This is a genomic window from Paenibacillus lutrae, from assembly GCF_009757775.1.
In the GTDB taxonomy this organism is placed as follows: domain Bacteria; phylum Bacillota; class Bacilli; order Paenibacillales; family NBRC-103111; genus Paenibacillus_F; species Paenibacillus_F lutrae.
Map to the genome: position 1 here is coordinate 115343 of NZ_RHLK01000012.1, position 40643 is coordinate 155985.

Genomic DNA, 40643 nt, shown 5'->3' on the forward strand with positions numbered 1-40643 from the left:
TAATTATCCATATATCGACATATTGAAACATTTAGCCTGTAAAATAATCCTTTTTATCAAAATAAAGACCTCATCCATGAAAAGGATAAGGTCTCTTGGTAGTTGTTTTTTAATTTAATCCTGTATTATTTTAGAGGGGGCGAGCTGGCAATGATCTGATCCACTTCTTGCTGCACAGTTGGAGATTGCCCTTTTGCTTTATCCAATGCGGTCTGATCGGTTTTATTCTGCAGTTTAAGTGCAGCCAAATAGTAACGAATTCCGGTTTGCTCGCTGCTATCTTTTAATTCGGACGATACAACAGGCTTTAACTCTGCTTCTGTCTCAGCATATTTGCCCTGTGCAAAAAGCATTTGACCTATGCTTAATCTCATGGCAGCCGTAACGTCAAAATCACGCCCTTGCAGCTGTCCTTCGGGAAGTTTAGACAGGTGTACTTTTCTATCCAGCACTTCCTGATATACCTTGGCCGCTTCATTCCAGGATTTTTCCGCTTTGGCTTTATCCTTGGCCTGGTATCCCTGGAAGCCTGTTGAGACCTCGTATTGGATCATTCTTTCATAGAAAGATATATCCCAAGGATATTTCTGTAGTGCTGTGCCAATCAGTTCAGCAGCCTCATCCCGCTGTCCTTTGGCTTGAAGAAGACGAATCTGACGATCCAGGAGAAATTTGTTATTAGGTTCTTTTTTGCGTGCTTGTTCAATTAGAGCTTTTTGTTCGGTGTAAAAATCTTCATTCTTATCTTGTTCATATAGCTGTGCCAGCATATCCGTTTTGACTAAGATGTATTCGGGATGGTTGGGCCTTAATTCAAGTGCATTGTTTAAAGGGGTCACAATATCCGTATAGTTTTGGGATGTTTTAGCTACCTCTAATGCTTTGGCGTACGAGCTGTTGGCTGTTAAATAACGTACGGATACAAAGAGGACTACAATGGAAAGTATAATCATCGCAGCAGGGAAAGCATACCGCACAGCACTGACCTGTTTAGAGAACTCTTTCGTTTTCACTTTGGAGAGCATGCCGCCCAGACAGATGAATAAGAGAGCCCCCATGTAAACATAACTGATATCAAAGTCAATCATACTGTGCGCCAGAATAGCCGATGCAAAAATAAAGTACAGGAAGTGACTATCCCGCTCATTCTCGGAACTACGGAAATACGTGCGAATATAGAAAGTGAAAATAGCAATCAACAAGCCGGCCAGAACGATAAATCCAACCGCGCCTACTTCAACTAAGTACTGTAAAAAGAAGTTGTGGGCTTGGCGGCTTGTGTAAGGGTTGTTCTGATACTGTTCATATAACGCTGACCATGCTCCGCCTCCGGCACCGAACAGCGGATAATCTGCAAACAGCTTCATAGCATCTTTGTAAAAAGTGAACCGTTCCAAAACGCTGTGTTGGGAGAAATTAATCGTTTCGATTCGGATGCGTACATTGTCAGGCAAAATGTTTTTAAGTGGTGTGGCCATTAAGATAATGAACCCCAGAATTCCGAGCAGTATCGAACCGCCTGGAATAGTCATTCTGGCCCATTTGCGTGCAGAGAATGTCTCTAGTTTGCTTTCCAGCGCAGGAGCAGCAAAGCGTTGTACCAGAAGCGCCAGAATGGCATAGACAAGTCCTGCACCCAGCAGCAGCAGCCATCCCTGTGCGGACAAAGAAGCCGAGAATTGTTTGTTTACATCAATTCCGATTGTAGTCACTTTGTTTAGCACGGCAAAAGACGCAAGAGTCGACAAAATCAGATGAATCAATAACAATATTTGCCTAGACGGCTTTTGAAAGATTAGAATAAGAAAGAAAACAGCCGGAAGGAAAATTAGTGCGCCGCGTGACAAAGTTAACATAAAGGATACAAGTACCGGCACCAGCATCCAGCTGTGGATCAGAACCTGCGGCCATTTGCGGTTTTTCGACACCAGGAACAGCCCGCAGCCCCATAGGGCGATCAAGAAGCCAGCGTAGGTGTTTGCATACTGAAAGACGGAGGCTAAACGGAGTCCATTGGAGTCTGTCATTACAGCATCCTGATAGATCCCCCTGGCAGCATCGACAGGTGCGAACCAGCTGACAAGCGTGCCTGCAAGCTGCCCGTTGCCAAGCCAGTTCAGCAGTCCAAACAGCACGATTACATATCCGCTTGTCAGCAGGACAGTCTGAATGATCCGGTTGCCGATCACAGAAGTGGTCAGATAGGCCCCGATCAAGAAAAGAGTAACTTGCACGATCTGTATCAGTAGCAGGTTTTGGCCTGTATAGGCCGATGCAGCCGGAACTAAGGATATCAAATAGCAGAGCGGCAATAGGAAAATAAGAATACTTAGTAAATCCTTGCGGTCTCTAAGCTTCCAGAAGTAAAAGAAATACACAGCGATCATCAGCAAGAATATGGAGGCCCAGACGACGGCTGAATAAATCGGTCTCTCGAAGTCTAGCGAATTGCCGTTAAATAAGGCCTTTTGGAACGGGGCCCAAAACAAAAACAGGCTAGCAAACCCGATTAGCAGCCAGAAAATAATCGAGCTTCTTTCGGCCTGTTCTCTTTCGTCTAACTTTGGTTTTTTATACGCGTACATGCATAGTCTCCCTCTCTTAAATCTCGACAATATTTTATCATAGTGGAGAAAATATTCCAATTTGAGTTTGGATCAGAGGCATGTACTTGTGCTTTATATGCTATTATGTTTAAGGTTGAATATCTTATTGCTTAAACTATTATATGTGTGGAGGGGCAGGAATGAACGTTCTTGTAACCGGCGGAGCTGGATTTATTGGATCAAGTATTGTTGAACTGTTAATAGAGAATGGACATAATGTATCCATCATAGATAATTTGTCTACCGGTAAAATGGAATTCGTAAATAAAAGGGCGAATTTTTATTGTGCAGATATAAATGATGATTTAAGTGAATTGTTCGAAGAAATTGAACCGGAAGTTGTCATACATCATGCTGCACAAATTAGTGTGCAGACGTCAATTTTAGAGCCGGTGAAAGATGCAAACATAAATATAACAGGGACTGTAAATTTATTGGAAAACTGCATTAAGTATAAAGTGAGGAAAATTATTTATGCTTCATCCGCAGCGGTTTATGGTAAACCTGCTTATTTGAGTATCGACGAAGAGCATCCTACTGTCCCTATTTCATTCTATGGGATCTCAAAATATACCCCGGAAAATTATATTAAACTATTCGCAGATCTATACGGGATAAAATATACAATATTACGTTATTCGAATGTTTACGGTCCAAGACAGGATTCTAAGGGGGAGGGAGGGGTTGTATCCATATTTTTTGACAAGCTATGTAATGATGAAATTCCCGTTATCTATGGATCTGGTAGTCAGACCAGAGATTTTATATATGTAAAAGATGTCGCCTTTGCAAATTTAATGGCTTTAAATAACGGTGACAATTCAGTAGCTAACATATCGTCCAATAAACAAACTAGTGTCAATGAGTTGTTTGAAGTCATTAACAGAGCGCTGGATATTACGAAAGTTGCTCGATATGGTAAAGCTAGATTAGGAGACATATCGGATAGCTGTTTGAATAATCGATATGCAAAGGCAATTTTAAACGGGTGGGCACCAAAATATTCACTTCAGTCGGGACTTGCTGAAATGATAGAATCAAATCGAACTTTGAAAAATTGCAACCATATATAAACCTAAGGAGTTACATTGTGCAAAATTTACTTAAATTAATGTTTAATCTTTCTGTTAATGATTTTAAAGCTAGATATACGGGATCATTTCTAGGAATCGTATGGGGAATTGCTAATCCTCTTATTACTATTTTAGTATATTGGTTTGTATTTGAGGTGGGTTTTCGCTCAGGCGTCCGTCCCGACGGTACTCCATTTATCGTTTGGCTTGCTTGTGGAATGATTATCTGGTTCTTTTTTGCAGAGTCTCTCTCAAGTTCAACTCACAGTTTCATTGAGTATAGCTACTTGGTAAAAAAGGTTGCATTTAGAATAGGGATTCTACCAATAGTGAAAATTATATCTTCATTTTATAATCATTTATTCTTCTTGTTGATTTTTAACATAATTTTAATTGTGTACGGTTATTTCCCGAATGTTACTTACATACAATCATTTTATTATTTGATTTGTGCTTCATATCTCTTATTGGGAATCAGTCTTATTACTTCGTCTTTAATTGTTTTTGTTAAAGATATTGGACAAGTAGTTGGTATTATCATTCAAATCGGATTCTGGTTAATTCCAATTGTCTGGTCAACCGAGATATTATCTGATAAATACACAAAAATTTTTAAATTAAATCCAGTTTATTATATTGTAGAAGGTTACCGAGATACATTTATAAATCACGTATGGTTCTGGCACCGTTACAATCAGACCGCATACTTTTGGTTAATCTCATCGGTCATATTAGTGTTGGGTATCTATTTGTTTAAAAAGCTAAAGCCACAATTTGCAGACGTATTATAAAAACCATATTAAGGCGGTAATTATGGACGAGTACTCAATTAGATTAAAGGGAATTAGCAAGAAATACAAACTCTATAATAAGCCAGTTGATAGGATTAAAGAAATAATGCCATTTCATTCAAAAAAACTGCATAAAGAATTTTATGCAGTTAATAATATATCTTTAGATGTTAAGAAAGGTGAAACACTCGGAATCATTGGGAAAAATGGCTCCGGCAAATCAACATTACTAAAAATCATATCAGGGGTCTTAACAGAAACAGCCGGGACTAAGGAAATAAACGGGGAAATATCCGCATTATTAGAACTTGGAACAGGCTTTAATCCTGAATATTCAGGCATAGAGAATATATATTTGAACGGTTTAATGCGAGGATATACTCGGAACGAAATGGATGGGAAGTTACAACAGATCGTGGACTTTGCCGATATCGGATCATTTATAGATCAACCCATAAAAACATACTCTAGTGGCATGTTCGCTCGGCTGGCTTTCTCCGTTATGATTAGTTTTAAGCCAGAGATATTAATTGTTGATGAAGCTCTTTCCGTGGGGGATGTTTTTTTTCAACAGAAATGTAATAGATTCATGAAAGAAGAAATGCAAGGAGTAACTAAACTTTTGGTTACGCATGATCTAAGCTCCATAGCAAACATGGCAAATCGTGTTGTTGTGATTAAAAACGGAGCAGTTGTTTATGAGGGAGATCCTCTAAAGGGAATTGAATTTTATACTAAAAGTATCCATACGGAATCTTTTAGAGCCAATAATTCAATAGCTTTGAATGAACATATAAAAATTAGTGATTCCTTATTGTTGAATAATTTTGAAAAAGTGAGCCCGGACTCTTTAGGCGGTGCCCAGGAGCTAGTTATTACGGGAGTAAGTTTTACAGTAGATGACTCGGACTATAAAGGGTTTATATCAAAGGGTTCTAAACTTGAAATTAGCATGATGATAGAAAGTAAGAAAGCAACTGAGGAACTGATAATCGGATATTTGGTTAATGATAAATATGGGAATGCAGTATTTGGTGAGAATACTCACAGTTCTCAAATTATCACTCGTGCAACGGAGCCGGGAAAAGGCTACCTAGTAAAGTTAACTATTGTTTGGCCAGAAATCCAAGAAAATGATTATTTCATTACTCTAGGGCTGGGTGAAGGGTATCATGAAATGAACCATATCATACAATGTTGGGCCCACAATATCATACAACTAAAGAATATTACTTTCAATTCGGTGCATGGACTTTTTAATAATAAAATAGAAAGCATAACACTGGAGGAAATTAAATGAGTAAATGGAAGATAAGCGAGCCGGTGTTTGAAGCTGATTACAAAAATGAAAAATTGAGAATAGCTCCGTGGGAAGGGCATAGAATATTTGCGTATGACTTTCTGCAGTTTTTCAGACCTAATAAAATTCTAGAACTTGGTACCCACTATGGATGCTCTTTTTTTGCATTCTGCCAATCGGTAAAAGATTTTAAATTAGATACGGAACTCTATGCCATTGATACATGGAGAGGTGACGAACAAGCTGGCTTATATGGAGAAGAAGTTTTTAATACGGTTAAAGATACTGTAAATGACTCTTTCTCAGATATCCGTGTAAACCTTATAAGAAGAACATTCGACGAGGCACTGGATCTTTTCGAAGATAATTCAATTGACATGATTCATATAGATGGTCTTCATACTTATGAAGCTGTATCGCATGATTTTTTGACTTGGCTGCCTAAATTAAAAGAAAATGGAGTTATTTTGTTTCATGATGTGTTTAGTCCGGCTGGATATGGTTCAAATCGCTATTGGAAAGAGTTAAAAGAGCAGTTTTCTTATCTCGAATTCAGACATAGCTGGGGACTAGGTTTGCTATTTCCTAAAGGAGATCATCTTCTCAAGAAGATGATGGAGATAAATATTGAAGATAAGATATCTTTATATCAATATAAGGCATTATATGAGTTTGAACAAATTAAAACAAAAGACCTGTCAAATATGGTTTTACAACGGGATATAGCCATTAAGAGCAATGAAGAAATGATCATTGAGCGCGATCAGAGTTTAAAAGATGCCCGTAATCTAATAAAGAGTAAAACGGATGCGTTTGAAGCAGCAGAAATAATGATAAAAGAACGTGACATGGCTCTGGTTAACTCCGAATATATGATAAAAGAACGTGATGAAGCTTTATCTAAAGCAGAAAACATGATAAAAGATCGTGACGAAGCTTTAGCGAGTGCAGAGAGCATGATTATAGAACGTGATGAGCTTATAAAAAACATGGAGAATATGATTGGAATTAAAGATAATGAGTTGAGGAATATCCAAGAAGAGGTAAAGGATCTAAAAGAACAATTTAACGAATTAACTTTAAAGTGTGAAGAAAATGAAAGGATCATAGAATCTTATAAGTCTAAAAAAATTATAGTAAATTTAAAAAGACCGTATAAATAAGGAGATTACGATGGACCAGTTAGTAGAATTTATTGATAAGCAAACAGATGTAGCCTATGTTTTTTTCGATGTGTTTGATACGATTCTATTAAGAGAGGTTGATCCGGAATATACCAAGAAGATATGGTCTAAAAGAATGGCAATTCAACTGGGTGACGTAATAAGTTATGAAGAACTTTATCGCATTCGATTTGAAATGGAGTCCTCTTTATGTAAACAAAATGAGGCAGACGGATTTGATCTTGAGTTTAATTACAGCAAATTTATTCATACTCTTTATAAGTATTTAATGGATATAAAAATTATTGATGCTCATTATTCATATGAGAATTTTTTTGAAGAGTGTAAGCAAATAGAGTTGGAAGTTGAAAAGGCCGTACAATACGTTGATCCAAAATGGATTGAGGTTGCTGATCATATTAAAAATAAGTTAAATGTGAGAATGGTATGTGTTTCTGACTTTTATTTAACACAGGATATGATGAAAGATTTATTTAATTACCACAAAATACTAGATTATTTTGACTTAATATACGTATCTTCAGAATATTTAATAACTAAAAGAAGTGGTCGTCTCTTTGATAAAATTTTAGAAGAACAATCTATAAATCCTAAAACTGTTGTGATGGTCGGAGATAATGAGATTTCGGATTTCGAAATGGCTAAGAAGAAGGAGATAAATGCTTACCTTTTGGATCGTAATACTCAGCGGGATTTCTATACTTCGTTCTCTAAAAAAAATTCAATACAGAAAATAAGAGAGGAGTTAAATAAGTTAGCCAAAAACACCTCTAAGCTATATCCTTTTGAAGAGATTATATTTTCATTGTTTCTGTATGTCGCCCTATTACACAGACATCTAATTAAAAATAGAGTGAGGAACGTATTTTTTCTTTCTCGTGAAGGCGAATATTTACTAAATCTATTTAATATTTATCAAGATATGGAAGGCTATAAGGGGATTCAGTACATTACACCTCATTATCTGAAGGTTTCAAGAAGAGCTACTTTCTTACCGTCTTTGAAATCTTTAGCGGAAGAAGACTTTGAAATATTGTTTAGACAATATAGGAATATAAGTTTATACGATTTTCTTTCCAGTTTGGGATTTGAAGACTCCATTGTTACTGAGGTCAGCAATAGAATTAGAGTCGCTCCCCGTAATAAAGAACCAGATTTTCCTACGAGCGATACTTATTATAAATTAAAAGAAGATGAATTTTTTAAAGAGATATACGAAAAAAGCAGGCAAGAGCAGAAAGCAAATTTCTTGTTATATATGAAGGCATTTAAAGTGGACATTTTTAAAGAAGGTATGTACTTAGTTGATGTCGGGTGGAAAGGAACCATACAAGATAATATATATCGTATATTTGAATCTCAAGTTAATATAAATGGAGCTTACTTGGGATTGGTCGCATCTGGTAATAGCGATGAACACAATATTAAAGAGGGGTTACTTTTCAGCGCTATTCCGATCAGAACTCCATATTTTGATGTATTTAATGAGAACCGGGCTCTATATGAAATTATACTTGGGGCTTCGCATGGAAGTGCTAATCGGTATATTTTGAGTGACGGAGAAATTGCTGTCGAAACGAAACAGGATATAAAAGAAAAAGAAATTTTCACAAAAATTGTTTCTCCCATGCAAATAAACATGCAACAAACGTTTAAACAGATTTGTAATTTACTTTGCAAGAAGAATATAAATATAGATGAACTTAGAATTGAATTTGCAAAAATTCATTCTCGATTAGTTTATTTTCCAACTCGGAAAGAGATTAGTTTTTTTAATGGTTTATATCATTTTGAAAATTTCGGAGTCATAGAATATACGGAGTTTACTCGCCCTTCTAAAAAGGGAATTGTGCATACTATGAAGAATACCGTCAAAATGCTAACTAAGCCCAGAAGTCTGTTTACCAATAGTTTTTGGGGACCAATAACTTTAGAGAATGCGGGTTTGCATTATTTAATTAAATTATATGGACACTATAAATACCGAAAGAGTTTTAATATTGATAGTGATAAGCCTGATGCCGATTATCATAAAGTAAGTACATCGAAAGAGGTTCTGCTGCTTCAAAATAAATTAAACGAACAAGATGAAGCTATAAAAAAAATGACTTTAATGATTGATGATCGTGACGACGCAATTAAAAGCATGACGATTATGATTGACGAACGAGACAAGCTTATTAAGGAGTTAAATGAGATTATAAACGAACACAAAACTACAGATTCCGAGGTTCTGAAATGATGAAGTGGGCAATGCTATTAGGTTCACCTGATATAAGTGGGGGCACTTATGTTATTTTTGAACATGCTATTAGAATTAGTAAAAGTGGCGTAGAAGTAACGATAATAACAGAAGATAAAGTGGATATGGCACGTTTACAATGGCATCCTGAAGCTAAAAGTCTCATTTGGAAGACCTTTAAAGAAATCGACGGTATGCTATTTGATGTCTGTATTGCTACATGGTGGAAGACAGTATTTGATTTGCATCGTGTAAATGCATTAAGTTACGTATATTTTGTTCAATCAATCGAATCTAGATTTTATTCGGAACAGGAAAAACCGCTTCGTAAATTAGTTGAATCCACCTACAAGCTTCCGCTTCATATTATAACTGAAGCAAGGTGGATTAAAGATTATTTGTTTGAAAACCATAATCAGAAAGCAAGGCTGGTATTAAACGGAGTAAGAAAAGATATTTATAAAAACACGGGGGAAAGAGTAGCTGAGAGAACACCGGGGAAAGTAAGAGTTTTAGTAGAAGGACCTATTGATGTTCCTTTTAAAAATGTATCTAAGACAATAGAAATATGTAAGCAATCAAAAGCAAGTGAAATATGGTTGCTTACTTCTAGTCCGGTTGAGCGGTATCCTGGTGTCGACAAAGTCTTTTCAAGAGTTCCTATTTTTAAAACACCTGAAATATATGGATCATGTGACGTTATTGTCAAATTAAGTTATGTGGAGGGCATGTTTGGTCCTCCTTTAGAAATGTTTCATTGCGGTGGGACCTCCATTACCTATAATGTAACAGGTCACGATGAATACATCGTAAACGGGGTAAATGGTCTTGTTGCTGACAGGGATGATGATGACCAGGTTTTGAAATATATTAACAACCTTGTAGAAGATAAGGCGCTTCTTCAGACTCTAAAAGATAATGCTATGAACACGGCACATGCATGGCCAAGTTGGGAAGAATCAGCAGCTGAATTCAAAGAGGCGGTTGTTGATATCATTAAGAATGAATTATCCGTCTCAAGAAGTGAGTTGCAGAATCAATCATCGTTTTTATTTGATTGGTATGTAATAGCTGAAGATTATAGAATCGCAGATTACAATAGAACAGGGAGTGAATTCAAGCTTAAATTAAAGAAATATGTTAAAACGCATCATCCGACAGTGTTTGAAATACTCAGAAAAATAAAATTTAATCTTTTGATTAGACGTCGTTAAGTTATGGAGAAAATAATATAATGAATAGACCATTAAAAATTTTTATTATTTCATTTATTTTTTCATTGTTTTTTTGTATTATGCTCCCATTTGAACCATCTAGTAAAACGGTCATAGAAATTGGAGCGACCGGTGAAAAGAATATAAATTCAAAGGGTACAGAAGTTTGGATCAAACAATTAATAGTTGATGGACGCGAGATTCCTTATAGTGAAATGAATTTACCTAGTGGCTGGGAAATAGTAAATGGTGTACCTGTTTCAGTAAAGGAACAACCTAGCAAATTAATTTGGAAAGGAAAAGGAAAAACAGTTTTCATATCTCTCGTTAGTCATCCCTATTCTGGAAAAGCAGAAATTATTGTTAATGAGGAGATTTCAAATTATGATCTTTACTCACAAGATGAGAAAATAGAACAGTTCGAGTATAATACAAAGTTTAGTTTTTTAGATATTTTTAAATATGTGTTATTTATCGTTATGATATCTGGCTTCGTTTACTTAATGATATATATAATTACTTCGAACAATGTATTGAGGAAAATTAATTCTAGTATAATATATTACATGCTGCCTTTATCAATTTGGTTGATATATTGGTTGGCGTTCTTTCCTGGTTTAATGAGTGGAGATTCTTTAGATCAATGGAGACAGATTCACACTCTGGAATTGAATGATGCTCATCCGGCTTTTCATACATTAATAAACTGGTTATTAACTCAGTTTTGGGATTCACCAGCTATTATTTCATTATCACAAATTATTTTTATGGTTATCATTTTCGGAAAAACAATGGTGTTGTTGGAAAGAAAATTTAACGTGAGCAGGATTACCCTGATATTACTCTGTTTAGTTATTTCCATATTGCCGGTTAATGGAATGTTACTGAATAATTTATGGAAGGATATACCTTATAGTATTTGCCTGCTTTGGTTAACCTTACTCCTGATGAAGGTTTTTTTAACGAGTGGAAATTGGTTAGTATCTAAGAAGAATCAAGCATTATTAATAGGCGTTCTAATATTACTTACTTTGTTAAGACATAACGGCTTTGTTCCTGCATTTGGTATCATGTTCTGTTTGTTAATTTACTATAGATCATTTTGGAAGACATCTCTAAAAATTTTGTTTGTAGTATTCCTATCTTTTTTTATTTTTAAAAATGGGATTTACAACCAGCTGAACATTGCTCCTACTCCAAAAGTATTAAGTTATTCTATACCTATACATCATATTGGTGCCCTATTAAATCAGGATATTGTGCTAAGTACTAAAGAAAAACAAATAATCGATGAATTGATGCCTTCTGAGTTGTGGAAAGATAATTTTCACAAATACACTGTCGACACTCTGATATATAATTCCAATTTTAATATGAGGGTCTTTGACGAAAAAGATATAAGTGGTGATTTTTTGAAGGTTTGGCTTGGATTAACTTTAAAAAATCCTGGTATAGTATTAAAAGATTGGATGCATATGACATCTATAGTTTGGGAAATGAGAGAACCGATTAATAGTAAAAATCTTTACACAGAAACAACGATAGTAAATAGTATACCTGGTGCTACTTATAATTTGCATTCTCAATCTAAAATACCAAGTGTAAAGGAAACATTACTTAAATATTTCAATCTTACTATGGATCATAATCTTTCATGGATAATCTGGCGGCCAGCTTTACTTTTGTTATTTTCTTTATTTGGTTTTTATGTTTTGTTTAAGAAATATGGATGGAAAATTTCAATAGTATACCTGCCTTTAATGTTAAACCTTAGTAGTATTTTTCTAGCAATACCGGCTCAACAACTTCGATATATTTATTCTGCAACCTTGATATTACCTATAATAATCACACTATGTTTTTATAAAAGAACTGATAAATAACTCTGTACAGAGATCAATGTTATTTATGATGGGGTGTACAAAATGAGAGGCATTATCCTTGCAGGTGGCACTGGATCTCGGCTTTATCCACTTACTAAAGTGACTAATAAGCATCTCCTTCCCGTAGGTAAATATCCCATGTTGTATCATTCTCTTTTTAAATTAAAAGAAGCAGGCATTAAAGACATCTTGATCGTGACTGGAAAGGAACATATGGGGGATGTTGTCAACTTGCTTGGCAGTGGTCGGGACTTCGATTTGGCCTTTACGTATAAAGTCCAAGATGAAGCTGGCGGGATCGCTCAAGCGTTAGGTATGGCAGAACAATTTGTCGGCAATGAAAAAATGATTATTATTCTAGGGGATAATGTGTTTGAAGACGACATTTCAGGCTACGTACATAGCTTTTCCAGTCAACAATCAGGAGCTAAAATATTAATCCAGGAAGTACATGATCCTCAAAGATATGGTGTTCCAGAACTTAGTGGTAATAAAATCATCTCCATCGAGGAAAAGCCCATAAACCCCAAAAGCAGTTTCGCCGTAACGGGAATATACATGTATGATAAGCGAGTGTTTGATATAATCAAAACGTTAAAACCTTCCGCGCGTGGTGAGCTTGAGATTACGGATGTTAATAATGCATATATTGAACAAGGCGAACTGACTTTTGATATTCTTCAAGGCTGGTGGACTGATGCAGGCACCCATTCTTCGTTAGCCCGTGCAAGTGAGTTAGCAAAAGATACAGTGTACGGGGAGGAATTCGGCATACTAAAGCCCTAATTGAAAGGGGATTTAATGATGAACATTATTTCTACAAAGTTCTCTCAGGCCCTATTAATCGAACCCACGGTCCATGGTGACAGCCGTGGTTTTTTCATGGAAAGCTACAATGCTGAAAGATTTAATGAGCTTGGTATTCGGTACCAGTTCCTTCAAGATAATCACTCACTATCCTCCGAAACAGGTGTTCTCCGCGGGCTTCATTATCAGCTTAATCCCAAAGCTCAGACCAAGCTCGTACGAGTCCTCGCAGGGGCTATTTATGATGTTATAGTAGACATTCGAACAAACTCATCTACTTTCGGACAATGGCAGGGTTTTATCCTGAGTGCGGAGAATAAACGTCAATTATTGGTTCCGCAAGGTTTTGCCCATGGCTTTTGCACATTGATCCCTAATACGGAAGTATTGTATAAAGTGGACGAATATTATTCACCTGAACAGGATAGAGGAATACTCTGGAATGATCCTTCTCTTGCAATTGACTGGCCAACCTCTTCTCCTATATTGTCTGACAAAGACAAAAAGCATCCGTTATTGAAGGACGCAGAGATTAATTTTAACGAGGGAGAGGCATGACTATGAAACTGTTGGTTACAGGAGGAGCGGGCTTTATCGGGAGTAATTTTATTTTGTATATGCTCAAAAAATATCCTGAATACCAGATCGTTAATCTGGATGCCTTAACTTATGCAGGTAATTTAGAGAATTTGAAAGAGGCTGAGGGTAATTCTCAATATCAATTCATTAAAGCTGATATTGCTGATGGAATGGCAGTTGCCAAAGTATTCGATCAGGGAATAGATGTTGTGGTTAATTTTGCGGCTGAATCGCATGTGGACCGCAGTATTTTGGAACCGGACGTTTTTGTCCGCACGAATGTCATGGGAACCCAGGTGCTCCTGGACGCCGCAAAAGCTAATCAAGTAAAGAAGTTTGTCCAAGTGTCGACGGATGAGGTGTACGGTTCGTTAGGTGAAACGGGATTATTTACAGAAGATACTCCACTTGCCTCTAACAGTCCCTATTCGGCAAGCAAAGCCGGCGCAGACTTACTTGTACGTGCCTATCACGAAACATTCGGCTTGCCTGTCAACATTACGCGCTGCTCGAACAACTATGGACCTTACCAGTTTCCTGAAAAGCTGATTCCTCTTATCGTTGCAAATGCTCTTGAAGATAAATCTCTACCTGTGTATGGAGATGGACAAAATATTAGGGATTGGCTCTATGTGGAGGACCACTGCTCGGCGATTGATCTTGTGATTCATAAGGGTAAAAATGGCGAGGTATATAACATTGGCGGCAATAATGAACGGACAAATCTTGCGATTATAAAAACGATTCTTGAGAATCTGGACAAATCGGAAGAATTGATTACTTTTGTCAAGGATCGTCCGGGTCATGATCGCAGGTACGGTATTGATGCAGCCAAAATCACCTCAGAACTCGGCTGGCAACCGCAGTATCATTTTGAATCTGGGATTAAGGAAACAATCGAATGGTACTTGCAAAATAAAAACTGGTGGGAAAATATCCGGACGGGTGAGTATAAGGATTACTATACGAAACAATATGGCTCAGCAGCGGGTGAATAAGATGAAAGTGTTAGTAACAGGTGCCAATGGACAATTGGGCACCGATATATGCCAAGTGTTGAAAGCTGCCGGGCATGAGGTATTCGGGTACGGGCGCAGGGAACTTGACTTCACCGATCAAGAACAATGCGGCCTAGTTCTGAGGAGAGTAGCACCCGATATAATCATTCACTCCGGTGCTTACACCGCCGTAGATAAGGCAGAGAGTGAAGCAGATCAAGCTTTTCTGGTTAATGCGGTTGGCACTAGAAATCTTGCTGTAGAAGCGGAAAAACTAGGGGCTAAGTTCTGCTATATTAGTACCGATTATGTGTTCGATGGCAGAGGCACAGTACCGTACAATGAATATGATTCAACTAACCCGCAGACGGTATATGGTAAATCCAAGCTGGCAGGCGAACTGCTCTCGCAATCACTTTGCAGCCGTTATTTTATCGTGCGCACTTCATGGGTTTACGGAAAGAATGGAAATAATTTTGTTAAAACCATGCTAAAGTTGGGGAGAGAACAATCTTCTCTCAACATTGTGCATGATCAAGTGGGCTCGCCAACGTACACGCTTGACCTGGCCTGTTTCCTGTTGGACCTGGTACAAACGGAACAGTACGGCATCTATCATGCATCAAATTCTGGCACCTGTACATGGTACGAGTTCGCCCAAAAGATTTTTAAGGAAGCGGGCATAGAAGTTTTAATTAATCCATGTTCGACGGATCAGTTTCCTCGTCCAGCACAAAGACCTGCATTCTCCGCTATGGATGGGATGGGAATTAGGATCAATGGATTTAAAGGATTTAGGTCATGGCAAGAAGGCCTCATCGATTTCCTAAAGGAGTATACCGGTGGTACACACAGATAAAGTTGTCGTTCTTCTATCTACTTACAACGGAGAAAAGTTTCTGGAAGCCCAATTGGATTCTATATTAAAACAAACATACTCTAATCTCATTGTGGTTATAAGAGATGATGGATCAACAGATGCGACTGTCTCCATATTGGAAGCATACCAGCAATACGATCAGATCATCTTGATGTCGGATACCCGTAACAACTTGGGCCCTAAAATGAGTTTTGGGGAATTACTGAGACTTGGTCTTCTCGATACCACAGCAGAGTACTTTATGTTTGCCGATCAAGACGACATTTGGCTGCCCGATAAAATTGAACGAACCCTCCGGGTTATGAAACGGGAAGAAGCAGGTGGGGCCTCACTGCCCATTCTCATTCATTCCGACCTGAGAGTGATTGGGATACAAGGAGAAGAGATCCATCCTTCTTTTTGGGCATATCAGAACCTGAGGCCATCTAGAGATTCTTTCCCGCGGCTTCTTATGCAGAATGTGATTACGGGCTGCACGGTGATGCTGAATCGAAAGCTGGCAGAATTGTGTTTACCTGTTCATCCGGATGCCATTATGCATGATTGGTGGATAGGGCTGGTTGCGAGTGCATTTGGCAAAATAGGTTATGTACATGAACCCACGATACTTTACCGTCAACATCAGCAGAATAGCGTAGGAGCGAAACGTTTTAACAGTCGTTATATTCTCAATAAAATTTTTGAACCGGTTTCTATTGAAAAAAATATTAAGCAGGCCAGTGCGTTTAGGGCAAAATTCATTCATACATTATCCGGGCGTAGCCGTTTGACTTTGGATCAATACATTGCTTTAGAACACGCTTCGTATATGAAGAGACGTTTACTCATTGTTAAGAATGGGTTCTATAAAATTGGTTTGATTCGCAACCTGGGCTTACTAATTAATTGGAGATAAATAGACCAAGCCCTAGCTTTGGTCTATTTGTTTGTAAATATTATCGCTTGCAGAAAGTGACATGCTATAATAGAAATATCTAGTAAATCGGATGTGAATTACATGGATCTGAGCATCATTATAGTAAATTTTAATACTCCCCAGCTTACGATAGATTGTTTACAATCCGTGTACCAATCTGCAACTTCTTATACCTATGAAGTGATCTTAATAGATAATAATTCCTCGGATAATTCCGTTGCCTGGATTCAAGAGGAGTTCCCTCAAGTGAAGCTGATCCGGAACAGAGAGAACGTCGGTTTTTCTCGAGCTAACAACCAAGGAATAAGAGCCGCAGCAGGGAAATATATTTTGTTATTGAACTCTGACACGATCCTAGAAAGGAATACGCTGCAAATTATGATTGATTTTATGAGTAATAACCCTGAAGTTGGAGCATCCGGCTGTAAAATCGTACTTCCAGACGGCTCGCTGGACAAAGCTTGCAAGCGTGGATTCCCGACGCCTTCTGCGTCTTTTTACTATGCATTTGGTATCAGTAAGTGGTTTCCTAACAATCCGCGATTTAATCAATATCAATTATCTCATTTGAACCCGGATGATGAATACACGGTAGACTGCTTAGTCGGCGCCTTTATGCTGGTTAGACGGGAAGTGATCGAGCAGGCAGGAATGCTGGACGAAGACTTCTTTATGTATGGGGAAGACGTGGATTGGTGCTACCGGATCAAACAAGCAGGCTGGCAGATCTATTATTATCCGCGTACTCAAATTATTCATTACAAGGGAGCCAGCAGCCGGCGTAAACCTTACAAGATCATTTATGAGTTTCACCGGGCCATGATATTATTTCATCGCAAACACTACAAGCAGAAGTATTCTTTTCTAACCAATTGGATTGTATATGCGGGAGTTGGAGTGAAGTTTGCTTTGGCGCTTTTGAAGAATAAGGCAATCCCTGTGTTAAAGACGAATAAGAAAACGGATTTAGGGGCCTGAGGATGACGATAACCTTCGCGGGATTTCCTGCAGCCAGCCCCCATTATGGATGAAAGATTTATGAGGTGAACATTCATGCTTCGCAGAAATCAAAAATTTCTAACACAGATTTACGCGATTTTTGATTTTGCCGTTATCCAAACGGCTTTTTTGCTTGCCTGGTGGGTGAAATTCGAGAGCGGGTGGCTGGATGCCAATCAGCCGATTCCGATGTCGGTTTATGCCGTCTGGAGCGCAGTATATGGAGCGGTGGCAATTGCAGTAGGCTTCTTCATCGGCCTATATGGTCCGAACCGTAAGAAGCGCTTTGCGGATTCCCTGCTGAAGATCATGCAAACGCACTTCATTTCTTTGTTCATCCAGCTCAGTTTGTTGTTCTTCTTCAAGGAAGTTCATATCTCGCGTGAATTTCTGGCGATTTATATTACACTGGATATTATTCTCATCACGATCTATCGGTACATGCTCAAAGCAAGCCTCAAGCGTCTCCGTGAGAAGGGCTACAACAAACAATTTGTGCTCATTCTGGGAGCCGGATCTCTCGGCCGCCGTTTTCATGATAATCTGACTCAGCATCCGGAGCTGGGTTATGACATTGTGGGGTTTTTAGATGACAACACGGAAAATAACCCCCTTCACACCAGACGCTTCAAGCCGGTGATCGGAACACTTGACGATCTGGAAGAGACTTTGCAGAGCAAGCTGATCGACGAGGTTATTATCGCACTGCCGCTAGATGTACATCATAAATTTCCACGTATTATTGCTGCGTGTGAGAAAGCCGGTGTAAGGACGTTAATTATCCCGGACTTTTTCGATTACCTGCCGGCACGGCCTTTCTTCGATAATTTTGCGGGGATGCCGCTTATTAATGTAAGGGATATTCCGCTTGATATGGTGGGGAACCGGATCATCAAGCGTACTTTTGATCTGCTTTTCTCATTGACGGCGATTCTTGTCACTCTTCCGGTTATGATTGTAATTGCGGTTGCGGTCAAATTGTCTTCACCAGGACCGGTTATATTCAAGCAGGAGCGGGTAGGATTGAACCGGCGGAGCTTCTACATGTATAAATTCCGTTCGATGCGTCAGGAAACCTCCGGAACATCCGATACGGGATGGACGACTGCTAACGATCCCCGCAAAACGAAGTTGGGAACCTTCCTTCGTAAAACAAGTCTCGATGAGCTTCCTCAGTTTTTTAATGTTCTATTCGGGCATATGAGTGTGGTCGGACCTCGCCCGGAACGCCCGTATTTCGTTGAACAATTTAAGGAAGAAATTCCGAAGTATATGGTCAAACACCACATCCGGCCGGGAATTACGGGTTGGGCTCAGAGTAACGGGCTGCGCGGGGATACGTCGATCTCGGAGAGGATTCAGCACGACATTTTTTATATCGAGAACTGGTCCTTTATCTTTGATATTAAAATCATCTGGAAAACGATCATCAACGGGTTCCTTAACAAAAACGCCTACTAGTATAATCAACCGTCATCTTCCTGATACTAGGATCATATCCTGGTAAAGGGGAGGTTTTTATTATGATCGATCATGAAGACGCTTACCCGGACGAACAGATGCCTATGGGACGAGGGCTATTGATTGGGATCCTGATGGGAGCGGTCATGTGGGCCGTAATCATTGGAGGATTCGTGTACTTCGTCAGCTAAAAATAAACGCTTAAAAGGCATGTCAGCGTTTTTCCCGCGCAGCGGCCGACCGGCCGCTGTCGTTCCGTGCAGCGCCACCCCCTGGAAGCTCCATGGGGGAGCAAATGCGGATACAATGCTACCTGCTCAAAAAAGGCAGCCCGGCGCGATGCGCAAGCTGTCTTTTTTGGTATGCTCTCGCAGATCGGCGTTTATGCGAGGCGGTGGTTGCGGTAATAAAAAAGCGCCGAACGCGAAAGGATCCAGATCCAGATCAGAACAGATCCAGGATTGGTCATTCACGGCCCGGCGCTTCTAGCGAATCACAACCTTATCTTGCTGTCCAGCCGCCGTCGATAATGAGTTCAGTTCCGGTAACGAACGAGGATTCATCCGAAGCCAAGTACAAGACGCCGTAAGCGATATCTTCGGGTTGGCCCAGACGAGGCAGCGGTGTGCCCATTTCGAACATTTGACCGGCACCATTGTCCAAAGCTTCTTGGATCATGGGCGTTACAATAATTCCGGGATGTACGGAATTCACGCGGATCTTGTGCGGTGCGAGCTCAATAGCGGAAGCTTTGGCAAGTGAACGTAAAGCGCCTTTCGCAGCAGTATACGCATTCGTATAATTAAGAGCTACAATACCCGCGATAGAAGAGATATGAATAACAGAACCGCCGCCGGCTTTTTTCATCTCGGGGACAACGTATTTCATCCCGACGATACAGCCTGTCAGATTGATGCTCAGCACCTTATTCCACTCTTCGACGGTGAACGTTTCGAGAGTCGAGTCTGTACTCACCCCTGCATTATTCACGAGCACATCGATTTTGCCAAAATGCTCAGCAGCTTGCGCGGCAACATTCTTCCAGTCATCTTCAGACGCTACGTTGTGCTTAACGGCGATCGCCTGGCCGCCCTGGCTGATGATTTCCTGCACGACTTGTTCAAGCTGTGCCTCCTGGAGGTCGGTAGCAACGACTTTTGCGCCCTCTCTGGCAAAAAGCTTCGCTTCCGCGGCCCCCTGTCCCATTGCGGCCCCTGTTATAATAACGACTTTGTCCTGCAAGCGTCCCATGAAGATACACCCTTTCTGAGTTTCACTATGGAAGCGCATACAAATATATAAGTTATTTGCAAGGCAACTATCCAACAGTGAGTTGTTTAATTGACATTGTGTCAATTATAATACTAAAAGAGGATTTCAAATTCGACAACCAACAAAAAATTAGAATTTGTCGATTAATCATCAGAACCAGTTCCACTGTTGTGAAAGCGTCCTATGATAGACGCAGAAGAGGGGTAGTGTCGATGAAAGCCAAATCTAAAACCGATCCCCGGATTGTACGCTCACGGCAAATGTTCCGGGATGCCTTAATTGAATTAATTAAAGAAGAGGGTTATGACAGTCTTACCGTACAGAAAATCGCCGCGCGTGCGGATCTCAATCGGGCTACCTTTTACCTCCATTACCGGGATAAACAAGATCTCATGCAGCAGAGCGTGAACGAAGTATTCAACGAGCTGACTCAAAGTCTGCACTTGAGTGAAATGAACCCTTCCGGTTTTGATTATCAGACAGAAGAACCTCATCCTGCTTTTCTTAGACTTTTTGAGCATATCGGACTTTATGCGGGCTTCTACGAGGTCATTCTAAATGAGCCCAACCTGCCTGGTTTTACCGGGGAGCTAACCGAAGTGATTTCCCGTTTTGTAACAGCCGGTATAAATACAGTTGCCCCCCGGGATAACCAGCTGAATGTGCCCCGGGAGATGCTTGTCAGCTACACGAGCGCAGCTTTTTTGGGAGTGATAGGATGGTGGCTGAAGAACGACAGGCAGTTTTCTCCAAAATATATGGCTGCCAAAACGATGCTTCTCGCCATTAAAGGCCCGTATGCGGAGAATCCGTTTATGCTCGGTGAATCCGATAAGTCATCAGATAGAATGTCCCAATAGCTGCCCCAATTTTACAAAACACCGGTACCGAACAGAAAAAGACGGCTTCTAAATAGAAAGCCGTCTTGTAAACGTTCTGAGAAAAGCTTATCCGCTCTTACTTTTCGTCTTCCACAAACAAAGGGACTTCTACGAAGCCCTGCTCTGTAATTTTGATCAATCCTTTGTCCGACAGGCGGAGCTCAGGAATAACAATGAGCGCGAGTAACGAAAGGGTCATGAAAGCATAGTTCATCGTGCACCCGGCCTTCACAAGCGCTTCGCTTACTGCGCGAGACTGCTCGGCAACCTCTTCGAACGGGGCGCTGGACATCAGTCCGGCGACAGGAAGAGGAAGCTTGACGATTTCGTCTTCCAGGACTACGGCAATACCGCCCTGCATGCCGGCTACTGCATTGCCGGCTTTGGCCATCAGCTCATCGGAATTACCGATGATCATCAGGTTGTGGCAATCGTGGGCAACAGTGGATGCAATGGCCACAGGCTTATTGAAGCCGACATTCGACACAAGGCCGAGCGCCTGATTGCCTGTTCCGGTATGGCGTTCAATGACCGCCATTTTACAGACATCTTTCGTGAGGTCGAGCTCGATACGGCCTTTGTCAATGCGAACCGTAACCCGTTCTTCTTTGGTATCGACGTGGTTCTCACGCACTTGCATGGCTCTGGCCGTCAGTTCACCGTATTGCACGGGTGCCTGGATGACGAAGTCATCTGCCTGCAAGTCGCGGGCCAGGTGAACCGAACGTATAGCCGTCTCGGGGTAATCGAACGCCGGCAGTTCCACCGTCATGCGGCCCTGCTCCGCTACCACTTGTCCGGCTGCAATGGTCATCCCTACATGGACATCCACGAGGCTTCCCTCAAGCAGAATAATATCCGCGAAGGAGCCTGGCGTAATACTACCCACATCACGAGCTACACCGAAGCGTTCTGCCGTATTTATCGTCGCCATCTGGAATGCCGTTACCGGGCGTACGCCTTGTGCAATGGCATGACGGACCACGAAATCCATATGGCCTTCGTCCACCAGAGATTCGGGACTGCGGTCATCGGTAACCAGCATCATACGACGGGTATCGATACCGTGCTCCGTATGGGCTTTGATCGATTCGGCCACATCATGCCAAGCGGAACCGCGTCTCATTTTAGCATACATGCCCAGACGGACGCGTTCAATGACATCCTGTGCATTAACGCTCTCGTGACATCCGGTAATTCCGCTGGCTGCATAAGCAGACAGTCTCCAATCGTCTACCGGCCATGTATAATGGCCATCTGCCACCCGGCCCGCACGCAAAGCGGCTTGAATTTCACCTATCATTTTCTCGTCACTGAACACGACTCCGGGGAAATTCATGACTTCGCCCAGCGCGATCATATCCGGCCCCCAAGTGAATGCTTCGGCTACTTCGTCCGGTCCAATCATGGCTCCGCTTGTTTCCAGCTCAGGACCCGTGGAAGGTACGCAGGAAGCGACCTGCATGTAAGCTGCCAGGGGCGTCGTTCTTGCTTCGTCCAGCATAAGCCGCAGACCCGGCAAACCGAGCACATTTGTAATTTCGTGGGCATCAAAGAATCCGCCTGTCGTTCCTTTGACTAGAACAGCTCTGGCGAATTGCGTCGGGGTAATCTGACTGCTCTCAATATGACAATGCCCATCGAGCAGGCCGGGCGCAGCATATTTGCCGGCTGCATCAATGACCCGGGTACCCGTGCCGATCATATGACTGGCGTCTTTACCGACAAAGGCGATGCGTGGTCCCTGTACCCCGATCGACATATCCGGGAGAATTTCGCCTGAAGTAACGTTGACGAGTCGGACATTTTGAATAACGAGCGTAGCTTTTTTATCGCCTCTCGCAGTCGCAATCAAATCGGGAACACAATCTGCAAGGTGAGGCCGGGAAAAGCGGTGAGATGTCTCCATTTTTCTGTAGTCTCCTTTGATGGTTGAGTAATGGACGATCTATGCCTTCTAGTATAGTTCAACCAATGGCTGTTCACAAAACCGTGCTCTAACTGTGGGCTAAACCAGTTCACACTTTAACAATCTGGCATAACTTTCAAGAAGGAAGATGAACGGAGAAGGGGCGGGGCGGGTAATGAATTGGGCGAGCTTGTCACAGCAAGATGAAATCAAGCCCCAGGCTCGTCAAACTAGTCCGCATAATTGGCCAAGTCCTCACATAGAGATGTATCAGTACATTTTTTAGGATGAGGGGATGATGATATGCGTCGGGTCACATGGATACTTGCCATCGTGATGAGTGCAGCATTGCTTCTAGCCGGTTGCGGGAAAAAGGATGCAGGAACAGTTGTGAAAGATTTGGATCATGTGATGGGCAAACTCGACAGCTATCAGGGAACGGGACGGATGGTTCTTCAGACGGGGCAGGAGCCGCAGGAATATCAGGTGGAAGTATGGTACCAGGAGCCGCATTATTACCGGATCTCACTGACCAATGAGAAAAAAGACATCACGCAGGTTGTCCTGCGTAACGATGATGGGGTGTTTGTCCTAACGCCTCATCTGCATAAAAGTTTCCGGTTCCAGAGTGACTGGCCAGAGAATCAGGGACAGGTCTACTTGTACCAATCCTTAGTGCAGAGCATTATGCTGGACAACGATCGTCAATTTACGAAGGACGGCAGTTCTTATGTGTTTGACGTGCTGGCGAATTATCCGAACAGCGGACAGATGGCGAGACAGAAAATTTGGCTCGATCAGAAAAGTCTGGCGCCTCAGAAGGTAGAAGTGGCCGACGCAAGCTCCAAAGTACTCGTTAAGCTCGATTTCACACAATTTGAGTTTGGTAAGAAACTGGAAAAAGACAATTTCGACATGCAGCGCAACATGACCAGCTGGGATTTGAAATCACTGGATAAAAACGCTCCGGTATCCGGAGAAGTAAGCAAGGACGCAGGCAGTGCGGCTGCTGCCGGCAAAGACGCGAGCGGTGCCGCTGCCACCGGCAGCAAAGAGCTGGGAGGCCAAGCCTCGACCGCTCCAGCTTCAGAAGCGGCTTCCGCTGACGGCAAGCAGCCGGCATCTGGCCCGTCCGCAGCGGACCCGCTGGCCGCCGGAGGCAAGCAGGCAGCCGCTGGAGAGGCGGCCGTGACGGGCGCAGCCGGCGGCACCGGCGCGAAGACCCCGGCTGCCGAATCCGGGCAGACCGGAGCAGACCTGACGCCGGCGGCTCCGGGAAGCGCAGCGGCGACGGGAGCCGCTGGCGGTAAAGCCGCGGCTGGGGACACCGCAGCAGCCGGCACCGCCGGCAGCGGCAAGACGGCAGCCGGGGGAGCTGCTCCCGCCGCCACGCTGCCCGGCGTGGATCAAAAGGCCCCCGGCAGCACTGCCGCAGGCTTCGGGCTGATTGAGCCGTCGTACCTGCCTAAAGGCGTGGCGCAGCAGGACATCAGCCAGATTACGCTGGGCGAGAACACCGCGATTATGGTCCGCTACAAGGGAACCTACAATTATACGCTGATCGAGACGGCCCCGCAGTCCCAGACCGTATCGATTCTCCCGGGTGATATCGTAGACCTCGGCTACACGCTTGGGGTCGTCACGGGAGACGAGAAGAAGACGCTCACCTGGACCTATGACGGCATTGAATTCCGCCTGTCCACAGGAGATCTCCCGCATGACGAGCTCGTCAAAGTCGCGCAATCCGTTGCGGAAGAAGCAGGCAAGTAAAGCCTGCAGCCCTGCCGTATGGGGAATATTGCCCGGAACAATTAATTGACTTCAACCTGCGGAGCCTTTAACATTAATTTATCGGTTGAGGCGGCAGCAAAGCCGTCCGAAATAGGGAAGGGAGACCTGTCTTTATGCAGGATCTCCCTTGTCCCATGTACAGCATTGGAGAAGGTGAACGTAAGGTGAACGTAGACGTGGATGCTTTTTATCGTCCGACATATGTGGAAATTTCGTTGGACGCGCTCCGCAGCAACATAGGGAATTTTCGGCGGATGCTGCCTGATTCTATGCACATTATGGCTGTGGTTAAGGCAGATGCCTATGGTCATGGAGCCGTAGAAGTGGCTCAAGTCGTGATGGAATGCGGAGCGACTTATCTCGCTGTTGCCTTCCTGGATGAGGCCATAGAACTGAGGAATGCGGGCATTACAGCCCCGATTCTTGTACTCGGCTATACGCCCGCGGGAGGAATAGGGCTTGCCCTTGAGCATGACATTACTTTAACGGTGTATACGAATGAGATGCTGGAAGCGGCAGAGGAATACGCAGCCGCACATAAGGAAACGAATCTGCGGCAGGACCTCCATATTCACATTAAAATTGACAGCGGCATGGGCCGGATCGGTCTTTTTGACGAAGGGGAAGCGGTTGCTTTTATTGAGAAAGCACTGAACACGCCCGGAATCCGTGTGGAAGGCCTGTTTACTCACTACGCCAAAGCAGATGAAGCTGACAAAGCCTATACCTATAAGCAATACGATAAATTCAGCAGAATTGTACACAAAGCTCTCGCTCTGGCTCCTGCGGGTATTCCCTTTATCCATTCAGGTAACAGCGCAACGGCTATTGACCTGCCGGACTACAGCTACAATATGGTGCGGCTCGGCATCAGCATGTACGGGCTTTATCCGTCAGAGGAAGTGGATAAGCAGCGTATTGAGCTGAAGCCGGTGCTTAGTCTCAAGACGGGTATTATCCACCATAAGACGCTTCCCGAAGGATCGGGAGTCAGTTACGGAGCCATCTACGAGACTCAAGGGGACGAACAGATTGCAACCTTGCCGGTCGGCTATGCGGACGGCTTTTCACGCCTGCTTAGCGGCAAAGCCGATGGGCTGGTCCGGGGCAGGCGCGTACCGGTCGTCGGCCGTATTTGTATGGATCAGTGTATGATTAACGTAACCGATGTGCCGGAAGCGAAGCTTGGCGATGAAGTCGTGCTCATTGGTTCACAGGGAGAAGAATGCATCACAGCCGATGAAATTGCAGAGAAGCTCGGCACGATTAATTATGAAGTAACCTGTATGATTTCCCACCGGGTGCCCCGCATTTATATCAGCGGAGGACAACGGGTGAAGGTGATCAATTCGCTGCAAAGGAGTCATTTCTCAAGAGGCGTTTAACGTGCTTAATAAATTAAAGCAGTTTTTCGTTGAACAAAAACAGGATTTTGCATCCCGCCTCGCGAATAGGTTACATGGAGAGTTTCACATAGCGTATGGCATAGGTGATATACCCAGCGCATATATTAATTTGTAGTATAATTTTGCTACCTCATCGACATAATGGTAGTAAAATGTTTTCGGATGTTTCTTGGGGGTGCTAAATCGGTGAATAATGCTCATAACACGAAGAGGATCATGATCAGTTTGCCAGACAACCTGCTTCAGGAAGTCGACGGCATTGTGGAGAAGGAGAACTCCAACCGAAGCGAGTTTATTCGCCAGGCCATGAAACTGTATTTGCTTGAACGCAAAAAGCGCAGCCTTCGCGAATCTATGCAAAAAGGCTACATGGAAATGGCCAAAATCAATTTAACGATAGCGGACGAAGCTTTTCAGGCGGAGGAAGAGGCGGACAATACGCTGGTACGCTTAGTAAGCGGGGTGTAAATTTTGATTGTTAAACGTGGCGATGTGTACTTCGCAGATCTTTCACCGGTTGTCGGGTCCGAGCAGGGCGGCGTTCGTCCGGTGCTGATTATCCAGAATGACATCGGCAATCGCTTCAGCCCTACGGTCATCGTCGCTGCAATTACGGCGCAGATTCAGAAAGCGAAGCTACCGACGCACGTAGAAATCGATGCAGAGACGCACGGTTTCGATCGGGATTCTGTCATTTTACTGGAACAAATCCGTACGATCGACAAACAGCGGCTGACCGACAAAATTACGCATTTGGACGAAGAATCGATGCGTAAAGTGGATGAAGCGCTGCAAGTCAGCGTGGGTCTGATTGATTTCTAGCCGAACAAACAAGCAGCATACAGCAGCGGTAGTAACCGTAGGTAGTAACCGTAATGGAAGAGGAGCGAGGGGCCGTTACTGCCCTCGTTTTTTCATTTATTCATAAGAACGTCGCAGGTTGGAAGTTAGCGCAGTCAGGTAGAGCTAATGAAGGTTACAAATGGCATGGAGGAATGACAATGGTAAAAACGGATGTACAAAATAGCCAAGAGACGCAGAACACGGCACCTAAAAGTTACGAACGCACGGAAGAAAAAGCGGCGAATACCGCAGTACGGATCGTGAAACAAATAGCAGGCGAGCTTCAGTTGAAGGCATCACAGGTTCAAACGACTGTCGGTTTGCTGGATGAAGGCAATACGATTCCATTCATCGCGCGTTACCGGAAAGAAATGACGGGTGAGCTCGACGAGAATTTCCTCCGCGATATTGAAGAACGCTTGAATTACTTGCGCAACCTGGAAGACCGCAAGCTTGAGGTGCTTCGACTGATCGACGAGCAGGATAAGCTTACAGAGGAACTGCAGAAGGCAATCGAAGCGGCAGCGAAGCTTCAGGAACTTGAGGATCTGTACCGTCCTTATCGTCAAAAACGCAAGACGCGCGCAAGTGTCGCTAAAGAAAAAGGGCTTGAGCCGCTCGCTAAATATTTGCTCAAGCAGCCGGGACAAGGTTCTCTGCAGGATGAAGCCCAGCGCTTTGTGAATGAAGAGAAGGGTGTGAACTCGGCTGACGAAGCTATTCAAGGTGCGATGGACATCGTAGCCGAACAGCTGGCGGATGATGCCAAAATCCGTGCCTGGGCGCGTAAATTTACACAGGACCACGCTATTTTACGTACAGAGGCTAAGAAGAAAGAAGAAGAGTCCGTTTACGAGATGTACTACAGCTACCAGGAGCCTCTCAAAAAAATGCCGCCGCACCGTACGCTTGCTATTAACCGCGGTGAACGCGAGGATGTGCTCAAGGTCGCACTGGACGTGCCCGCCGAGCGCATTCATGAATTCATCGGCAGACAGATCATTCAGGGGCCTTCTGTAACCCGGAATGTTCTTGAAGCGGCTGTAGAGGACGCTTATAAGCGCCTTATCGCGCCTTCCATCGAAAGGGATGTGCGCGGGGAGCTGACGGAACGGGCGGAGACACACGCGATTCAGATTTTCGCAGCGAATCTGCGCAATCTCCTGCTTCAGGCGCCCGTTAAGGGCGAGACCGTGCTTGGCGTCGATCCGGCGTACCGTACCGGCTGCAAGCTTGCCGTCGTCGACGACACGGGCAAAATGCTTGAGGTTACGGTGACCTATCCGACGCCGCCGAACAACAAAGTGGCCGAAGCGAAGGCTGCTTTCCGCCGCTTGATCGATACGTACGATGTCAGCCTGATCGTCATCGGCAACGGGACCGCTTCGCGCGAGACCGAGCAGTTCGTCGCGGATCTGATCAGCGAGCTGAAGTCGCGCAAGCTGAAGTACCTGATCGTGAACGAAGCGGGCGCAAGCGTGTACTCCGCATCTAAGCTGGCGCAGACGGAGTTCCCGGACCTGGATGTCGCTGAGCGCAGCGCCATCTCGATTGCGCGCCGCCTGCAGGACCCGTTGGCGGAGCTGGTGAAGATCGAGCCGAAGGCGATCGGCGTCGGCCAGTATCAGCACGACGTCTCGCAGAAGCATCTCGACGAGAGCCTCAAAGCCGTCGTCGAATCCGCGGTTAACCACGTCGGCGTCGACGTGAATACCGCATCGCCGTCGCTGCTCTCCTACGTCTCCGGCATTAACAGCACGATTGCGAAGAACATCGTGAAGTACCGCGAGGAGAACGGGAAGTTCGGCAGCCGCAAAGAGCTGCAGAAGGTTCCCCGCCTTGGCGCGAAGACCTACGAGCAGTGCATCGGTTTCCTCCGCGTGTCGGAAAGCGGCAACCCGCTCGACAACACGCCGATCCACCCCGAGTCTTACGATGTGGTGGACAAGCTGCTGGCCGAGCTGAAGCAAGAGCTCGCCGGGATCGGCTCCGCGCAGCTGAAGGATCTACTGCATCAGCAGGAGCCGGAAGAACTCGCGCCGAAACTGGGCATCGGCATACCGACGCTGCGCGATATTCTGGACAGCCTCCAGCGTCCGGGCCGTGATCCGCGGGAAGAGCTGGGCACGCCGATTTTCCGCACCGACGTGCTGCAGATTGAAGATCTGAAGCCGGGGATGGAGCTGCAGGGAACGGTGCGCAACGTCATCGACTTCGGGGCATTCGTCGATATCGGAATCAAAAGCGACGGGCTTGTTCATATTTCGCAGCTGAGCGACCGTTTCGTTAAGCATCCGATGGATGTTGTATCGGTAGGAGATCATGTTACGGTCTGGGTTCTTAATGTGGATGTGAAGAAAGGCCGGGTCGGTTTGACCATGAAACAGCCTCAATAAGCTTATTTTTAGTGAATGTAGGGATGAAGACCTCAAGGATCTTGCAGATGACTTGAGGTCTTTTTGTTACATGGAAGGAATTTTACGGCTTAGAGAATAACACTTCGTGAATATGGCAAAACCAGAAACGGAAGACGTCCCGCAGTATACGCTGCGAGGCGGCTCTTTTGCCGGCTAATCAGTTTTTATAGATTCATTAATGTCTTGCAGGCAAGGGGACCCGCCAATCTGAGGGCGTTTCCATTGGAGCGGAGGGAATACATATGAATGATTCACGAGTATGCAGCGGAGGAAGAGTTCTCCTGATGTTCATCCTGCTCATGACAGCTACAAGCTGTGGTTTCTTGAGCAAGGCGCCTGAGGGCAGCAGCACTCCTGTGCCGGTCAGAAGTTCGGAACCGCAGCAGACGCCGGTGCCTACCGCAGAAGATCCGCTCAAAGAGATGATGGCGGATATGACGATTGAGCAGAAGATTGGCCAGCTTGTCATCAGCGGCGTAGATGGCGTACAGATGGATGAGCACGCACGCGAGCTGATTGATACGTACCGGGTGGGCGGTTTTATTTTGTTCAAACCGAATATTGCGAGTGTTGGCCAGACGGTTACGTTCCTCAATTCTCTTAAAGCTGCTAATGCAGAAGCAGGAGGCAAAACCCCTCTTTTTCTCAGTGTCGATGAAGAGGGCGGACGTGTAAGCCGAATGCCGGATAGTTTTGCCGATGTTCCTGCTATGCAGGTGGTGGGCAAATCGAAGGATAACCGTATGGCAGCAGACGTAGGAAATGTGCTTGCCAAAGAAATCAGCGCCCTCGGATTTAATTTGAACTATGCACCGGTGCTTGATATAAACAGCAACCCGGATAATCCGGTTATCGGGAACCGTTCCTACGGAACTACACCGGAACTAGTCGGGAATATGGGTGTCGAAACGATGAAAGGACTCGCCTCTCAGAAAATCATTCCGGTGGTCAAGCATTTCCCGGGACATGGCGATACATCGGTTGATTCACACATCGGCCTGCCGGTGGTGAACTACGATTTAGAACGATTGCGTTCTTTCGAACTGGCTCCGTTTGCCCAAGCCTTTAAGTCCGGCGCCGATGCGGCGATGGTTGCACACATTCTGCTTCCGAAGCTGGACAAGACTTACCCGGCTTCTCTGTCTCCGGCTGTTGTCAGCGGTTTGCTCCGCAAGGAAATGAATTTTGGCGGTGTTATTTTTACCGATGATTTAACGATGGGGGCCATTATGAAGAATTACGGGATCGGAGAGGCTGCTGTGCAATCGGTACTGGCCGGTACAGATGTCATGCTGGTGTGCCATGAATACGGGAATACGATACAAGTTATTGAAGCGCTGAGAGAAGCCGTTCAGAAGGGTAAACTATCTGAGAAGCGTATAGACGAAAGTGTATACCGCATCCTTAAGCTCAAATACAAGTATACGCTCAGCGATACGGAAACAAAGGCACCGGATGTGCAGAAGCTGAATACCGAGATTAGGGAGGCGCTGGATAAGTATAAACGCTAGCTGCCTGGATGAACGGCAAGCACAAGACTCCGCTTGGAGACATCAACTTAAAAAAGCAGGTAAACCCGCATAGCGCGGGTTTACCTGCTTTTTTCAAATGATCCCGAAAGCTCTGCGGGGGATCTTCGTGTCCGGTAAAAAAACCAGCTGTCGTTAAGCAGACGAATCTGCCGAGGGTTCTTGTTCTGAAACGCTCGCATCAGCTGATTACAAAGCCATTGCGGCATAAAGCCATCCCCTTCCTGCCTGACTACTTACATCATATGGGGCGCAAGCCCGCAGTGTGCAGGTCCGGTTCGTTTTTATGCGGCCGGCTATACGTTTTCTTCTTCGTATTCCTCGTACCACTGTTCCAGTTGGGCCTGAAGCGCGCGGATTTCCGTAAGAAGAGAAATAAGGGGATATGCGGATTCCTTAATCGCCGCGAAGGTCGTCTCGAGCTTATTGATGTAATCCAGTCCGCCGGTAACCGTATAGGAAGTGCTGACGAGCTCCAGATTGTCGCATTCCGCGATTACAGATGGAAGTGCCGGCACATTATGCGCGGTCAGCTTTTCAATTTCTTTGTGGAGGCGGCGGTTCAGGGCAGTCAGCTGGTACATATGCGTACCGGGCATTTCGACAAACTCAAGCGTGTCATTCAGCTTCAAAACAGCATATCTCATAGCGCTATTCGACATGGCGGTGGTGCTCCTCTCTTGCATTCACGTTCTCGTTTACTACTTGACAGTATAGCGGTACATTAGGTACAAATTCAAGAGAGACTTATCTGTAAATGCGGCATCTTATCATTCATACCAACCCGTGAAAGGGGAGAGAGGAGACGGACATAGATGGACGATCAACTGCTGCAGCAGTGGGTAGAACAGATTTCTATGCAGTCGTTCGGCTGGCCCTTTCTGCACCGGGCGAGGTTTAATAAGCGTCTGCGCGCTACCGGCGGACGATATTTTACGAAATCTCATGATATTGAAATCAGCTGGCACCAATGGGTAAACTACGGGCGGGACGACGTGGAGAAGATCATCAAGCACGAGTTGTGTCACTATCATCTGCATCTTCAGAAAAGAGGCTTTCAGCACAGGGATGCCGATTTTAAAACTCTCCTCAAGCGTGTAGGCGGGACCAGATTCTGCCGGGCTTTGCCTCAGACCAGGAAGCCCATCCCTTACCGGTACAGGCTCGAATGTATGAATTGCAAGACGGAATATTACAGGAAAAGGAAGGTCGATGTGCGCAAATATTTTTGCGGAAAATGCAGAGGAAAATTAATGAGTTATACGCTTGACATTACAAAAGGTTCATGATAAATTAGTTATTGTCCTTCCCTGATAGCTCAGTTGGTAGAGCACTCGACTGTTAATCGAGTTGTCACAGGTTCGAGTCCTGTTCGGGGAGCCATATTTTTTTGGAGAGATACCCAAGTGGCTATAAGGGGACCCTCTGCTAAGGGGTTAGACTGCGTAAGTGGTGCGAGGGTTCGAATCCCTCTCTCTCCGCCATTAATTTAGCACTTAACAAAGCTGCTCTCCGGAGCAGCTTTTTTAGTTTTTTTATGTCGTTAATGGTCCAGAAATTAATTTAATTTTGTGCTTGTCAATTTAGAAAGCTTACGCTATAATAACAAATGTCGTCAAAACGACACCTCATTTTATAGTTCGACAAGGCCCGTTGGTCAAGGGGTTAAGACACCTCCCTTTCACGGAGGTAACAGGGGTTCGAATCCCCTACGGGTCACCATGAGAGCCATTAGCTCAGTTGGTAGAGCACCTGACTTTTAATCAGGGTGTCGAAGGTTCGAGTCCTTCATGGCTCACTTTTATAGTGTCATATGCGGTCGTGGTGGAACGGCAGACACGCTATCTTGAGGGGGTAGTGCCCAATGGGCGTGAGGGTTCAAATCCCTCCGACCGCATCAGAACGAAGAGATCCTTACAAATATGTAGGGGTCTTTTTGTTATATCTTTATTTGACAAAGAGACTGTAATTAGCTGCTTATGGTCGACAGCAGCATACTATAGCTGCGGGGTGTCAGCTGCCTATTATTTCCCGAGAAATATCGAAAGGTAGGAAAGTGTTTTAAATTGAATGGATTTCATGTCGAGAGAAGACACCTACTAATTAGTATGCATTCGACACCTGCAGATTTAAGACAAACCTGGAATTAGAATTAGAATTGGGAAATAGGAAGAGAGTACAGAAATCTGAATTGTAAACGAATCAATAATTATCCAAATTTTAACACGAAAATTATACCCTTTTATTGGAATATCCCCTATGATGATAGAGAAAGACAACCCCATCATAAGGAGGTTTTATAATGGTTCAGCACGTCCGGTTTCGAGTGGTATCCGCTATTAGCTTGGTAACAGCTCTGCTCTGCTCCTCAGTGGTGAACGCGGCAGCGCCTGCTCCGGTTCTTCATAATGACAACCCGAGCGCAAATTTTGGAGATTGGTATACGGGGGCTGTGCCTCCTCAAGCTTCAAGCGCCAAGCCGGTCATTTTATTTGTCCAAGGCCTGCATTCCAATTACACAACCTGGACCAAGACAGACTCCTATTATGATGCCGCCTACAATGCGGGTTACCGGACAGCTTTTGTCCAGTTGAAAGACTCGGACGGAACAGGCGGGAACATGTGGACTAACGGACCTAAGCTGGCAGAAGTAATCAAGAAGGTCGCGGCTTATTACGGGGTGCCCAAAATTAACATCATCGCGCACTCCAAAGGAGGCATCGACACGCAGACGGCGCTGGTTCATTATGGCGCGGCTCCATACGTGAATGTAGTTCATCAGCTTTCGACACCTAACAAAGGATCTGAAGTGGCGGATATGGCCTACAGCAACTGGACAAGCTGGCTCGCTGAGCTTCTGGATAAGAAAGATGAGGCGGTGTATTCCTTACAGACTTCCTATATGGCTGCTTATCGTTCCCAGACGGACAGCCGACCGGAAAATGCATTGACCAAAACGTATATGTCCGGAGGAGAGGGAGATGACGGCTGGTTTTCTTCGACTTGGTTTGCGCATGCTGTCCTCCCCGATGAAGATGACGGGCTGGTAAGCGTTGCCTCGGCAATGGGACTGCCGTACGGAATCCCGAATTTCACCAAGAATATCTCACACAGTGAGATGAGAAATGCCTCGCAGACCTGGAATCTGGTGAAGCCGAAGCTGGCACTGGGGGCCGCCTCTGCATCTGTGGCATCCGGATCTGCCTCGGCTTCTGAGAATTTGCTGGCTAGACCGGGCGTGGCAGAGGAGAATACTTCTTTCATCCTGCGTGGCGGTCCGCTTCAAGGCCAGCGTGTAACTGAGACGTTCCCGCTTGAAAGCGGACTTACCAATCTGGTCATGGATGTGCTGACAGCTTCCGAGCAAACCAAGGTTACACTGATCAGTCCGGCAGGAGTCCGGCATGATCTTCAACCGGGTAAGCCTGAAGGTGACGAAGAAGTTCTGTTCGCAGGGGCTGTTCATCATAATTTTTCGTTAGAGCGGCCGGAGAAAGGCGAATGGAAGCTCGAGATGTCCGGAAGCGGAGATGCCTATTTTATGCTTGCCCGTCCTGAAGGGAAGATCAAGGGACAGCTTAAATCACCCCGTAAGCTTTTCCGAAAAGGCGAAAGTGCCAGTGTCTCCGTAGGTTTTAATGGAGTTAAGAAGTGGGATGCAGGAAGCGGAACAAGAGGCAGTACGAACAAAGCGACACTGACTAGAGCGGAGAAGGCGAATGCCGCCCATACTATTCAGAAAATGAATGAACTAAACGTAGATGCGGTTAACGGTGATGTGCAGGTCAACTTCCAGGTGCCGACGGAGCCGGGGGTTTATAACCTTTCATTCGACATTAGCGGTTTGAACGAGCGTGATGAGCCTGTTACGCGCTCGGTCAATTATAACTTTGCGGTGACGGATGTGAGCGGTAAATTGGACTAGTTCTTTTTATTCATTATTTCTCCAAAAGATCCTCTGGCTTGGATGCTTATCCGCGGTTTCGTTTGGCATTCCCTCCTTTCGGGTATTCTATATAAGTAGACGTGTTGAATTGAAAGGAGCTGTTTAGGAATGTCGAATCAAGAACTGGGAAAGAAAATCGAAGCTGTTTTGGATCAAAATGAGGTATGTTCGTTCGCTACCGTAGATAACGGCAAACCGCGTGTGCGTTATATGGCCTTGTTTCACGAAGGATTGACGATCTACTTGGCGACTAACCGCAAAACAGATAAGGTTGATGAACTGAAGGACAACCCTAATGTACATATCCTTGTCGGATTTGACGGTAAACCATCCAAGGAGATCCTCCAGATTGAGGCGCAAGCGACGGTCAGCAGTAATGACAGTTTGAAGGAAAAAGTGTGGCGGGATGATCTCAAAGACTGGTTTGAAGGTCCTCATGACCCGAATTATGTGATTCTTGAGATCAAACCTATCCAGATCGAATATATACAAGGATATGACGATCCGCAGATTTGGCAGGCTTAACGCCAGAAATCTTTTGACGGGTTCATCACCTTTGCATACAACGATAAATGCCGAATGTTCCTGTTACAGGACATTCGGCACTTTGTATGCGTGGAAATCTGCTTATACATATACACTTTGCAGATGGAGATGCTCATCAGCCGTTTCAGTGCCGCAATGCGCCCCGGAATTCGCATTCGGTGCCCAGCGACCAACCCTTACTTGCTCAGATATCTCCTGAAAAGATAAAAAGGCAAAGTTCCCTACAATGGGGTGACTTTGCCTTTTTATCGTCCTGCGCGAATTACCGGCTCAGATTCATTCTCTTCTGTGCCCAGCCCAGCAGGAAGTCCGTCAGCAGCGCGAGCAGTGCAGCGGGAATAGCGCCCGCATAGAGCCGGGCCGGATTATCCATGTTGATGCCGGAATAAATCTCCCGGCCGAGCCCGCCGCCGCCGATTAGCGGGGCAATGGTCGCGACGCCGATCGCAATGACGGCCGCGACTCTCACACCGGTTGCGATGAACGGCAGCGATAACGGCAGCTGTACTTTCAGCAGCAGCTGCAGCGGGCTCATGCCTACCCCACGTCCCGCCTCCGAAATGGCGGGGTTGACCTGAGTCAGCCCGACATAAGTGTTGCGGATGATCGGCATCAGCGAGTAGAGGAAGAGTCCGACTACTACTGTCGTGAACCCGAGGCCGAATACAATCATCAGCAGGACAAGCAGGGCGAGGCTGGGGAATACCTGTACGACGTTCGCTGAGGTCAGGATGACCGATCCCAGCCGCCGGTTGCGTGCCGCCAGCACGCCTAGCGGTACTCCCACCACAAGTGCCATTAGAATGCCCAGTGCGACCATGACGATATGATCATAGGTTAGTCCGAGAAGATCGACCCAGTTTTCGCCTAAATATTCAAAGAAAAGCTGCATATGCATATCCCCTTAACAATGACTTCCGAACCACGGTTATTTCAGCAGCCCGACCTTTTTTAAGTAATCTTCAGCTACTTTTTTCTCATTACGCTTCTTTACATCGACCTCATAATTGAGATCAATCATCGTTTTTGCATCAATTTTTCCGATTAACAGTTCCATAATTTCATTTAATTCGGGATGTTTGGCCAACAGTTCTTTTTTGACTACCGGAGATCCGTCATAAGGCGGGAAGAATTGTTTATCGTCCTCCAGTGTAACGAGATCGTACTCCTTGAGTCTTGCATCCGTCGAATAGGCGAGAACAATATCAACTTCTTTGCTGGCAACCGCGCTATAGACGAGAGCGACTTCCATAGGAAGCGTCGTTCCGAATTTAAGGTCATAATGCTTGGCAAAAGCCTTGTAGCCATCGCTTTCTCTTTCCAGCCAGGTCGTGTCTACTCCGAGTTTGATAGTTCCTGCGTCATTCTTCAGATCCGAGATTTTCTTCCATCCCTTTTCATCTGCCAGTTCTTTGCGCACCGTAAAAGCATATGTGTTTTCAAATCCATAAGGATCAAACCATTTGAAATTGAAATATTTATCAAATCCTGCTTGAGCATCGGCTAGAAACTCATCCCGTGAACGCACTTTTTCTTCAAGCGGAAAATGTTCATTGAGCAGCTCGCCTGTATACAGCGTCGCTATTTGAATATCGTCTTTCTTCATCGCATCAATAATGACAGCACTGGAAGCCAAATCGGGTAAGACATCCACCTTCAGATCCGTGCGGTCTTCGATCAATAATCTGTACATTTGGGCGATGATTTTCGGCTCGGAGTAGGTCTGTGTTCCAATCAGAATCGTATCTCCTTTGCCGCACCCGCTCGCGGATACAACGACTGAAGCAAGCAGGAGGGTTCCGAGTATGCGTCTTCTCACACGTTTCATGCATAATCCCCTTTACTGAATTCCCAAGTATCTAGTAGTTTCTATAGTGATTCACCTGGAAATTTATTTCTGTTAGTGCGTTTTCTACATCACGCTGGCTTTACTCCGGGAGATTTCACGCGGGCTGTCAGCCATTTTTCGATTACTCCGAGCAGGAAATCAGCAATCAGAGCCAGAATGACGGCTAGAATAGCGCCCGTGAAAATCAATTCCTTCTTGTTAACGCCCATTCCGGCTACGATTAATTGACCCAAACCGCCTGCGCCGATTAAAGTAGCCAGGGTGGCCCAACTGATAATATATACAGTCGTTACACGAATGCCGGACATAATGTACGGGAGAGAGAGTGGAAGCTGGATGTTCACCAGCCGCTGTATTCTGCTGTAACCCATTCCTCGGGCCGCTTCGAGTAAACTCGGGTTCACCGATTGGAAACCGGTAAAAGTGTTGCGCATAATCGGCATTAACGAATAGAGGAACAAGGCGATGATCGCCGGTTTCATGCCGACACCGATTAAAGGAATGAGGATGGCCAAGAGCGCCAGACTCGGAATGGTTTGGAGTAAATTAGATAAAGCAAACACAATCGAATTCACAAATTTTATACGGTTTCCTGCCAGGATTATCCCTATCGGTATCGCAACCAGACAGCCAAGTGCCACCGATACGAAAGAAATAATGAGGTGCTCACGAAATGCAACGAGGATATCCGGCATACGGTCGGTGAGAAATTGTACATAATCGCTTAGAAAATTCATTTCGCACCTCCGCCGCTGCTGACTGGAACCTCCGGCCCGCCGTCCGCGGAAGAATCAAGTTCCAGTTCAGTAACAGGAGGGGATTCTTCTTCATCAGGCGTATACACCTCGGCAAGATGACGTACAACGCTGCCTTTAGTCACAAGCCCGGCGAATTTACCGTCCTCGCGAACTACCGGAATATAAGGAAGGTTGTGCTCGTTCATCATCTGAATTGCAATGGACAAAGAAGTGCCAGCCAGCACCGTGTGCAGAAACGGCTTCGTAACGTCCGCAAGCGTCATATTTTCTTGCCGGTATTTGTTTAGAACCTGGAAAATAGACGCGGCACCGATTAAACGGTTTTGCCGGTCTACAATTAAAAGCGAATCAACGCGGTTCTTCTCCATGATTTTGATAGCTTCGGCTAGTCCGCGTGTAGGGTAGGCCGTAACCGGGTGCTCCGCCATTACTTCATCTACCGTCGGGATTTCATCTAATCCCCCGGACCCGTGAAGACGCTGTTTGCCGACAAAGGTTTTGACGAATTCATTGGCCGGATAACGGAGAATATGCTCGGGACGTCCATGTTGGACAACTTCGCCGTCTTTCATCAGGACAATGTTATCGGCGATTTTAATGGCTTCGTCCATATCATGGGTCACGAAAATAATTGTCTTTTTCAGCTCCTGCTGCAGCCGGATTAATTCATCCTGAAGCTGTTCGCGGGATATCGGATCAAGTGCGCTGAAGGGCTCATCCATCAGTATGATATCCGGCTCGGCGGCGAAGGCGCGGATGACGCCGATTCTCTGCTGCTGTCCGCCGCTAAGTTCGGAAGGATAGCGGTTGCGGTAAGTTTCGGGATTCAACGAGACCAGATCCAGAAGTTCGTTCACCCGTTTATCAATGCGTTCCTGATCCCACTTGAGAAGTTTAGGTACGACGGCTACATTACGTGCAATCGTCATATGGGGAAACAAACCGATGTTTTGTATCACATAACCTATGTTGCGTCGTAGTTCGACAGGGTCTTCTTGGGAGATATCCTTTCCCTTAATGGTAACTTTGCCTTCTGAGGGATTGATGAGCCGGTTAATGAGCTTCATAGTCGTCGATTTGCCGCAGCCGCTGGGACCAATCAAGACATGCAGTTCTCCCTGGGCAAACTCGAGATTCAAATTTTTAAGCGCGACGAATCCGTCGTCATATCTTTTGCTGACACCTTCTAAGCGAATCATTATATGCAGAACCCCTTTTCTGTAAAATACATGAAATATTCGTATGGCTCTTTATGTAACACCTTAAGTAAACAAGATTGCTTTCTATTGAAACATACAATAAAATCCAATATTAAGGATTCATGCGACGAGTCCAGAAGCCGCCTTTGAAGAAACGGGGTTCATAAGAAATCACAAAAGCTTTTGGAGCATGCTCCTGAAGGATAAGAAGCAGTTTTTTCTCCAGAGAGCGTTTGGCCAGAACCTGCATAACAAGGCGCGGTCCGTCTTTGCCCTCGGCAACCCAGTGGGTAACACCGTAGCCTTTGGCTCTAAGAGTGTCCGGCAGTTTCGTTTCTGTATAGTCCACCACTATCTGCAAGGTGGTGTAGCCGAGGGCGAGCCAGCCTTCAATACGAATGCCGAGCCATACGCCCGCACCCCAACCGAGACAGTAAGCGATGATGTTCAGCGGATCGTCGATATTACTCAGCACAATATTGAGGCCCATCAAATAAATAAAGATTTCAACCGTACTGATCACCGTAGCAAGTACTTTTCTTGCTTTCATGACAAGGATCATGCGGATTGTTGATAAAGATACATAGGCGATATTGATAACGATAATAGTTAGGACAGTTTGGGCGCTGATCAAGGTTGTAGACTCCCTTCTATGGTGGTCTTGCGCTTAAGTATCCCTTGTATTACCCAATCTCTGAGTAATCGAATTTATGCCTGCTGTCTTTTTGCCTTACTATATAGAAGGCTTATAAATAATACAGATATGGGAGCGATCCAATCCGAATGATCGAGGTATGCAATTTAATAACGTTTTATGTTTAACATTGCTGAAAAGAGACCAAACTATTCAAAGCTTAACTAAAGTGAAGACTGCTGAGACATCGTGTGAAAATATTCCTGTTGATTGTAAGAGACCAGCATGATATATTAAATTTCTGCCCGTTGAGAGGCAGTGAAAAAAAGTGCTTGTAAGCTTACAACTTATGTGATATATTAGTTTTCGGCCGTTAGAAATAACAGCCATGACAAGTTCATGTGAGATTACTTACAAAAATAATGTTAGAAATAATACTTGCAATGATCGAATGCATGTGTTAGAATGAAATTCCGGCCGAGAGAAACGCCGGTACAAACGAGTAACGCGCAAGAGATTGTCCTTTGAAAACTGAACAACGAGTGATTGAAACGTCTTGAGCAATCAGGACGCTAAACAGAGAAGAAATTCTCGTCAGCATTGAATTTTTGAGCTATTCAGCTTGAGATAAACGTCGGCTTCGGTCGACACCCTTATCGGAGAGTTTGATCCTGGCTCAGGACGAACGCTGGCGGCGTGCCTAATACATGCAAGTCGAGCGGAATCGATG

35 protein-coding genes and 5 tRNA genes are annotated in these 40643 nt (G+C 44.6%); 30 read left to right on the forward strand and 10 right to left on the reverse strand.

What is annotated here, in order from left to right; all coding sequences use genetic code 11:
- Nucleotides 1-125 precede the first annotated feature (125 nt).
- Entirely contained in the window at nucleotides 126-2585 is a 2460-nt protein-coding gene (locus tag EDM21_RS18295) for an O-antigen ligase family protein (protein WP_157337851.1), read from the reverse strand.
- A gap of 161 nt (nucleotides 2586-2746) precedes the next feature.
- Between EDM21_RS18295 and EDM21_RS18300 the strand changes: the two genes are divergently transcribed.
- The 15 genes from EDM21_RS18300 to EDM21_RS25280 all read left to right on the forward strand — a co-directional run bounded on the left by EDM21_RS18300 (nucleotide 2747) and on the right by EDM21_RS25280 (nucleotide 19124).
- Nucleotides 2747-3679 (forward strand): NAD-dependent epimerase/dehydratase family protein, encoded by a 933-nt coding sequence (locus EDM21_RS18300; protein WP_157337853.1) that lies wholly within the window; start codon nucleotides 2747-2749, stop codon nucleotides 3677-3679.
- Between the two features lie 17 nt (nucleotides 3680-3696).
- On the forward strand, nucleotides 3697-4470 hold the full coding sequence (locus tag EDM21_RS18305; RefSeq protein ID WP_338044018.1) for an ABC transporter permease: 774 nt from the start codon (nucleotides 3697-3699) through the stop codon (nucleotides 4468-4470).
- A gap of 22 nt (nucleotides 4471-4492) precedes the next feature.
- Entirely contained in the window at nucleotides 4493-5770 is a 1278-nt protein-coding gene (locus EDM21_RS18310) for an ABC transporter ATP-binding protein (RefSeq protein WP_157337855.1), read from the forward strand.
- Nucleotides 5767-6933 (forward strand): class I SAM-dependent methyltransferase, encoded by a 1167-nt coding sequence (locus tag EDM21_RS18315; RefSeq protein ID WP_157337857.1) that lies wholly within the window; start codon nucleotides 5767-5769, stop codon nucleotides 6931-6933. The genes EDM21_RS18310 and EDM21_RS18315 overlap by 4 nt, the downstream gene beginning before the upstream one ends.
- Nucleotides 6934-6943: 10 nt before the next feature.
- The gene (locus EDM21_RS18320; RefSeq protein ID WP_157337859.1) at nucleotides 6944-9196 is read left to right on the forward strand and encodes an HAD-IA family hydrolase; all 2253 of its coding nucleotides are present in this window, start codon (nucleotides 6944-6946) and stop codon (nucleotides 9194-9196) included.
- Nucleotides 9193-10410, forward strand: coding sequence for a glycosyltransferase family 4 protein (locus tag EDM21_RS18325; protein ID WP_201280812.1), 1218 nt, complete (start codon nucleotides 9193-9195; stop codon nucleotides 10408-10410). Before EDM21_RS18320 ends, EDM21_RS18325 begins: the two co-directional genes overlap by 4 nt.
- A 20-nt stretch (nucleotides 10411-10430) precedes the next feature.
- Nucleotides 10431-12293 (forward strand): hypothetical protein, encoded by a 1863-nt coding sequence (locus EDM21_RS18330; protein ID WP_157337862.1) that lies wholly within the window; start codon nucleotides 10431-10433, stop codon nucleotides 12291-12293.
- Nucleotides 12294-12335: 42 nt separating this feature from the next.
- A complete protein-coding gene (locus EDM21_RS18335) occupies nucleotides 12336-13079 on the forward strand; it encodes a sugar phosphate nucleotidyltransferase (RefSeq protein ID WP_157337864.1) in 744 nt (247 codons plus the stop codon).
- 18 nt (nucleotides 13080-13097) lie between these two features.
- Nucleotides 13098-13658 (forward strand): dTDP-4-dehydrorhamnose 3,5-epimerase, encoded by a 561-nt coding sequence (gene rfbC / locus EDM21_RS18340; protein ID WP_157337932.1) that lies wholly within the window; start codon nucleotides 13098-13100, stop codon nucleotides 13656-13658.
- 2 nt (nucleotides 13659-13660) lie between these two features.
- On the forward strand, nucleotides 13661-14677 hold the full coding sequence (gene rfbB, locus EDM21_RS18345) for a dTDP-glucose 4,6-dehydratase (protein ID WP_157337865.1): 1017 nt from the start codon (nucleotides 13661-13663) through the stop codon (nucleotides 14675-14677).
- A 1-nt stretch (nucleotide 14678) separates the two neighbouring features.
- Nucleotides 14679-15536, forward strand: coding sequence for a dTDP-4-dehydrorhamnose reductase (gene rfbD / locus EDM21_RS18350; protein ID WP_157337867.1), 858 nt, complete (start codon nucleotides 14679-14681; stop codon nucleotides 15534-15536).
- Complete coding sequence (locus EDM21_RS18355; protein WP_157337869.1) at nucleotides 15520-16452, forward strand: glycosyltransferase; 933 nt, start codon at nucleotides 15520-15522, stop codon at nucleotides 16450-16452. The genes rfbD and EDM21_RS18355 overlap by 17 nt, the downstream gene beginning before the upstream one ends.
- Nucleotides 16453-16554: 102 nt before the next feature.
- Nucleotides 16555-17451: a glycosyltransferase family 2 protein gene (locus EDM21_RS18360; RefSeq protein ID WP_157337871.1), complete on the forward strand. Its 897-nt coding sequence runs from the start codon at nucleotides 16555-16557 to the stop codon at nucleotides 17449-17451.
- Between the two features lie 75 nt (nucleotides 17452-17526).
- On the forward strand, nucleotides 17527-18933 hold the full coding sequence (locus EDM21_RS18365) for an undecaprenyl-phosphate glucose phosphotransferase (RefSeq protein WP_157337874.1): 1407 nt from the start codon (nucleotides 17527-17529) through the stop codon (nucleotides 18931-18933).
- 62 nt (nucleotides 18934-18995) lie between these two features.
- Nucleotides 18996-19124: a hypothetical protein gene (locus EDM21_RS25280; protein WP_268893094.1), complete on the forward strand. Its 129-nt coding sequence runs from the start codon at nucleotides 18996-18998 to the stop codon at nucleotides 19122-19124.
- Nucleotides 19125-19434: 310 nt separating this feature from the next.
- Here EDM21_RS25280 and EDM21_RS18370 read toward each other — a convergent pair whose 3' ends face one another.
- Complete coding sequence (locus EDM21_RS18370) at nucleotides 19435-20184, reverse strand: glucose 1-dehydrogenase (protein WP_157337876.1); 750 nt, start codon at nucleotides 20182-20184, stop codon at nucleotides 19435-19437.
- A 233-nt stretch (nucleotides 20185-20417) separates the two neighbouring features.
- On the opposite strand from EDM21_RS18370, the gene EDM21_RS18375 reads away from it, so the two are divergent.
- Nucleotides 20418-21065: a TetR/AcrR family transcriptional regulator gene (locus tag EDM21_RS18375; protein WP_157337878.1), complete on the forward strand. Its 648-nt coding sequence runs from the start codon at nucleotides 20418-20420 to the stop codon at nucleotides 21063-21065.
- A 97-nt stretch (nucleotides 21066-21162) separates the two neighbouring features.
- On the opposite strand, the gene EDM21_RS18380 is transcribed toward EDM21_RS18375, so the two are convergent.
- Nucleotides 21163-22995: an adenine deaminase gene (locus EDM21_RS18380; RefSeq protein WP_157337880.1), complete on the reverse strand. Its 1833-nt coding sequence runs from the start codon at nucleotides 22993-22995 to the stop codon at nucleotides 21163-21165.
- 303 nt (nucleotides 22996-23298) lie between these two features.
- Here EDM21_RS18380 and EDM21_RS18385 point away from each other — a divergent pair, with 303 nt between their 5' ends.
- The 6 genes from EDM21_RS18385 to nagZ all read left to right on the forward strand — a co-directional run bounded on the left by EDM21_RS18385 (nucleotide 23299) and on the right by nagZ (nucleotide 30963).
- Complete coding sequence (locus EDM21_RS18385; protein ID WP_157337882.1) at nucleotides 23299-24765, forward strand: DUF4367 domain-containing protein; 1467 nt, start codon at nucleotides 23299-23301, stop codon at nucleotides 24763-24765.
- Between the two features lie 197 nt (nucleotides 24766-24962).
- Nucleotides 24963-26171, forward strand: a complete 1209-nt coding sequence (gene alr / locus EDM21_RS18390) for an alanine racemase (RefSeq protein WP_166542086.1) — start codon at nucleotides 24963-24965, stop codon at nucleotides 26169-26171.
- Nucleotides 26172-26378: 207 nt separating this feature from the next.
- Nucleotides 26379-26660 carry a CopG family ribbon-helix-helix protein gene (locus EDM21_RS18395; protein WP_036740450.1) on the forward strand — a complete coding sequence of 94 codons (282 nt, stop codon included), beginning with the start codon at nucleotides 26379-26381 and terminating at the stop codon, nucleotides 26658-26660.
- Nucleotides 26661-26663: 3 nt separating this feature from the next.
- The gene (locus EDM21_RS18400; RefSeq protein WP_009675190.1) at nucleotides 26664-27014 is read left to right on the forward strand and encodes a type II toxin-antitoxin system PemK/MazF family toxin; all 351 of its coding nucleotides are present in this window, start codon (nucleotides 26664-26666) and stop codon (nucleotides 27012-27014) included.
- 179 nt (nucleotides 27015-27193) lie between these two features.
- On the forward strand, nucleotides 27194-29431 hold the full coding sequence (locus tag EDM21_RS18405) for a Tex family protein (protein WP_157337884.1): 2238 nt from the start codon (nucleotides 27194-27196) through the stop codon (nucleotides 29429-29431).
- Nucleotides 29432-29694: 263 nt separating this feature from the next.
- Nucleotides 29695-30963: a beta-N-acetylhexosaminidase gene (nagZ, locus tag EDM21_RS18410; protein WP_235918264.1), complete on the forward strand. Its 1269-nt coding sequence runs from the start codon at nucleotides 29695-29697 to the stop codon at nucleotides 30961-30963.
- Between the two features lie 80 nt (nucleotides 30964-31043).
- Here the strand turns inward: nagZ and cmpA are convergent, their stop codons facing one another.
- Both cmpA and EDM21_RS18420 read right to left on the reverse strand, forming a co-directional pair.
- Nucleotides 31044-31190 carry a cortex morphogenetic protein CmpA gene (gene cmpA / locus EDM21_RS18415; RefSeq protein WP_156430991.1) on the reverse strand — a complete coding sequence of 49 codons (147 nt, stop codon included), beginning with the start codon at nucleotides 31188-31190 and terminating at the stop codon, nucleotides 31044-31046.
- A gap of 87 nt (nucleotides 31191-31277) precedes the next feature.
- Nucleotides 31278-31643 carry a hydrolase/acyltransferase gene (locus EDM21_RS18420; RefSeq protein WP_157337886.1) on the reverse strand — a complete coding sequence of 122 codons (366 nt, stop codon included), beginning with the start codon at nucleotides 31641-31643 and terminating at the stop codon, nucleotides 31278-31280.
- Between the two features lie 153 nt (nucleotides 31644-31796).
- Between EDM21_RS18420 and EDM21_RS18425 the strand changes: the two genes are divergently transcribed.
- The 8 genes from EDM21_RS18425 to EDM21_RS18460 all read left to right on the forward strand — a co-directional run bounded on the left by EDM21_RS18425 (nucleotide 31797) and on the right by EDM21_RS18460 (nucleotide 35452).
- Nucleotides 31797-32270 carry a SprT family protein gene (locus tag EDM21_RS18425; protein WP_157337887.1) on the forward strand — a complete coding sequence of 158 codons (474 nt, stop codon included), beginning with the start codon at nucleotides 31797-31799 and terminating at the stop codon, nucleotides 32268-32270.
- An 18-nt stretch (nucleotides 32271-32288) separates the two neighbouring features.
- Nucleotides 32289-32364: transfer RNA gene (locus EDM21_RS18430), tRNA-Asn, on the forward strand.
- Nucleotides 32365-32373: 9 nt separating this feature from the next.
- Nucleotides 32374-32465: transfer RNA gene (locus EDM21_RS18435), tRNA-Ser, on the forward strand.
- A gap of 163 nt (nucleotides 32466-32628) precedes the next feature.
- A tRNA-Glu gene (locus tag EDM21_RS18440) sits at nucleotides 32629-32703 on the forward strand.
- Nucleotides 32704-32706: 3 nt separating this feature from the next.
- Nucleotides 32707-32779, forward strand: a tRNA-Lys gene (locus EDM21_RS18445).
- A 17-nt stretch (nucleotides 32780-32796) separates the two neighbouring features.
- Nucleotides 32797-32878, forward strand: a tRNA-Leu gene (locus tag EDM21_RS18450).
- A 405-nt stretch (nucleotides 32879-33283) separates the two neighbouring features.
- Nucleotides 33284-34906 carry a lipase family protein gene (locus EDM21_RS18455; protein ID WP_157337889.1) on the forward strand — a complete coding sequence of 541 codons (1623 nt, stop codon included), beginning with the start codon at nucleotides 33284-33286 and terminating at the stop codon, nucleotides 34904-34906.
- 129 nt (nucleotides 34907-35035) lie between these two features.
- On the forward strand, nucleotides 35036-35452 hold the full coding sequence (locus tag EDM21_RS18460; protein ID WP_157337891.1) for a pyridoxamine 5'-phosphate oxidase family protein: 417 nt from the start codon (nucleotides 35036-35038) through the stop codon (nucleotides 35450-35452).
- Nucleotides 35453-35735: 283 nt separating this feature from the next.
- Here EDM21_RS18460 and EDM21_RS18465 read toward each other — a convergent pair whose 3' ends face one another.
- The 5 genes from EDM21_RS18465 to EDM21_RS18485 all read right to left on the reverse strand — a co-directional run bounded on the left by EDM21_RS18465 (nucleotide 35736) and on the right by EDM21_RS18485 (nucleotide 39913).
- Complete coding sequence (locus EDM21_RS18465; protein ID WP_157337893.1) at nucleotides 35736-36365, reverse strand: ABC transporter permease; 630 nt, start codon at nucleotides 36363-36365, stop codon at nucleotides 35736-35738.
- A 36-nt stretch (nucleotides 36366-36401) separates the two neighbouring features.
- Nucleotides 36402-37301, reverse strand: coding sequence for a glycine betaine ABC transporter substrate-binding protein (locus EDM21_RS18470; RefSeq protein WP_157337895.1), 900 nt, complete (start codon nucleotides 37299-37301; stop codon nucleotides 36402-36404).
- Nucleotides 37302-37390: 89 nt separating this feature from the next.
- A complete protein-coding gene (locus EDM21_RS18475; protein WP_157337897.1) occupies nucleotides 37391-38059 on the reverse strand; it encodes an ABC transporter permease in 669 nt (222 codons plus the stop codon).
- Nucleotides 38056-39279, reverse strand: a complete 1224-nt coding sequence (locus EDM21_RS18480; protein ID WP_157337900.1) for an ABC transporter ATP-binding protein — start codon at nucleotides 39277-39279, stop codon at nucleotides 38056-38058. The genes EDM21_RS18475 and EDM21_RS18480 overlap by 4 nt, the downstream gene beginning before the upstream one ends.
- Nucleotides 39280-39391: 112 nt before the next feature.
- Nucleotides 39392-39913, reverse strand: coding sequence for a DUF2179 domain-containing protein (locus tag EDM21_RS18485; RefSeq protein WP_157337902.1), 522 nt, complete (start codon nucleotides 39911-39913; stop codon nucleotides 39392-39394).
- Nucleotides 39914-40643: the final 730 nt, after the last annotated feature.

Coding starts and splice junctions, on each gene's coding strand:
- EDM21_RS18295 (WP_157337851.1), bottom strand. CDS start 2,585: ATGTACGCGTATAAAAAACCAAAGTTAGACGAAAGAGAACAGGCCGAA.
- EDM21_RS18330 (WP_157337862.1), top strand. CDS start 10,431: ATGAATAGACCATTAAAAATTTTTATTATTTCATTTATTTTTTCATTG.
- EDM21_RS18370 (WP_157337876.1), bottom strand. CDS start 20,184: ATGGGACGCTTGCAGGACAAAGTCGTTATTATAACAGGGGCCGCAATG.
- EDM21_RS18470 (WP_157337895.1), bottom strand. CDS start 37,301: ATGAAACGTGTGAGAAGACGCATACTCGGAACCCTCCTGCTTGCTTCA.
- rfbC (WP_157337932.1), top strand. CDS start 13,098: ATGAACATTATTTCTACAAAGTTCTCTCAGGCCCTATTAATCGAACCC.
- EDM21_RS18335 (WP_157337864.1), top strand. CDS start 12,336: ATGAGAGGCATTATCCTTGCAGGTGGCACTGGATCTCGGCTTTATCCA.
- EDM21_RS18455 (WP_157337889.1), top strand. CDS start 33,284: ATGGTTCAGCACGTCCGGTTTCGAGTGGTATCCGCTATTAGCTTGGTA.
- nagZ (WP_235918264.1), top strand. CDS start 29,695: ATGAATGATTCACGAGTATGCAGCGGAGGAAGAGTTCTCCTGATGTTC.
- EDM21_RS18325 (WP_201280812.1), top strand. CDS start 9,193: ATGATGAAGTGGGCAATGCTATTAGGTTCACCTGATATAAGTGGGGGC.
- EDM21_RS18475 (WP_157337897.1), bottom strand. CDS start 38,059: ATGAATTTTCTAAGCGATTATGTACAATTTCTCACCGACCGTATGCCG.
- EDM21_RS18365 (WP_157337874.1), top strand. CDS start 17,527: ATGCTTCGCAGAAATCAAAAATTTCTAACACAGATTTACGCGATTTTT.
- rfbB (WP_157337865.1), top strand. CDS start 13,661: ATGAAACTGTTGGTTACAGGAGGAGCGGGCTTTATCGGGAGTAATTTT.
- EDM21_RS18320 (WP_157337859.1), top strand. CDS start 6,944: ATGGACCAGTTAGTAGAATTTATTGATAAGCAAACAGATGTAGCCTAT.
- EDM21_RS18360 (WP_157337871.1), top strand. CDS start 16,555: ATGGATCTGAGCATCATTATAGTAAATTTTAATACTCCCCAGCTTACG.
- cmpA (WP_156430991.1), bottom strand. CDS start 31,190: ATGCCGCAATGGCTTTGTAATCAGCTGATGCGAGCGTTTCAGAACAAG.
- EDM21_RS18315 (WP_157337857.1), top strand. CDS start 5,767: ATGAGTAAATGGAAGATAAGCGAGCCGGTGTTTGAAGCTGATTACAAA.
- rfbD (WP_157337867.1), top strand. CDS start 14,679: ATGAAAGTGTTAGTAACAGGTGCCAATGGACAATTGGGCACCGATATA.
- EDM21_RS18380 (WP_157337880.1), bottom strand. CDS start 22,995: ATGGAGACATCTCACCGCTTTTCCCGGCCTCACCTTGCAGATTGTGTT.
- EDM21_RS18425 (WP_157337887.1), top strand. CDS start 31,797: ATGGACGATCAACTGCTGCAGCAGTGGGTAGAACAGATTTCTATGCAG.
- EDM21_RS18375 (WP_157337878.1), top strand. CDS start 20,418: ATGAAAGCCAAATCTAAAACCGATCCCCGGATTGTACGCTCACGGCAA.
- EDM21_RS18310 (WP_157337855.1), top strand. CDS start 4,493: ATGGACGAGTACTCAATTAGATTAAAGGGAATTAGCAAGAAATACAAA.
- EDM21_RS18300 (WP_157337853.1), top strand. CDS start 2,747: ATGAACGTTCTTGTAACCGGCGGAGCTGGATTTATTGGATCAAGTATT.
- EDM21_RS18480 (WP_157337900.1), bottom strand. CDS start 39,279: ATGATTCGCTTAGAAGGTGTCAGCAAAAGATATGACGACGGATTCGTC.
- EDM21_RS18405 (WP_157337884.1), top strand. CDS start 27,194: ATGGTAAAAACGGATGTACAAAATAGCCAAGAGACGCAGAACACGGCA.
- EDM21_RS18465 (WP_157337893.1), bottom strand. CDS start 36,365: ATGCAGCTTTTCTTTGAATATTTAGGCGAAAACTGGGTCGATCTTCTC.
- EDM21_RS18385 (WP_157337882.1), top strand. CDS start 23,299: ATGCGTCGGGTCACATGGATACTTGCCATCGTGATGAGTGCAGCATTG.
- EDM21_RS25280 (WP_268893094.1), top strand. CDS start 18,996: ATGATCGATCATGAAGACGCTTACCCGGACGAACAGATGCCTATGGGA.
- EDM21_RS18420 (WP_157337886.1), bottom strand. CDS start 31,643: ATGTCGAATAGCGCTATGAGATATGCTGTTTTGAAGCTGAATGACACG.
- EDM21_RS18460 (WP_157337891.1), top strand. CDS start 35,036: ATGTCGAATCAAGAACTGGGAAAGAAAATCGAAGCTGTTTTGGATCAA.